Origin of the sequence: Syntrophotalea carbinolica DSM 2380 (genome assembly GCF_000012885.1) — a bacterium.
GTDB lineage: Bacteria > Desulfobacterota > Desulfuromonadia > Desulfuromonadales > Syntrophotaleaceae > Syntrophotalea > Syntrophotalea carbinolica.
Genome location: NC_007498.2, coordinates 3,334,322 through 3,391,457, shown reverse-complemented (window position 1 = coordinate 3,391,457; position 57,136 = coordinate 3,334,322). Strand labels below are relative to the sequence as shown.

Annotated in this window: 53 protein-coding genes (1 of these 53 only partly in view); 36 read left to right on the top strand and 17 right to left on the bottom strand. The window is 56.2% G+C overall.

What is annotated here, in order from left to right:
* Positions 1 to 208: 208 nt before the first annotated feature.
* The 4 genes from rsgA (at position 209) to PCAR_RS15695 (ending at position 4,221) form a co-directional block, all read left to right on the top strand.
* On the top strand, positions 209 to 1,303 hold the full coding sequence (gene rsgA / locus PCAR_RS15710; RefSeq protein WP_011342689.1) for a ribosome small subunit-dependent GTPase A: 1,095 nt from the start codon (positions 209 to 211) through the stop codon (positions 1,301 to 1,303).
* Between the two features lie 170 nt (positions 1,304 to 1,473).
* Positions 1,474 to 2,196 carry a glycosyltransferase gene (locus PCAR_RS15705; protein ID WP_041531417.1) on the top strand — a complete coding sequence of 241 codons (723 nt, stop codon included), beginning with the start codon at positions 1,474 to 1,476 and terminating at the stop codon, positions 2,194 to 2,196.
* A 325-nt stretch (positions 2,197 to 2,521) separates the two neighbouring features.
* On the top strand, positions 2,522 to 3,400 hold the full coding sequence (locus PCAR_RS15700; protein ID WP_011342687.1) for a glycosyltransferase family 32 protein: 879 nt from the start codon (positions 2,522 to 2,524) through the stop codon (positions 3,398 to 3,400).
* A 53-nt stretch (positions 3,401 to 3,453) separates the two neighbouring features.
* Positions 3,454 to 4,221 (top strand): TatD family hydrolase, encoded by a 768-nt coding sequence (locus PCAR_RS15695; RefSeq protein WP_011342686.1) that lies wholly within the window; start codon positions 3,454 to 3,456, stop codon positions 4,219 to 4,221.
* A 132-nt stretch (positions 4,222 to 4,353) separates the two neighbouring features.
* Here the strand turns inward: PCAR_RS15695 and PCAR_RS15690 are convergent, their stop codons facing one another.
* On the bottom strand, positions 4,354 to 4,698 hold the full coding sequence (locus tag PCAR_RS15690; protein WP_011342685.1) for a hypothetical protein: 345 nt from the start codon (positions 4,696 to 4,698) through the stop codon (positions 4,354 to 4,356).
* Positions 4,699 to 5,296: 598 nt separating this feature from the next.
* On the opposite strand from PCAR_RS15690, the gene PCAR_RS15685 reads away from it, so the two are divergent.
* The 14 genes from PCAR_RS15685 (at position 5,297) to PCAR_RS15620 (ending at position 18,492) form a co-directional block, all read left to right on the top strand.
* Positions 5,297 to 6,016, top strand: coding sequence for a carboxypeptidase-like regulatory domain-containing protein (locus tag PCAR_RS15685; protein WP_011342684.1), 720 nt, complete (start codon positions 5,297 to 5,299; stop codon positions 6,014 to 6,016).
* A gap of 57 nt (positions 6,017 to 6,073) precedes the next feature.
* Positions 6,074 to 6,850, top strand: coding sequence for a hypothetical protein (locus PCAR_RS15680; RefSeq protein WP_011342683.1), 777 nt, complete (start codon positions 6,074 to 6,076; stop codon positions 6,848 to 6,850).
* A gap of 272 nt (positions 6,851 to 7,122) precedes the next feature.
* Positions 7,123 to 8,340, top strand: a complete 1,218-nt coding sequence (locus tag PCAR_RS15675; protein WP_011342682.1) for a phage tail sheath family protein — start codon at positions 7,123 to 7,125, stop codon at positions 8,338 to 8,340.
* 66 nt (positions 8,341 to 8,406) lie between these two features.
* Positions 8,407 to 8,946, top strand: coding sequence for a phage tail protein (locus tag PCAR_RS15670; RefSeq protein WP_011342681.1), 540 nt, complete (start codon positions 8,407 to 8,409; stop codon positions 8,944 to 8,946).
* 735 nt (positions 8,947 to 9,681) lie between these two features.
* Entirely contained in the window at positions 9,682 to 10,086 is a 405-nt protein-coding gene (locus PCAR_RS18700; protein WP_148204367.1) for a hypothetical protein, read from the top strand.
* Positions 10,086 to 10,829: a hypothetical protein gene (locus PCAR_RS15660; RefSeq protein WP_011342679.1), complete on the top strand. Its 744-nt coding sequence runs from the start codon at positions 10,086 to 10,088 to the stop codon at positions 10,827 to 10,829. Before PCAR_RS18700 ends, PCAR_RS15660 begins: the two co-directional genes overlap by 1 nt.
* The gene (locus PCAR_RS15655; RefSeq protein ID WP_011342678.1) at positions 10,826 to 12,325 is read left to right on the top strand and encodes a phage baseplate assembly protein V; all 1,500 of its coding nucleotides are present in this window, start codon (positions 10,826 to 10,828) and stop codon (positions 12,323 to 12,325) included. Before PCAR_RS15660 ends, PCAR_RS15655 begins: the two co-directional genes overlap by 4 nt.
* The gene (locus tag PCAR_RS15650; protein WP_011342677.1) at positions 12,325 to 12,669 is read left to right on the top strand and encodes a hypothetical protein; all 345 of its coding nucleotides are present in this window, start codon (positions 12,325 to 12,327) and stop codon (positions 12,667 to 12,669) included. The genes PCAR_RS15655 and PCAR_RS15650 overlap by 1 nt, the downstream gene beginning before the upstream one ends.
* The gene (locus PCAR_RS15645; protein ID WP_011342676.1) at positions 12,666 to 13,166 is read left to right on the top strand and encodes a GPW/gp25 family protein; all 501 of its coding nucleotides are present in this window, start codon (positions 12,666 to 12,668) and stop codon (positions 13,164 to 13,166) included. Before PCAR_RS15650 ends, PCAR_RS15645 begins: the two co-directional genes overlap by 4 nt.
* The gene (locus tag PCAR_RS15640; RefSeq protein ID WP_011342675.1) at positions 13,163 to 15,727 is read left to right on the top strand and encodes a baseplate J/gp47 family protein; all 2,565 of its coding nucleotides are present in this window, start codon (positions 13,163 to 13,165) and stop codon (positions 15,725 to 15,727) included. Before PCAR_RS15645 ends, PCAR_RS15640 begins: the two co-directional genes overlap by 4 nt.
* Positions 15,714 to 16,250 carry a phage tail protein gene (locus PCAR_RS15635; RefSeq protein ID WP_011342674.1) on the top strand — a complete coding sequence of 179 codons (537 nt, stop codon included), beginning with the start codon at positions 15,714 to 15,716 and terminating at the stop codon, positions 16,248 to 16,250. Before PCAR_RS15640 ends, PCAR_RS15635 begins: the two co-directional genes overlap by 14 nt.
* 17 nt (positions 16,251 to 16,267) lie before the next feature.
* Complete coding sequence (locus tag PCAR_RS15630; RefSeq protein ID WP_011342673.1) at positions 16,268 to 17,308, top strand: hypothetical protein; 1,041 nt, start codon at positions 16,268 to 16,270, stop codon at positions 17,306 to 17,308.
* A gap of 11 nt (positions 17,309 to 17,319) precedes the next feature.
* Positions 17,320 to 17,805: a hypothetical protein gene (locus PCAR_RS15625; protein WP_011342672.1), complete on the top strand. Its 486-nt coding sequence runs from the start codon at positions 17,320 to 17,322 to the stop codon at positions 17,803 to 17,805.
* 3 nt (positions 17,806 to 17,808) lie between these two features.
* Entirely contained in the window at positions 17,809 to 18,492 is a 684-nt protein-coding gene (locus PCAR_RS15620; protein ID WP_011342671.1) for a hypothetical protein, read from the top strand.
* Positions 18,493 to 18,734: 242 nt separating this feature from the next.
* Here the strand turns inward: PCAR_RS15620 and PCAR_RS15615 are convergent, their stop codons facing one another.
* Both PCAR_RS15615 and PCAR_RS15610 read right to left on the bottom strand, forming a co-directional pair.
* Complete coding sequence (locus PCAR_RS15615; RefSeq protein WP_011342670.1) at positions 18,735 to 20,078, bottom strand: radical SAM/SPASM domain-containing protein; 1,344 nt, start codon at positions 20,076 to 20,078, stop codon at positions 18,735 to 18,737.
* A 304-nt stretch (positions 20,079 to 20,382) separates the two neighbouring features.
* Positions 20,383 to 20,865 carry a YchJ family protein gene (locus PCAR_RS15610; protein ID WP_011342669.1) on the bottom strand — a complete coding sequence of 161 codons (483 nt, stop codon included), beginning with the start codon at positions 20,863 to 20,865 and terminating at the stop codon, positions 20,383 to 20,385.
* Between the two features lie 340 nt (positions 20,866 to 21,205).
* Between PCAR_RS15610 and PCAR_RS18505 the strand changes: the two genes are divergently transcribed.
* The 3 genes from PCAR_RS18505 to PCAR_RS15600 all read left to right on the top strand — a co-directional run bounded on the left by PCAR_RS18505 (position 21,206) and on the right by PCAR_RS15600 (position 23,092).
* On the top strand, positions 21,206 to 21,598 hold the full coding sequence (locus PCAR_RS18505; protein WP_245523297.1) for a hypothetical protein: 393 nt from the start codon (positions 21,206 to 21,208) through the stop codon (positions 21,596 to 21,598).
* A 108-nt stretch (positions 21,599 to 21,706) separates the two neighbouring features.
* The gene (locus PCAR_RS15605) at positions 21,707 to 22,624 is read left to right on the top strand and encodes a class I SAM-dependent methyltransferase (protein ID WP_011342667.1); all 918 of its coding nucleotides are present in this window, start codon (positions 21,707 to 21,709) and stop codon (positions 22,622 to 22,624) included.
* Between the two features lie 186 nt (positions 22,625 to 22,810).
* Entirely contained in the window at positions 22,811 to 23,092 is a 282-nt protein-coding gene (locus PCAR_RS15600) for a peptidylprolyl isomerase (RefSeq protein WP_011342666.1), read from the top strand.
* 277 nt (positions 23,093 to 23,369) lie between these two features.
* Here PCAR_RS15600 and nirB read toward each other — a convergent pair whose 3' ends face one another.
* Entirely contained in the window at positions 23,370 to 26,285 is a 2,916-nt protein-coding gene (gene nirB, locus PCAR_RS15595) for a nitrite reductase large subunit NirB (protein ID WP_011342665.1), read from the bottom strand.
* 511 nt (positions 26,286 to 26,796) lie between these two features.
* On the opposite strand from nirB, the gene PCAR_RS15590 reads away from it, so the two are divergent.
* The 6 genes from PCAR_RS15590 (at position 26,797) to PCAR_RS15565 (ending at position 32,362) form a co-directional block, all read left to right on the top strand.
* Positions 26,797 to 27,405 carry a TetR/AcrR family transcriptional regulator gene (locus PCAR_RS15590; protein WP_011342664.1) on the top strand — a complete coding sequence of 203 codons (609 nt, stop codon included), beginning with the start codon at positions 26,797 to 26,799 and terminating at the stop codon, positions 27,403 to 27,405.
* Positions 27,402 to 28,553 (top strand): efflux RND transporter periplasmic adaptor subunit, encoded by a 1,152-nt coding sequence (locus PCAR_RS15585; protein WP_011342663.1) that lies wholly within the window; start codon positions 27,402 to 27,404, stop codon positions 28,551 to 28,553. The genes PCAR_RS15590 and PCAR_RS15585 overlap by 4 nt, the downstream gene beginning before the upstream one ends.
* Positions 28,550 to 29,755: an ABC transporter permease gene (locus PCAR_RS15580; RefSeq protein ID WP_011342662.1), complete on the top strand. Its 1,206-nt coding sequence runs from the start codon at positions 28,550 to 28,552 to the stop codon at positions 29,753 to 29,755. Before PCAR_RS15585 ends, PCAR_RS15580 begins: the two co-directional genes overlap by 4 nt.
* A 1-nt stretch (position 29,756) precedes the next feature.
* Positions 29,757 to 30,467: an ABC transporter ATP-binding protein gene (locus PCAR_RS15575; protein ID WP_011342661.1), complete on the top strand. Its 711-nt coding sequence runs from the start codon at positions 29,757 to 29,759 to the stop codon at positions 30,465 to 30,467.
* A gap of 13 nt (positions 30,468 to 30,480) precedes the next feature.
* Positions 30,481 to 31,947 carry an efflux transporter outer membrane subunit gene (locus PCAR_RS15570; protein WP_011342660.1) on the top strand — a complete coding sequence of 489 codons (1,467 nt, stop codon included), beginning with the start codon at positions 30,481 to 30,483 and terminating at the stop codon, positions 31,945 to 31,947.
* A gap of 73 nt (positions 31,948 to 32,020) precedes the next feature.
* Positions 32,021 to 32,362 (top strand): PAS domain-containing protein, encoded by a 342-nt coding sequence (locus PCAR_RS15565; RefSeq protein WP_011342659.1) that lies wholly within the window; start codon positions 32,021 to 32,023, stop codon positions 32,360 to 32,362.
* Between the two features lie 195 nt (positions 32,363 to 32,557).
* Here PCAR_RS15565 and hcp read toward each other — a convergent pair whose 3' ends face one another.
* The 4 genes from hcp to PCAR_RS15545 form a co-directional block, all read right to left on the bottom strand.
* On the bottom strand, positions 32,558 to 34,219 hold the full coding sequence (hcp, locus tag PCAR_RS15560; protein ID WP_011342658.1) for a hydroxylamine reductase: 1,662 nt from the start codon (positions 34,217 to 34,219) through the stop codon (positions 32,558 to 32,560).
* A gap of 131 nt (positions 34,220 to 34,350) precedes the next feature.
* Positions 34,351 to 35,544: an anaerobic nitric oxide reductase flavorubredoxin gene (locus tag PCAR_RS15555; RefSeq protein ID WP_011342657.1), complete on the bottom strand. Its 1,194-nt coding sequence runs from the start codon at positions 35,542 to 35,544 to the stop codon at positions 34,351 to 34,353.
* 159 nt (positions 35,545 to 35,703) lie between these two features.
* The gene (locus tag PCAR_RS15550; RefSeq protein ID WP_011342656.1) at positions 35,704 to 36,009 is read right to left on the bottom strand and encodes a hypothetical protein; all 306 of its coding nucleotides are present in this window, start codon (positions 36,007 to 36,009) and stop codon (positions 35,704 to 35,706) included.
* A gap of 46 nt (positions 36,010 to 36,055) precedes the next feature.
* Positions 36,056 to 36,394 carry a cupin domain-containing protein gene (locus PCAR_RS15545; protein WP_011342655.1) on the bottom strand — a complete coding sequence of 113 codons (339 nt, stop codon included), beginning with the start codon at positions 36,392 to 36,394 and terminating at the stop codon, positions 36,056 to 36,058.
* 542 nt (positions 36,395 to 36,936) lie between these two features.
* On the opposite strand from PCAR_RS15545, the gene PCAR_RS15540 reads away from it, so the two are divergent.
* The 3 genes from PCAR_RS15540 (at position 36,937) to PCAR_RS15530 (ending at position 39,467) form a co-directional block, all read left to right on the top strand.
* Positions 36,937 to 37,170, top strand: coding sequence for a hexameric tyrosine-coordinated heme protein (locus PCAR_RS15540; RefSeq protein WP_011342653.1), 234 nt, complete (start codon positions 36,937 to 36,939; stop codon positions 37,168 to 37,170).
* A gap of 325 nt (positions 37,171 to 37,495) precedes the next feature.
* Positions 37,496 to 38,029, top strand: coding sequence for a cytochrome c nitrite reductase small subunit (gene nrfH, locus PCAR_RS15535; RefSeq protein ID WP_011342652.1), 534 nt, complete (start codon positions 37,496 to 37,498; stop codon positions 38,027 to 38,029).
* A 1-nt stretch (position 38,030) separates the two neighbouring features.
* Positions 38,031 to 39,467 carry an ammonia-forming cytochrome c nitrite reductase subunit c552 gene (locus PCAR_RS15530; protein ID WP_011342651.1) on the top strand — a complete coding sequence of 479 codons (1,437 nt, stop codon included), beginning with the start codon at positions 38,031 to 38,033 and terminating at the stop codon, positions 39,465 to 39,467.
* 620 nt (positions 39,468 to 40,087) lie between these two features.
* Here the strand turns inward: PCAR_RS15530 and PCAR_RS15525 are convergent.
* The 5 genes from PCAR_RS15525 to PCAR_RS15505 all read right to left on the bottom strand — a co-directional run bounded on the left by PCAR_RS15525 (position 40,088) and on the right by PCAR_RS15505 (position 43,411).
* Positions 40,088 to 40,603: a GNAT family N-acetyltransferase gene (locus tag PCAR_RS15525; protein WP_011342650.1), complete on the bottom strand. Its 516-nt coding sequence runs from the start codon at positions 40,601 to 40,603 to the stop codon at positions 40,088 to 40,090.
* Positions 40,604 to 40,615: 12 nt separating this feature from the next.
* Complete coding sequence (rnhA, locus tag PCAR_RS15520) at positions 40,616 to 42,058, bottom strand: ribonuclease HI (protein ID WP_011342649.1); 1,443 nt, start codon at positions 42,056 to 42,058, stop codon at positions 40,616 to 40,618.
* Positions 42,059 to 42,163: 105 nt separating this feature from the next.
* Entirely contained in the window at positions 42,164 to 42,511 is a 348-nt protein-coding gene (locus PCAR_RS15515) for a hypothetical protein (protein ID WP_011342648.1), read from the bottom strand.
* A 16-nt stretch (positions 42,512 to 42,527) separates the two neighbouring features.
* Positions 42,528 to 42,779, bottom strand: coding sequence for a YheU family protein (locus tag PCAR_RS15510; protein ID WP_011342647.1), 252 nt, complete (start codon positions 42,777 to 42,779; stop codon positions 42,528 to 42,530).
* A gap of 302 nt (positions 42,780 to 43,081) precedes the next feature.
* Positions 43,082 to 43,411, bottom strand: coding sequence for a hypothetical protein (locus tag PCAR_RS15505; RefSeq protein ID WP_148204365.1), 330 nt, complete (start codon positions 43,409 to 43,411; stop codon positions 43,082 to 43,084).
* 264 nt (positions 43,412 to 43,675) lie between these two features.
* Between PCAR_RS15505 and PCAR_RS15500 the strand changes: the two genes are divergently transcribed.
* From PCAR_RS15500 to PCAR_RS15490, 3 genes are read left to right on the top strand one after another with little or no spacing between them, the layout of a single operon-like run.
* On the top strand, positions 43,676 to 44,968 hold the full coding sequence (locus tag PCAR_RS15500; RefSeq protein ID WP_011342645.1) for a glycosyltransferase: 1,293 nt from the start codon (positions 43,676 to 43,678) through the stop codon (positions 44,966 to 44,968).
* Positions 44,965 to 45,630, top strand: coding sequence for a lysophospholipid acyltransferase family protein (locus PCAR_RS15495; protein ID WP_011342644.1), 666 nt, complete (start codon positions 44,965 to 44,967; stop codon positions 45,628 to 45,630). The genes PCAR_RS15500 and PCAR_RS15495 overlap by 4 nt, the downstream gene beginning before the upstream one ends.
* A gap of 42 nt (positions 45,631 to 45,672) precedes the next feature.
* Positions 45,673 to 47,316 carry an alpha-keto acid decarboxylase family protein gene (locus PCAR_RS15490; protein WP_011342643.1) on the top strand — a complete coding sequence of 548 codons (1,644 nt, stop codon included), beginning with the start codon at positions 45,673 to 45,675 and terminating at the stop codon, positions 47,314 to 47,316.
* 94 nt (positions 47,317 to 47,410) lie between these two features.
* On the opposite strand, the gene PCAR_RS15485 is transcribed toward PCAR_RS15490, so the two are convergent.
* The 3 genes from PCAR_RS15485 to PCAR_RS15475 are packed head-to-tail and all read right to left on the bottom strand — an operon-like array spanning position 47,411 to position 49,046.
* On the bottom strand, positions 47,411 to 47,938 hold the full coding sequence (locus tag PCAR_RS15485; RefSeq protein WP_011342642.1) for a DUF6691 family protein: 528 nt from the start codon (positions 47,936 to 47,938) through the stop codon (positions 47,411 to 47,413).
* Positions 47,935 to 48,462 carry a YeeE/YedE thiosulfate transporter family protein gene (locus PCAR_RS15480; protein ID WP_011342641.1) on the bottom strand — a complete coding sequence of 176 codons (528 nt, stop codon included), beginning with the start codon at positions 48,460 to 48,462 and terminating at the stop codon, positions 47,935 to 47,937. The genes PCAR_RS15485 and PCAR_RS15480 overlap by 4 nt, the downstream gene beginning before the upstream one ends.
* Positions 48,463 to 48,509: 47 nt before the next feature.
* Positions 48,510 to 49,046, bottom strand: coding sequence for an acyl-CoA thioesterase (locus tag PCAR_RS15475; protein WP_011342640.1), 537 nt, complete (start codon positions 49,044 to 49,046; stop codon positions 48,510 to 48,512).
* A 307-nt stretch (positions 49,047 to 49,353) separates the two neighbouring features.
* Between PCAR_RS15475 and PCAR_RS18135 the strand changes: the two genes are divergently transcribed.
* Positions 49,354 to 52,107: a PAS domain-containing sensor histidine kinase gene (locus tag PCAR_RS18135; RefSeq protein ID WP_011342639.1), complete on the top strand. Its 2,754-nt coding sequence runs from the start codon at positions 49,354 to 49,356 to the stop codon at positions 52,105 to 52,107.
* A 145-nt stretch (positions 52,108 to 52,252) separates the two neighbouring features.
* Here the strand turns inward: PCAR_RS18135 and PCAR_RS15465 are convergent, their stop codons facing one another.
* Positions 52,253 to 53,983, bottom strand: coding sequence for an aldehyde ferredoxin oxidoreductase C-terminal domain-containing protein (locus PCAR_RS15465; protein ID WP_011342638.1), 1,731 nt, complete (start codon positions 53,981 to 53,983; stop codon positions 52,253 to 52,255).
* Between the two features lie 1,060 nt (positions 53,984 to 55,043).
* Here PCAR_RS15465 and buk point away from each other — a divergent pair.
* A complete protein-coding gene (buk, locus tag PCAR_RS15460; RefSeq protein ID WP_011342636.1) occupies positions 55,044 to 56,129 on the top strand; it encodes a butyrate kinase in 1,086 nt (361 codons plus the stop codon).
* A gap of 350 nt (positions 56,130 to 56,479) precedes the next feature.
* Positions 56,480 to 57,136, top strand: partial view of an aldehyde dehydrogenase family protein gene (locus PCAR_RS15450; protein ID WP_011342634.1) — the 5' end (the start) only. It continues 687 nt past the right edge of the window; only the first 657 of its 1,344 coding nucleotides appear in the window; it begins with the start codon at positions 56,480 to 56,482; its stop codon lies off the right edge, out of view.

The following is a 57,136-nucleotide window of genomic DNA, read 5'->3' as shown; positions in this document are numbered from 1 at the left end:
GTTGCCCGGGACATGCAAGGTCACAAGCGACGGCAGGCCTTTGGTTGATGGCCAAGCGTTAAGGCGGGGGGCATAGCAGAGGCAGGGTATTGCGCAACTTGCTAAATAGCATCCCAATGCCTTAGGATATACTCCTGTCGCCTGTATTCTCATCAGCCACGCCCGGGCCGGAACCTGTCAAACGCTAATGTCGAAGGAATTGTTTCGAGTGAATATAAAGCAACTGGGCTGGAACGCCCATTTTGAAAGTCATTTTGAAAACTATCGCGGCCAAGATCTCGTGCCCGCCCGGGTGATTCGTGTGGGGGGCGGATTTTATACCCTGCTTGGCGCCGACGGCGAACAGACCGCCACCCTTGCCGGACAGTTGCGTCATGGCTCCACCCAGGACGCGTTGCCGGCCGTGGGGGATTGGGTGGGCATCGATTCGCCACAGGAGGGGGGTATCCGCATCCATGCCATCCTGCCTCGGCAGACGGCTTTAAAGCGGGCCACTGTCAGTAATCGCAAAGGTTTGGTCGAAAAGCCGGGCGTCCCCCAGGTGCTGGCGGCAAATGTGGACATCGCCATCATCGTCTGCGGCCTTAATCGTGATTACAATCCCAGGCGCATCGAGCGTTACCTGACCCTGGTTCATGAAAGCGGCGCCATGCCGCTCATCGTTCTCAACAAATCCGACATCTGTCCCGAGACGCAAGCGCGACGTGCCGAAATCGAATCCATCGCCTTCGGCACGCCGGTCCTGGTGACCAGTGCGCAATGCGGTGACGGGCTGGACGAACTGGCGTCCCATCTCAAGGCCGGCAGCACCCTGGTGCTGATCGGGTCGTCGGGAGCGGGTAAATCCACCCTGCTTAACCGGCTGGCCTGTGCCGAGCACCAGCAAACTTCGGAGATTAGCGCCGCCGTGGGCAAGGGTATGCACACGACCACTCACCGGGAACTTTTTCCCCTGCCCGGCGGTGCCCTTGTTATCGACACGCCGGGATTGCGCGAACTGCATCTATGGGGCGAAAGCGAGGCGGGGCTGGCCAGCACCTTTCCCGAGGTGATCGGTTTCGCGGCGCAATGCCGCTTTAGCGACTGTCAGCATGATCAGGAACCGGATTGCGGTATCCGGCAGGCATTGCACGATGGGACTCTCGACCCCGCGCGCCTGGAAAGCTATCTCAAACAACGTGCGGAAATCGCTTCGGCCACCTTGCAGAGCGAGTTGGCGGCGCAGGTTGCCCAAAAGCGCAAAAGGAAAACCATTCCCCGGCAAGGCAAGCGCTGGCGTCGGGAACATGGTGACGGTCAGTAGATCTAAACGAGTTATGTTATGCGCAATAGCCTGGTTTTGGGGGTCGCGAGATGATGTCGGAGGGATTGGTAGATAAACTCAAAATGTTCAGTTCGCGATTCGCCCCTCTATTCAGACGTTTCGCAGGGCATGCGCTACCCGAGCCGCCGCTGCCTAACGTGCTTGTTTGCATGACGACACTGCCGGAGCGGTTGACCTCGAATTTTATATATCGCGTGCTTGATGCGATTTTTTCTCAAAAAACTTCATCGCCCTTCAAGCTTGTACTCTTCGTGCCTCACAACAGCCTGCGCACGGGCACGCCTTATCCCGATCCTGCATTCCTCCACGAGCGATACGGCCAGGAACGACTGGAGATCCACCGATGTGACGATATGGGACCGGCGACCAAATTTACCGGTTTGCTGACCTATCTGCCGTTGGTCGACGGGGACGTTACCCATATTTACATTGCCGACGACGATATTATTCTTCGCGACCATGTCTTTCGCAAAATGCTGAAACATCTTCAGCGGCGAAGTAGAGTGCACGACTATCGTCGCCTGGTGCTGGCCAACGATGCAGGTTTATTGGATGGGTTGCCAACCGTGGCCGGGTACGCAGGCATTCTTGTGCCGATAGGGTTTTTCAGGGACATGGTTGCCGATACCGGGCTGGCCAGGCTGTGGGGTGAACTGGCCGACGGCCGCCATCCCTGTTTTAACGTCGACGATCTGCTCCTGTCGAAACTGCTTCAACGGTTTGCATATATGGTCGAAGGGACGGGGATGAAGCCCTTTGAGGATGTCATGGATCGTTGCCTGACGGACGAGCATCCGGACTGGTTCGAGCTCTGCAAACATACGGCCAGGGATTGCGATACGAGCCAATGCATGAACGAACCTTTGCCCTGACCCGCAGGGTGGGCAATTTCCCCAGGTTGTTACCGGGATCAGTCATCATTCGAGCTTTCCATACCGTAACCATCAAGGGGTGCCTTAATCCGCACCATTCATTTCTTTTTTGTCTCCCGCATAAAATCCTCTCATCGCATTTGAAGATCTGCCGGCTTCCGTTCTGATGTGTCGCATGGCAACCAAACTGCACCTATGCGCCCGAAATGTAACAAAGTGTTTCTTGACAACGATTCATGGCCTCCTGTAGAAAGAGGACTTTATGGCGGTTTCGATCCTCAACGGTTGAAAGCGCATATCGGTCGCCTTCCCCGGAATTTTAAAAATGGTCGAGATAGACAAACTGCATGGCTGGTTGCCGAAAATAATTCATCAAACCTATGCAGATCGCGACCTTCCCCTTCTTTATCAACAAAACATTTCGCGCATCAAGCAGCTATGTCCTGGCTGGGAATACCGCTTTTATGATGATGACGACATCCGGGCTTATATGGCCAGGCACTTTCCCTGGGCGCTGAGTTATTACGATCGCATCGATGCACGCTACGGTGCAGCCAAGGCGGATTTCTTCCGATATTTAGTGGTTTACAACGACGGCGGGGTCTATCTGGACATAAAAAGCACTGTAACCCGGCCGTTGGACGAGGTGCTGCCTTCGGATAAGAGTTATTTGCTGTCTCATTGGAAAAACGGCCCTGAGGATAAATATGCGGGTTACGGGTTGCTTGCCCGTGCAGAAGACATGCGGGAAGAATGGCCGGAACGGGGCGAATTCCAGCAATGGTTTATTGTGGCGCCGCCGGGGCATCCCTTTTTACGCAAAACCATCGATCAGGTTTGTGAGAACATCGATAAGTATTGTCCGATAACGGGGGAAGTCGGCCGGGTTGGTGTACTCAAACTGACCGGACCGATAGCCTATACCCAGGCTATTTTATCCATAAAAGAGCGTCAGCCCCATGCGATCATCGATGCAGAAGATGACCTGGGGCTTTGCTATTCCTTTTTATCCGCCTCCAGGTCGCACGAAACAAGTTTTCGGCGTTCCCATTATTCCAACCAGAATTGCCCGATCATAAAACCCCGTGGCATAAAGAGATGGGCGTACCTGCTTAACCTCCTCTCCGGTTATCTGACCGCCACGGGTAAGCGGCTCAAGAAAAGTATTTCCAAACGCCTCAAACGATGGCAGGCTGTGGGGTAAGGTTCCCTGGCTCGGGCCGTCCCTTATGAATTGATAACCTGTAAGGAGATCGCATGCTGGTAGATGCCCACGCCCACATCGATTGGTACACGGATGCTTTGCCCGAGGCGCTCGCCCAGATCGAGCGGCATCGCATCGTGACCATGGCTGTCGCCATGGATGTTTCAGCGTATCTGAAGGCCAAGGAGATTGCGAAGTCCTGCCGCTATATCATCCCGACCTTCGGCATTCATCCCTGGGAGGCCGCGCATTACACGGACAGGCTGCAGGAGCTTGACGACTACCTTCAGGAAACGCCGCTGATCGGTGAAGCAGGGCTCGATTTTCGCTATGTGAAGGATGAGAAACTTTATCCCGGACAGCTGCAGGTCTTCGAGTATCAGTGCGCGTGGGCGCAGCGTCTGTCGAAGTCGATGAATCTGCACACGCGAGGTGCCGAAAGCGAGGTGCTGGAACTGTTGCGGCGCTACCGGATTGCCAGCCCGATTATTCACTGGTATGGCGGGCCGCTCGACCTGGTCGAGGCCTATCTGGCAGAGGGCTGTTATTTTACCGTCGGGGTCGATGTCCTGAACCCGCGTATAGAACACAGCATTGCCGAGGTCCTGCCGCTGGATCGTATCCTGCTGGAGACAGACAACCCGGACGGCTATCGCTGGCAGGCCAAAGAGATCGGCATGCCGGACCTGCTGTTGACAATCCTGCAGAAGGTGGCCGCGATCAAGCAGATGAGCGCAGCCGAGCTTGAAGACAAGTTATGGCAGAACTGGCAGGAATTGGACCGGCGGTGTAGCGGGAGCATTGGCGGACAGAACTTTTGAAGCCGTCGGGAATGTCGCTGCGCCGAGTGGAAGAAAAGAAATGGGGCACGGCGACTCTTTCTTATGGCGAGAAAGGTTGCCATGCTCCTTCGGTCGTTTCTGGGGTGAGGCCAGCGTTTTTTTGCTTGGCGTCTATTTTACTTTTTTCAGGGTAATGTTGACAAAACCATTTCCCTGAACCAGGGTTTCGTCGTCAATAATCTTCCAGGCTTCTTCTTTATCTTTGTCCTTAAAAACAAGATACCGGTTTTCACCATTTTCTCTGACAAAGATATCCTCAAATTCTGCACGCTCACCCTGCGATTCCATGTAATCGGAACCGATGATCACGGTCCGCATTTCCTGAGTGCCGGCAAAAGCATTTAAAAATTCATTCGAGGAACCGGCTTCCGCTTTATATTCCCCTTCAAATCCATGCCCACAGGCCATAAGTAGGCCACATAATACCGCGATTGATAGACATTTCAGTAATTTCATCGATTTCCTCCGCTAGTGGAATCATTCATACAATCTAAAGCTTCGAACAAAATAAGGCGCACAGGTTAGTTGTCCACCGTCGCCTGGAGTCTGAGGTTTTCCGGCATTTCGGTTCCAAGGGATGCCGGGCCTCCTTGGCAGCGTGCGCTTGAATCGTAAATGCAAGATAAGCAGGGGCTTATGCTAGCGGCTAAATGAGTGTTCGTCAATACAAATGATTCGGTGGAATACGGGGATCTTTTTGCAAGTTGGTTTTATGAACGTACGGTGGGGAGAGTAGAGGGCAAACGCAGAGCCTTGTATCAGATACGAGATATTTCCCACCTTCCGTTTCGATCGCAAGAGGTATGTCCGGGTTGTGTCAAATTCTTGTTGCAAGCACTGTAGATTTCCTTAAAGGAGGAGATCCCTGCTTGATCTATCGCGGTTTTCGCACTTTGCATACTCTTCGTTGAGGTTCTATGGAGGTGGCGTAACAAATTATTGTTGACATGTATTAATTGGTATATACAATGAAAAAGCCGAAAATAATTAATGGCCCTTATTGTTTCATGCGTTATCGCGTTTTGTGGGGATCGATAATGCCGTTGAGCAGGTTATGGAACTGTCAGTAATTCACGATAACTTTCGTCGTTGGGTGCAGGGTCTGCGGGATCAAGGTCTGGATGCCTGTTTCATCCACGGGTTTGAGGCGGAGGCCGAAAGACCGCTGGCTGTTTCCGCAGTATTGCTGACCGCCAGGCTCGATCCTGAGCGGTGTGCCCATGGCTCAGCGCGCCGTCGAGCGTCTATGCGACCTTTGGCGCGTTTGCTCTATCTCATCGCCGTTGGCGGTTCTTCTCCCCATCCCCAAAGAGAACGGGCGTTGCTTTCGCTCATGCTTCAAGCCCAGCATACGCAAGGAATGTCGCTGATGTCCGAGCCACCATCATCGTCATGGTGGCTTGCTTCAGGTATTGCGCCTCGTCCGGCTTTTTTGCTTGAAGCGCACGTCAGCGAGGCGGTGGAACGCGTGGAGGTCGCTCAGGTCCGTACTCATCGCATAGACATGGCGGGCATGTTCAGCGTGCATGGCTATGTCGTTGCCGCTGATGCAACCCCAGTTGCGGGGGCAGAAATCAAACTTCTTGCCACCGGACAGGTGGTGCGTAGTGATCACGACGGCACCTTTCACTTGAAGGTCGGCACTCATGGTTCCGGCCGGACATGCGGGCGGATTAGGATTCAGGCACGGGGTGTGGAAATGCACCTTGAAATTCCGGGTCCGACCACGGAACAACAACCCTGGTTGATTCGTCTGGAGCCGTTGGGCTGTTGATGTGGACCTGGGCGAAAGCACTCAGCACGGCATAATTACCTAGAGGAGGACAAGCGAATGAAAACCACAGTGGCATTCTTTGGGGCTCTTGCCGGTGTTGCCGGCGTTGCGGGGCTCTACTTCGGTCTTGGTATCGGCTGGATTTCGCTGGCGATTGTCGTCGGTGTGACCCTGGTTGGTTATATTGTGGCGCACCTTACTGCAACCACGGGCTTCGGAGAGTTCATGCGGGGCTTGCTCATCGGTTTCAATGCCGGATTGAACGGTTTTCTTGGCGCTGCCGTGTATGCGTGGCTGTTGGGACCGGCAGGGGTAGCTGTCGGCGGGATACTAGGCGTATTGAATTTTCTTGCGGTGTTTCCCGTATTCTCCCGCAGCGAAGTATTTCAGGGCTTTCTCGGTTGGCTCTGTCTTTTTCAGCCGATGGCCTACCTGGTGGCCGGTTTGGGATTGCTCTTTTACCTTACGAATCTACTCCTCCATCCGGTAGCCCTGATTACGGGGACGAAATTTCTCCGTGTTCTCGGCTTGCGGGTGGACTGGAAAACGGGCACGTTTTTTCAGCGGGGCGGGCTCTGCAGCAATCTGAACCCGGCACACACCGCGTACAACATGGGAAACTTTTCGTTCGTGGATCAAAGTACCACTATCTGGCCTATCGAGCATGAGGCCGGGCACACGCTGAATCTTGCCACGTTCGGGAGTCTGTTTCACCTGTTTGGAGCATTTGACGAGATCGTGATCGGAACCGGGGCCGACGACCTCGCGGAGCGTCTTGCGGAAAGTAACAACCCGTCTACAGCGCAGGGCAACATTATTGCCATGTGGATCTGACAGCTTATGTAGCCGCCTGCTGGGCGACCTTGGATTCGGGCTCAGAAGGGTCACTTATCACCATCTTTCAGGTGGTGTGCAGCGAAACCAACGAATATTTATTTGCAGGTCGGAGACCCCGGATCAGACCGGATGGATGGAACGATTCGGAGCCGGGACACGGGGTGAGAAAGCACCTTGGGTTCCGGGGCCTGCCACGGCACAACCGCTCACGGCTGATACGTGTAGAACCGTGGGGTTGCGGCTTTTGACAAGAGTGGGAGGATCCCAAAATGCCGAATTATCTGACACCGGGCGTATATGTGGAGGAAGTGGCCTCCGGTGCGCGACCGATTCAAGCGGTGGGCACCAGTACCGCCGGTTTCGTGGGAGTGGCACCGAATCCATCGGTTCGCGCCCACGAACCCGTGGCGATAAACAGCTGGCAGCAATTCATGCGCATTTTCGGCGCCGGTACGCACAAGGCGCACACCACCTGTTTAGCCCAGGCTGTCTACGGTTTTTTCCTGAATGGCGGTGGGCGCTGTTACGTGGTCAACTGTCAGGACGAGACGCAGCTTACCGGTGACCGCAAGGGGCTCGGAGTTTTGGAGAGCATTGATGAAGTGGCTATCGTGGCAGCACCGGGTTTCGTATCCCCGGCGGCCTATGATGCGGTGCTTAGCCATTGCGAACTCATGGAGGACCGGGTGGCTATCCTGGATGGACCGGCGACCGCTGCGGCTATCAATGATCTGACAAAGGTCGCCGCGGCCAGAATGCAGGTGGAAAAGAGCGATGACGGTGAAAAGCAGGCTCAAACAGGAAAAGGTGCTGCCGGCTTGCGTCCCAGAAATTCGGACGCCGGCTATGGGGCCGTGTATTTCCCCTGGATCGTAGGCCGCGATCCGTTGAATTCCCGCAGTTTGATCCGTATGCCGCCAAGCGGCCACCTGGCCGGGATCTATGCCCGCAGCGACGCTACGCGCGGGGTGCATAAGGCTCCTGCCAACGAGGTGGTGCGCGGTGCGCTTAATGTCAGCTACCGGGTCACGCGGCATGAGCAGGCGGAACTGAATCCGCAGGGAGTGAACTGTATCCGGTTTTTTCCCCGCGAAGGAATTCGGGTCTGGGGTGCTCGCACATTGGCGCCGGCCGCCAGTGAATGGCGTTACATCAATGTTCGACGACTATTCAACATGGTCAAGGAATCGATCGCCCAAAGCACCCGATGGGTCGTATTTGAACCGAACGATCAGGATTTGTGGAAGGCCATTACGCGGGATGTTTCAGCTTTTCTCACGTTGTTGTGGCGGCAGGGTGCGTTGTTTGGCTCCACGCCGCAGGAAGCGTTCTTCGTGCAATGCGACGCCGAGACCAACCCGCCGGAGGTAAGGGATGCCGGACAGGTTGTTACGCGCATCGGTTTGGCGCCGGTCAAACCTGCCGAATTCGTCATTTTCCAGATCGGGCAGGGCGTGGGCGGCACAGAGACCGAGGTGCAGCAGTAACCGGTGCCGTGCAACAAAACAACCAGCTGATGCATATAAGCAGGCAAGCGTACAAAGGATATAGCGATGCCAGAGAATCAGAACCCCGAAGGGGCAGCAGTCACCGGCCAATGGTCCGATCCTTATACTTCCTTCCACTTTGCCATCGATATCAACGGCGTCACCGAAGGGAGATTTGTGGAATGCAGCAGTCTCGGCGTGGATGTGGAAGCGATCAAATATCGTGAAGCCGGTGCCAACCAGATCGTACACAGGCTACCAGGGCGCCTGGAATACGCCGACCTTACGCTGCGTTACGGTATGACCGGTTCGCTACAGCTGTGGCAGTGGATGCAGTCATCCATAGCCGGTACCGTCGAGCGACGCAACGTGTCGGTGGTGATGTACGGACACGATGGCTGCACTGAAGTCATGCGCTGGAACCTTCTCAATGCCTGGCCCCGTTCCTGGCGCGGTACTCAACTCGATGCTCTGGGTAGCCAGGTGGCCATCGAGACCCTGGTGCTGGTATTTGAAGAATTTGAACGGGTACCAGCAGCAGGCGGTGCCGCCGAAGGCGGTGAGGGGGACGGAGAGAGTGGTGAAGCCGGTACCGCTGCTGGATGACGTTGAATGCCCGACAGCATGTCATTGATAGAAATCGTATTGAATACCTTCTGGCGCTTTTGGCGGCTGGTCGGTCTTCGGATAACGGGCGGAGGTCTTCGGCGGGAAACGCGCCAAGTCGAGGCATCCGATTTACCTATAGATTTTCACCAAGCCGGCGAACAGGGCCGCAGGGCATGGTTTGAGTTGGTGCGTCGGCGGGCCCCTCACTTGTTGGCGCAGGGGCGCCCGCATTCGCAACCCGGACGGGATGCCACGGGGGAGCCCCGACCGATTCCACCCAAGTCCACGTCTCCGCAGGGAGAGCCGGTAGCCTCCGTTGTACAGGCGGCAGGGCCGTATTCGGAGCGGCTAGGGCTCGGGGCTCGGTTAGCTTCCTCATTAAGCTCTGACCGTCAAGTTGCGGAATTATTACGGGATCGGGCTGAAACAGAGGCTGCATCCCTTCCCATGGGGACAAAACTTCCCCCGCGACCTGCTCCGGAACCGACATCGGCGTCTCGGCACCTTGGGCCGAAAGAGAAAGAACCGCTTTTTATTCAAAAGGTGGTTGCGCATCTTCCACAGGCTGCAAAGCCCATGGTTCCGCCCCGGCGACAGCCTCCTGAGAATTCTGATCCGAGTCCCACGCCTCCTGAATCATCGCCTGTTGTGCAACGGGAGGCAGAATTAACCGACCGGTCATGGCGGCATGACCTGCAGACGGTGTTGAAATATCCCTCGGCAAGCGTTGGGGTGCGGACGCAATCTATACCGGTTGTTCCCGGTTACGATATAGGGGCGGGACAGGGGGTAAAGGCGTCGGCCGATCCCCGGATTACGCAACAGCAGGTGCGCCTGCAATCGTCTGAAGCGGACCCGGCGAAGGATGCGCAAGCCATTCGGACGGATGCCGAGGTGAAGGGGGCTTGGGCGTCGGGCCCGGTTCCGGAAGTCGCTACGGAGCCATTATGCACGTTGGAGGAAGACTCATTACGCGCCAGCGTGTCGACCGTCGGGGCGGCACCCTTGTCACCCCCTCGTGAGCGCTGGCCTGCGCTGTTGCCGGATCTGCAACCGGATGCAGCTATCGCGTCGCATGCTCTGTGGCGCGATGGCGAGCGTCGTCGCCGTCTTCGTGACGAGCAGCGGGGAATGTGATGGAAAAAGTCGTTTTGCTGATCGAACATTCCGGCGTGCATCTGCGTTGTATGTTGAACCCGGAGTACCTTGAGGTGCAACGCAATGCCGGTGTGGTTGTGCGGCGTTCGCTTGGTGGCGCTCTGACCGGTGCCGATTTGAGTGACGATCCGCTGCTCTATGTCGGTGGAGGCCGGACCGAATTGACACTTGACCTTTTGTTTGATGTCTCGCTGGCGACGAGGGGACCGGATACGGTGCCGTTGGACGATGTGCGAGAGCTTACCGGACCGCTGTGGGAACTGGCTGAAAACAGCGGCGGTGGAGAGCGCTACGGACGTCCGCCGACGGTGCGCTTCATATGGGGAACAAGCTGGAATCTGCCCGGGGTTGTTGCCGCGGTTTCCGAGCGTCTGGAACACTTCACCCGGGACGGCAAGCCTCATCGTTCCTGGTTGCGCTTGCGTCTGCTTCGCATCTCCTGTGCAGAGACAGCCGAACCCTCCGCCCCCCCGGCTCCGCCCGTTGATCGCGATGAAGCACGTCAGCGTATCGCTGCGGGCACCTTGGTCAACTATGATCCGGTAGGTGGTGATGGCGGCGGAGAACGGCTCGATCAGATATCCGCCGAGCGTTTCGGGCATCCCGGGTATTGGAGTCTGCTCGCCGAAATCAACGACTTGGACAACCCTCTGCGTCATGCCGGCCGCACGCTACGGGTGCCGGCGGAGCCTACCTTTGGCGGTGGCGGAGGCAGGGCATGAAACAAGTAAACATGTTGCCCGGAGTCCGGGTTGAAGGCGTTGAAATCGGCGAAGCGCTGCATTTTTCGCAGTTACGAATCGTGCAGCAGCTGGATGCGCCAAGCCAGTGCGAAGTAAGCTGGAACGCTCCAACTTCGGAGCCCTCTTTTTTGGCAAAGATCGCCGCGGAACCGGGGGCTTCGCTGAGTGTGCAGATCGATACGCAGACGTCCCCGGTGTTTGACGGGGAGATCTCCTGTGTTGAATATCTGCATGGGCCGTCCGGTACTCTTACGCTGCGTGTGCGGGCCTACGATGTCTTGGGCCGTTTGCAGCGTCGGCAGGGAGTCCGTACCCATGTAGAGGTGACTACCGCCGAATTGGCTCGTACCCTTGCTGCCGAGGTGGGGGTCTCCACCGACGCAAGCAGCAAGGGACCGGTCTGGTCGCGTATCGTACCCCGCTTTGCACATGACCTTGCTCTGTTGCGTGAGTATGCCGCCCGTAGCGGCCTGCATTTTTACGTACAGGACGGGACGCTGCAACTGTTTGCTCCTCAGTCAGAGACAGCCCATATCCTGGAACTGGCTTTGGGCGAGAATCTGTTCGAGGCACACGTTGAGCGCAACCCTGTTGGTGCCGTAAGCACGGTGCGGTTACTTGGCTGGGACCCGCATACCGGCGAATCACGCCAGGTTCAAGCGCAGGGCGCGGCATCATCCTTCGCAAGGGGTACCGGGGAACGGGTTCTTCTGGGAGCGCCTGTAGAGAGCGACGGCGAGGCGGAGGCCCTGGCAGCTGCCGAGTTGAATCGTAGTCAAGCCAGCGCCATGGTGTTATGGGGCGTGGCTGAGGGCGATGTAGCCTTGCGGCCGGGACGCTGGGTGCGGGTGCGAGGGGTGGCTGAAGGGATGGAAGGGCCGTATCTGCTCAGGACGGTGGTGCACACCCTGGATATCGCCAGCGGCTACGTTTGTGAAATCGACACCCGGCCGGAGTTGCCTGATCGCCCGCAGAGTGTGCCGGCCCTGGTAACGGCCGAAGTATGTGATGTGGACGATCCGCAGGGCCAGGGCCGCGTGCAGGTCAGTCTGGACAGTTACGGCGACGCTTTGAGTACCTGGATGATGGTTTTGCAACTTGGGGCGGGGCATGACAAGGGTGTGATGGTTTTACCCGAAACGGGGGACCGGGTATTGGTGGCCCTTCCGGACGGCGACCCCTCGCGGGGTGTTGTTCTCGGTGGCTTGTTCCACACCGATGGCCCGCCTCGCGACCCGGAGGCCGTAACGGGTCGCGGCAAACATCGGCCTTACACTCTGGCAACCCGCGGCGGTCAACGTATCCGCCTGAACGACGCTGACGGCTCCATCCGCCTGCAGAACGCGGAGGGTAGTTTCCTGTCTCTCACTCCCGAAGGCTTGCTGCTGCACGCCGAGGGCGAGTTGGTGATCGAGGCACCGGGAAATCGCCTGGTTCTCGGAGCCGATCGCATCGACATGCAACGGAGAACATGATGATACTTTTGACGGAAGATGCCGATTTGCGCTGCGCTCACCAACTGGGTCGGGTGAGCATAGCGGCAGGGCAGGGCTGGGTCCGGATAGAGGGGCGCAAGGTTCTGGTGGCGCACGATCCCGAGTCGCGATCGATCAGCGGTTGTCCCAATTATGGACCGACTATCAAGCCCTGTACCACTACCCTGGCGGTGCAAAGAGGTTACTCCAGTTGGGTGCGTATCGATGGTCACCGAGTGTGTTTGGACACCGTTACCGGTATGACCGACGGTACGCCTCCCGGGACCGTCAAATATCAGGTGTGCGACAGCGGCCAGCGATTTGTGAGGCAGGAGCAGTCATGAAAGAAAACATGGATCGTGCCTGGCTCTTCGAATTACCTGTGGGGGCGGTGGCTTCCGAACCGGGGGATGCGCCGCGCGGTTTGAGGCTCGGTTCTACCGGAAATATTGCCATGGCCGATGACGGACGGGCAGTGCGGCAATCGATCCTGCTGTTGCTTAGTACCCGGCCTGGCGAGCGGCTTATGCGACCGGATTACGGTTGCTGGTTGCATCGATTGGTTTTTGCGCCGAACGACGCCGGTACCGCCGGTCTGGCCATTCATTATGTGGGGCAGGCGTTGCGTCGTTGGGAGCCTCGAGTGGCGATCCTGAAGCTGGAGGCAGGCGCCAATCTGCACGGTAAGGGGGATACCTCGACGCTCGATATCGTTCTGGAATACCGCGTCCGCCGTACCTTGTGGGAGGAGCGTCTGGCGCTCGGATACGATCTACATGGTGCACGAATAATCGTACCGACGACCGATCATGATTTTCGACAGGGAGATTTCAGGGCATGAGCCTGCAGGCACCCAAACTGGACGATCGTACTTTCTATGACCTTTTGGAAGAGGCCAAGCGTATTGTTCGCGAACGCTGTCCCGCCTGGACCGATCTGAGTGCCGGTGATCCCGGGACCACACTGTTGGAGCTTTACGCCTTCCTTACCGAGGTCATGCTGTATCGTATCAATCGCCTGCCGGAAAAGGCTTATATCGAGTTTTTGCGCATGATGGGCGTAAAACTGGCGCCCTCAAGCGCTGCCAGGGTAGCTCTGCGGTTGCACCGTAACGAAGGTTTTACGCGTCGGATCGAGGTGCCGCGGGGAACTCGGGTGACGGTGGCACGAAGCGCGGAAGGGGAGGATGCGCCGGTTTTTGTAACTGCGGCGGCCGTTACCCTGGAACCGGATCGTCATAGCGCTACGGTTTTGGCCCACCACTGTCGGTTGATTCAGGGGGAGGGCGTGGGAGTGTCCAGCGGTCTTGCGGGGCAGAGCTTTGAGTTGCGCAATGCGCCGGTGGTCGCACCGACTGGAGATGAACTCGATCTGGTGATCGCGGTGGAGACAACCGAGACGCTGGATGAGCGCGTTGCTTCGCTTAACCACGGCGGCGCCACTTTCAGAGTCTGGCGTGAAGTGGAGCATTTTGCCCGACTCGATGGTGATGAGCATGTTTACGTTGCCGACCGTGCCACGGGTACCATCACATTTGCACCGGCGGTACGTGCAGGCGGGGCGGAGACAGGCAATGGCTTGGCAAAAATCGCGGAGGCACTGGCTGCCGTGCCGCCCGCCGGTATGCGCATTTGCGCCTGGTACCGCTGTGGCGGCGGACCGGCGGGAAATGTGGCGGCTCGTGTCCTCACCGTACTCAAGGATCCGATTCCCGGTTTGCGGGTCGATAATCCGGGGCCGGCGGTAGGCGGCTGCGAGGTCGAGTCTCTGGACAACGCGTTGCTGCGCGGTCCGCAGGAGCTGCACAGCCTGCATCGCGCAGTGACGGCGCGCGACTACGAAGCGGTGGCTCTGCGTGAGGGTAGCGTGGGACGTGCCCATGCCGTTGCCCGTGCCGATCGTTGGCGGTTTGCGGCCCCCGGTACGGTGCAACTGTTGTTGGTACCGGAACTCGCGCGCACGGAGCAAAATCTGTATAGCAAAGAGCAACTCGAGAGTGCTCAGACCGAGGAGGCCCTGGCCCGGGTTCGGCAGGCGATAGACGAGCGCCGTCCGCTGGGCACCGGTTTTATGGTCGATTGGTACCGCTATAAGCCGGTTCGCGTCCATGCAAGGCTGGTGCTGCATCCCGAGGAAGACTTGCAGGCGGTACGCGGCCGGGTGGTTGCCCGGCTCTGTGAATTGATCAATCCCCTTGGGAATCATCCCCTGCGACGCAGACTCCATGCATCCGACATTTACCATACGGTGCTGAACGAGCCGGGGGTTTTGTATGCCGATGGCGTAAAGTTTTCCATTGACCAGGCGCCGGATGCGGATGTGATGGCCGTGACAAACGATCCATTTCATCCCGGTCTGTGGTACGCCGCTGCCGGCTGTCGTCTATTCCGCACCATGGACGACGGTATGGGTTGGGAATTGCTGCAAAAATTTGACGGCGAAGAGATTGAAAAAGTGGTCTGCTGTGATGGCAAAGCCGGCCTTGTCGCCGCTGTTTCGGTCCTTTCCGGAGAAGAGGATGTTAGCCGTATTCGTCTGAGCAGGGATTGCGGTCGCAGCTGGACGGCGATGCATGAGTTGGGATTTCGTGTCAATGACGCCGCCTGGCTTGATCGCGGCGGAGCTGCAATATTGCTGCTGGCGACCGACGAGGGACTCTTTCAGTTGCCACCCGAATCCGGCCCCGTACCGGTGCTGGTAGAACCAAAAAATCAAAGTCTCGGGTTTTACGCTGTCGTGGCGGTGGATGCCCCCCGTATCGGTACCCAGGTGGCGGTGGCGGCGCGCAACAGCGAGGGCATCTATCTTTGCCCCGACGAGCAGTTAGAGGGGTTTCGCAATATCGGCCTGAAGGGGCAGGATGTTCGGGTTCTTTCGGCCCAATGTGTCGGGCCGCGGGCGTTTTTGTGGGCCGGTCTGGCGGCGGTGGGCGGTGCGGAGGGAGACGGTTGCCTGCGTTGGGAACTGCGCCGGGATCCCGGAGAAATCGAGGGCTGGCGCAGCATGGGTAGCGGTTGGCGAGGCGGTTCCTGTCGGGCTATCGCCAGTTACGGCGAGCATGTCTACGCGGCAACCTTTCATGCCGGGGTTTTGTCCATGGACAGCGCTGAGAAGGATCCTGTCTGGCAGGTTCCTGGTATCGATTGCGGCTTGCCGCTACGCGATACCGAGCGTTTGCTGCACCGGGTGCATGACCTGGCTGTGGCATCGCCGTTGCCGGAAGCTGATACCCCCGCGACTATCCTATGCGGTGGTCCTGGCGGTGTATTTCGCAGCGAAGACGGGTCAAACTTCCGCCTGGTTTCGGCGACGATCTTTACGGAGCATGTCACTATCGGCGAAGGCTATCTTTTTTGTAGTGACACCCATGCGATAGAGACGGTACACGATGCAACGACCTGATATCGAAGCGCTGTTGCCGACCGTCTTTCAGGACGCCATACGTGCGGAGACTCCCCTGGACGCTCTGCTGGAAGTGGCTGCGCGCCTGCCTGAGCCATTAGAGGTGCTGCTCGCTTCGGTGGATAGCCTGTTTGACCCCCGTCGCGCGCCGGACGGGATGGTGGCTTTTCTGGCGGCCTGGGTCGATTTGGATCGCTTTCTGGTGCGCCGGCGGGCCGACGGTTCGGGCGGCGACCTGCCCGCGGGACAAGGGTATTTGCGGGAGCTATGCGCTGCTGCTGCGGAACTTTCCCGGCATCGGGGTACTCGCCGGGGTTTGATCCGATTTTTGGAAATCGCCACCGGGCAGACCGGATTTCGTATCGAGGAGAATCGCGATCGCAGCGGTGCGCCACGACCTTTTCACCTGGTGGTGACAGCGCCTCAGGGGACCCAGGCTCATGCAGAGCTGATTCATGCCATTGTGGCTTTTGAAAAACCGGCTTATGTCACTTACCGTCCTGATGAACTTTGCTTCGAATAACCTAAAGGATGCCAGTTATGCCAAATTATTTCGAGATTTCACCGACCGATGACGCTCTTAGCTTGCAGCAAGGAAAGGGGGCGGCGGGGTTCACCGTACGTTATGTGGGAGAACGGCCCGTGGAGGCAAAAGCGGAAGCCGTGGCGCTGCAGGGTGCCGATCAGGCCTGGTTGCAGGTTGCGCAACCGACCACCAAGCAAATGCAGTCGAATCAGACACAGACCTTCAAGGTGTTGGTCAACGTGCCGCCCGGCACCCCGGTCGGTCGTTACGGGCTGCGTTTGGACGTGATGTCGGTGGATAATACCGACGAAGAATATAACCAGGGTCCGGTGGTGGCGTTCGAGGTGGGGGAGGCTTCGGCTGCTTCCCCAAAAAAACAAAAAGGCTTTCCATGGTGGACCGTTATCGTGTCCGCGGTGGTGTTGGTGATGGTGGCCGGTGGAATTACGTGGTGGGTAATGAACCGCTCGAAAACCACCGAGATTAACTTCAGTGAGGCCGCTGCCGGGGTGATAGCCGCCGATACTTATCTGGATGAAGGGATATCGGTGGTGGAAACAAAGCCCAAAAGCACGCTCTCTGCAAATGCCTTGCGCGAAACCCGACTTGCGGATCGATTGCGCGTGTCCGGGCGGGTTGTCTCCCCGACGTTACCGGTCAAAGTGAAACCCGCAGTCACATACTGTGCGGATGCCTTACCTGCAATCCTGCCGGCGGGCAGTTATCGCCTGCCCGAGGCGGTACTCTCCACGGCGTCTCCAGATAATACGAACAAATGCAACGGTGTGGAGCTGAGTTTCAAGTTGCAGCGTCCCGCCACCAAGGTATCCATCGCCTTTTTTGGCGCCAAGGCGGAGTATCAACTCAGAGCGTATGATCGTGACGGAAATGAGCTGGGTACCGACACGGCGAGTGCCACCCCTTATGAATATGATACCCCCAGCATCGTCGAGGTGAGTTCTGAAGATGCCCTTATCGATCATTTCGAATTCGGTCACCAGAAGGCTCTGACGATGATCAAATCCATCGAAATTACGACTACCGGTAGGGAGTAACCGGGCCTGACATGAAACTGAGAACTTTTCAGATTATGCTGGTGTTTGTCGCGGTACTATGTGCCGTGGGGATCATTGCCGGTCTTGGTGGTAGCGGCGATGGTATCGATGCGAATGATTTCCCGCCGGCCTGGTTGAAAGCTATGGGGGGCTTGGCCGGCGGTCCCCGGTTGGCAACCCGGGATTTGACCGCTAACGGTATTCCCTGGCGGCAACCGTTGGCGCTGACCGCCGGCATGTCGCGGAAATTCACTGTCTCCACCGCCGATGACAAAGTGCGGCGGGGCGGGTTCGTCCTGGAAGGCAGACGACCCGATCGGCTCGAAATTCGCTACCAACCGAAGTCGGTGCAGAGGTTGAATGGAGAAAAGGTGAAGGTGCAGAGCTGGCCCAACGAAGAGAAAGGCTCGCCGAAATTTGTGGTATATGACGGCGGTGGAACCTTTTGGTTCTTTAATGCGGGGCCTGGTACTATCAAGATCCGATTAGAGGACTAAACCATGAGCCCGCTTCAGAGTCTTCGCAAGCCCCTGTTTCTTGCTGCGGTTGTATTGCTTGCTATCGTGCTTTTGGCTGAACTCGGGGCGGCCGTGGCAGCGTCTTTTTCTGGTCGCTCCATTTCAGTCGTAGGCTGGGGAATTCCGTGCCTGGCGCTGCTCGATGGCCAGTTGGTTTTCACCGTGCTGCTGATGGCGGCGCCGCTGATATTGCCTGAGCGCATCACCGGTCGTGTCCAGGGCGTGGCCACCTTCATAGTGTCGTTGTTGTTGCTGATCGGTTGTGTGGCCGCAGGTGTGGCGGCTGTCGGATTACTCATGCTGCTTATCGGCTTGCTGCTCGCATTGCCATTCGGGCCGATAGCTTATGCCGCCATGGGCTACGCCAGTTTCCCCACTGGAGCCGCTGCTGCTACCTTGGGGCTGCTTATGATGGGCAAACTGGTCAGCAGCGGCGTGCTGGTGATTGCGCATCAGCGATTCCTGGAAAACAAGGGGCTCATTTTACTGATCGCTACCTCGCTATTGGCCACTATCGTTATATCTTATCTGCATGGAATGGTGCCGGGTTTCCTGGTCAGCGTAACCGATCTCATCGGTGCTATTGTGGTGGTTATATTGGCGGCGATCTGGGTGATCGTCGGACTGGTCTTTGCGGTGATCGCCATGATCAAGGCGGCGGCTTAATCACATCAGAAATCATTCATGGCTATCGAATGTTGTCAGCCCGAATGGTTGAACTCTGCCTGCGGGTCATGAGAGATGGAAAATGCCTGCAGATGGGACCCTTTATTCATTAAAATATGATCATCGCAGAACCGTGATCCGGGTCATGTTATGTAGTTTGTACTGCACACTGTAGCTGCCATCAAAAAAGGCTCTTCCTTTTGGAAGAGCCTTTTTTGATATTTACGCTTTTGTTCCCAAGGTCAATGCAGGCATTGGAACAGGCCCATGGCCCACTGGCACGCACCGCAGGGTTCCGGGTGGGTATAGCAGTCAAACTCGAAATCTTCCTCTTGCAGCAGATCACAGGGAGCCACCCCGCAATTGCTGCAGTAGGGATAGTCGAAGGCATGGACGTTTTCGCGGAAGCTGCGAAAGGTCACGTCGTTCCAGATATCAAGCAACGGCCGTTGGTTGACGTTGCCGAAGATCTTGGGTTTGATCAGACGGTCCCAGTCGTTGATAAAACAACGGAATTGATGCCAGAGGAAATAGCAGGGATGCACTGCGCCGTCCCAGGAGATGAAGGCTCCGCCGTCTTCCACGAAATCGCATTTGCGTTCGAAGCGGGGAACCGCGGCCGGCAGACTCAGTTCAACGCCCAGATCCTTGGCCAAAAGCTCCGCCTCGTCGAATAAGGCCTGCAACTGTTCCGCCTTGTCGGCGCCGCGCTCTAACAGTCGCGGAAGGTCCAGGAAAACATCTTTTTTCCGTGCGTCGGCTCGCATCTGATCGACCAGTTCCATCATGCGGGCAAGCTTGGGATCCAGTCCCGGTAAAAACCGCCCCATTTCCCACCGTGAATTATAATCACGCACGTCGAGTCCCATGTCGGCGATCTTGTCGCGCCAGTAGGTGAAGATCTTTACGGCCTCGTCGGTTGAATTATCGTAGGCGAGCTGCTCCATGGCAGAGTTGTCGTAAGCCGATGCCTGGGTGACGAGCATGAAATCGGCACCTCGAGCGGCGACCCAGCGCAGGGTATCCAACAGTTGCTGCTTGTTTTCCTCCATCAACACGAACTCGACGCCGACCTTGAGCCGGGTGTCGGGTTGGCGTTTGCGCGCGGCCGCCAAAAATGCGAAGGCCTGTTCCATGTCGTCGAGGTCTTCGCCTTCGCGTACCTTGCTGAAGGTGTCGGGCTTGACCCCGTCCACCGACAGGCAGAGCCGGTCGAGGCCGGAGGCCACCAGATCCCGGGCCCAGCGCTCATCGAGCAGCAAACCGTTGGACTGAAAGCCGATCCAGGACTTTTCCGGCATGGCACGGCGGGCCCGGTGGATAAAATCGAGCAGGTGGGGGTGCATCAGCGCCTCGCCGATACCGTTGAGCAGCAGGGCCTCGAGACGGGGAAATGCAGGCTCCAGGGCGCTGAAGGTTTCCTCGGTCATGTCGCCATCGATGATATTGCTGTCTGCTGACTGCTTGACGCACATGGGGCAACGCAGATTGCAAAAGGTGGTGATTTCAACAAACAGCTTGCTCGGGTAGTCCCTGAGCGGTGCCGGCAGGGCGTCGGTGGGCTGCAAGGAGGGTTGCGAACTCATAACTGCTCCGGATTTGTCGTAGCTAAATGGTTATGGCAAGAGAGGTTTGGAGGCATGCTGCGGGCCTCCATGCATATCAAGGCCGCCACCCTAACATAAAAATCATGGCTCGGGCACCCCCCAATAGGGGCGTTAAGCGTATACTTTGAAAAGGCGGGTTTGTTATAAGAACAGGGACATTAAAAGGCGTTTTCAGCCGGCTTTGAAGGGTCACTGGTGGGGGTTGACGGTTTTTACGGTTTAAGCGCCGACAGAGTCCCGGTCTTGCGGGACCAGTACTCTGTCGGTTTTTGAAAGGCCTGATTTATTTGCCGCAGCATTTTTTGTATTTTTTGCCGCTGCCGCAAATGCAGGGATCGTTACGACCGATCTTGGTAACGCTGCGCGGCTGCGCTTTGACCATAATGCCTTCGGTAAACCGCCATTGCTTGTCGTGGCGTTTGAACTGACCGCGCTCGCAGTGGCTATGTAAACCTTCTTTATCGCGAAAGCGGGCGACAAATTCGACCTCGCCCGTTTCGTCTTTCGGACCACCGTCTGTCGTTGCAATAATTTCGAGACCGTGCCATTGGGAATCCTCGGCCCAGGTTTTGGTGCCCTTGTGGTCGTATCCCTCGCGATAATCGGGGTGGGTGCTGGTATAAAGAAAATCGACCTCGACCTTGACGTGGGCGGAGTAACGCGCACGCATGAGTTGTTCTGCCGTTTCGGCCGGTTTTTTCCCGATGATGATCGGTTCGCAGCAGGCAGCGTAGTCGTTGCCGCTGCCGCAAGGACAGCTGTTCATGGTGGATCTCCTTGATGGATTGAATTCAAAAGTGTGTCGAAGTTTATTCACCCTTGAACAGAGAGTCAAGGCTGGTCTTGCGGTTCGTGTTTAACGGCAAGCTTTCCGGCACCAGGCTGGATTCGGATAATTTATCTCGGATGGCGTTGTTTTAAGAACCTTTTGTGCTGTTATTTACCGACGACCGGCACTTTTTTTTCACAATATCGGCGGAAATGTGACATGGTGGGAGGGTGGTGCCCGGTTCTCACCGGTCGTCGACGGGAAGTAATGTTGCCATCGGTATGATGATGGCTCTTAAGGAAGGATGTAGCTTTTGCTGGCAGGTCAAAGAGACACCTTGGATTTTTCGCTCTGTCGTGAATGTGGCGGGCGTTGCTGTCAGGGGAGTCCCGGAATATGGGTGGACCCGGAGCGGTTTTTCGGGCTCTTTTTCCCTGGGCAACGTCTGACGCTGGCGCAGTTGCGTGGAGAGTTGCCGGCGTTGGGGTTGGTGTTATGGGAGAAAACCGGAGTGCCGATACCGGCCCCTCGGTCTGTAGTCTCCGGCTGTTCATTTCACGGGGCAACCGGCTGTAGTCTCCCATTGGCTCAACGGCCTTGCCAATGCCTGGCGCTGATTCCCGTCAAACAGACTCTGGAGCAAGCACAGGGCTGCCTCTGCCGGCTGCCGGAAGCGTACAATATGGATGTCGCCAAGCGACGCTGGCAGCAATACTGGCAAACGGTGTAACTTCTGATGACATCGGTCCGCGATTAAGGCGCAGGTTGACCAACAGGTACGTTGAAATATCCCAACTTGGTCTGGCCATTGTGCGCTCATTCTGCAATAATCCCCGCCATGCAAATCATTCACGAAGAAATCATGCGGCATCTGCCGCGCAGCGGCGAAGCCCGTCGTCTTTTCCATGGCCGGGGTCAATGCTTCAGCGGCTACGACGATCTGGTGATCGACTATTTTCCCCCGGTTGTGATGGTGGTTCTTTATCGGCAACGGTCGCAGGCTTGGTTGGAGGAACTGACCCAACTTTTGACGGCGGCTTTGCCGGATAAACCCGCTGCGGTGCTATTGCAGGAGCGTTTTTTACTCAACGGTCCGAGCCGTGTGTTGCAAGGGGCGTTGCCGGAAAGTCTTGAAGCGCTGGAGGCGGGATTGTCCTTCCGGCTGCGCCTCGGCGAGGCCCGGAATGTTGGGTTTTTCCCGGATATGGCGGTGGGGCGCAAGCTGGTCCGCGAACGTGCGGCGGGCAAACGCGTATTGAATCTTTTCGCCTACACCTGCAGCTTTTCCGTCGCCGCGCTGGCCGGCGGTGCACGTCAGGTGGTCAATCTGGATATGAATCGCGGCGCGCTGGAACTCGGCAGACTCAACCATCGGGTTAACGATATCGATCTGCGCCAGGCCAGTTTTTTGTCGCTGGAATTTTTTCGCAGCATCGGCAAACTGCGTAAACTGGGGCCTTTCGATCTGGTGATCTGCGATCCGCCGGCCTCCCAGGGTAAAAGCTTTACCGCAGAGAGGCACTGGCCCAAGCTGGTACGTCGCCTGCCGGAACTGGTTGCCCCCGGTGGAGAGATAGTGGCTTGCCTGAACGCTCCGGATCTGGGCCCGGATTTTCTCGACGGGCTTTTCGCGGAGCATATTCCCCAGGCGGAAAACCTCGGGCTTTATCGTCCGGGAGACGATTTCCCCGAAGCTTACCCGGACTGCGCGGTATCCCTGCACCATTACCGCTTACCCTTGATTAAAAATGGGTAGACAGGGGAAATCGTTTTTGGGTTCGTTCGTTTTTCTCACTTAAGCCGCTAAAGTCCGAGGGGCTTGGTTCTTTTGTGTGTTGAGAGAGGGAAACGAATCGGTATGTAATGAGTTGCCATGTTTTTGGAGTGGGCCGGTGGCCCATGTATGGCTGCCTGTAACGCATCTTACAAAAGGAGATCTATCATGGCCAGAGCAAGCGCCCGGCACATTCTGGTGCCTACCGAGGAAGAATGCCTCAGTCTCAAAAAAAGAATCGAAGCCGGTGAAACCTTTGCCGCTATCGCCGGACAGTACTCTAAATGTCCTTCCGGCAGGCAGGGTGGGGCTCTTGGCGAGTTTCGCCCCGGGCAGATGGTCAAGGAATTTGACGAAGTGGTCTTCTCCGGCGAGATCGGCAAGGTTCTCGGCCCGGTCAAGACCCAGTTCGGTTACCATTTGATCGAAATTCTCAGTCGCGTGGACTGAGGATCGGTTTGATGAACCTGAAGACAAGGACCGCAAGCAAGACTTGAGAGACCAATGAATCGCAGTTGCTGAAATGTCTGGACCACGGTTTTTGCTCTCAAATTTTGAACTGACTCTTTTAGTAGGGAGCTCACGGGTTCAAAACAGAAATGGTTTTACAGACAAAAGCCCCCCTCCATTTTTAAATGAAGGGGGGCTTGCAACATTTAAAACCTTTCATCGCTTAACATAGGGGCTTTGGCTGGCAAAAGGAGCTTTCCCCCTGATTTACCCGAACTCAAGCGAAGCAGGTGCAAGGTTCGTTGCTCTTGCAAATGTGCAAACGATCTAGATCTTCCTGTGTGGGGAGTTTGACCAAGAGGTCATCACCATCGACCTTCACTTCAAAGGTTTGAATGGTATAGATTTCGTCGTTGGCGCACTTGCCGTCCTTGAGTGAGAAAGATTTCTTGTGCATCGGGCAGGTCACCTGCGGAATGCCCGCAGCATCTCCGAGAAGGCCGCGGGACAGGACCATCTCCTGCTTGTGGGGGCAGAGATTCTGGCAGGCATACCATTCACCTCGGTGTGAGAAATTAAATACCGCAATCTGGTGTCGGCCATATTGAAAGGTAGCACCACTATTTTTGGGTATCGCAGAGACACAGCCAAGATTGACCCATTCGCGGGGTCCTTCCAGGACCACTGGCTCGATCTCTGGCATAGCGTATTCCTTCAGCCAATTTTCCGGCCTCTCCTGGCCGCGCACGCCGATTAGCTTGACAGGATCCTTCCCGTCGGTGTTTGCAAAGTGGCGGAATCGTTCCAACTGCTCCGGCTTGGAGAGGGTAACAGCCCATTCGTCATGTTGGCCGGCGACGATCCGCTCCATGTCCGCCTCGAGTTCGGCACAAATACCAAGGGAGTCTTCGATGATAACCTTCTTCAGTTTCTCTACCCCGCCCTCAAGATTGCCCAGCCAAGTGGCGGTACGCTCCAGCTTGTCGGCGGTGCGTACGTAATACATCAGGTAGCGGTCGATATAGCGGATGGCCTTTTCCCGGTCGAGATCGGTGGCCAACAGGTCGGCGTGACGCGGGAAGGCGCCGCCGTTGCCGCCGACGTAAAGGTTCCAACCGTTTTCGGTGGCGATCAGGCCGAAGTCTTTACACATCGCTTCGGCGCACTCGCGTGTGCAGCCGGACACCGCCGCTTTTAACTTATGCGGCGAGCGCATGCCTTTGTATCGGTTTTCCAGTTCGATGGCAAAATCAACGGAAGGCCCCATGCCCATGCGGCACCACGTATCTCCTACACAGCTCTTGACCATGCGCAGCCCCTTGGCGTAGGCGTGTCCGGACTCCAAACCCACTTCGCCCAGTCGCGCCCAGACTTTAGGCAGATCCTCCAGGTGTACGCCGAACAGCGCCACGCGTTGGCTGCCGGTGAGTTTTGTGTAAAGGTTGAATTCTTTGGCTATCTCGCCCATAACGATCAGTTGCTCAGGGGTAATCTCGCCGCCAGGGGAACGCGGAATGACAGAGTAGGTACCGTTGCGTTGGATGTTGCCGAGAAAACGGTCGTTGGTGTCCTGCAGATTGGCGTGATCGAGGATGTACTCGTTCCACAGCGATGCGAAGATCGAGGCGACCTGAGTTTTGCACACCGCGCAGCCGGCTCCCTGACCGTACTGTTCCAGCAGCTCCTCGAAGGTGCGGATCTTTTTGGTTTTGACGATGTGCAGCAGATCCTGGCGCGAATAGCGGAAGTGCCCGCACACCGAATTGTCCATTTCGATGCCGGCCTTGGCCAACTCGTGTTTGAGCACCGCCTTGACCATCGGCAGGCAACCGCCGCAGCCGGTGCCGGCTTTGGTGACTTTCTGGATCGCATCCACGGTGCGCAGCTCCTGCTCCTCGATGGCGTGGCTGATGGTACCATAGCTGACGTTGTTGCAGGAGCAGATGATATCTTCATCCTCCAACTGGTCGATGGTCAGACCGGCGCCGGCGCCGCCTTTGACAATCAGCGACTGGGGCTGCTCGGGAAGATCCTTGTTGCCCTTGACGTAGAGGGACAGCATGCCGTAGGGCTCGGCGTCGCCCACCAGGATGGCGCCGAGCAACTTCTTGCCGCTGGGATCGATGACCATGCGCTTGTAGATTCCGGTAACGGTATCATGCACCTCCACCACCCGGTTGTCCGGGTTGTCGTCGAAGGGATTACCTAGGGAGGCCACGTCGAGCCCCAGCAGTTTGAGCTTGGTGGACATGTCGAAGCCGGTGAATTCCTTTACCTCCCCGTCGAATTGTGCCGCGGTGACCCGCGCCATTTCGTAGCCGGGGGCCACCAGGCCGTAGATCATTCCTTCGAACAGGGCACATTCGCCGATGGCGTAGATCGCCGGGTCGCTGGTCTGCATGGCACTGTTAACCACGATGCCGGCGCGCTGTCCGATCTCCAGACCGCAATCGCGGGCCAGTTTGTCGTTGGGTACGATGCCGGCGGACACCACCACCATTTCCACCGGCAGGACGTCGCGGTCACGGCATCCGAGGCCGGTGACCGTGTCTTCCCCCTCGATGCCGGTGGTGGCCACACCGGTGAGCACCTCGATGCCAAGACGCTCGATCGCCTCGGTGAGCACCGCGGCGCCTTTGTCGTCGAGCTGCCGGGGCATCAGCCGCGGGGCCATCTCCACCACCTTGGTTTCCAGCCCCAGATCGACGCAGGCCTTAGCCGCTTCCAGGCCGAGCAGGCCGCCTCCGATCACGGCGACGCTGGATACTTTCCGGCTGTAGGCGGCGATCGCCTCCAGATCATCGATGGTGCGGTAAGCGAAAACACCGGTGTGTTCCATTCCCGGAATCGGCGGCATGAAGGCCGACGAGCCGGTGGCGAGCACCAGCTTATCGTACTCCTGACAGCGTCCCGAGGTGGTAGAGACAGTGCGATTCTCCCGGTCGATGGCGATTACCGGGTCGCCGAGACTCAACTCTATGCCGTTGTCGCGGTACCATGCCTCGTCTTCCAGGGTCAGGTCCACCGACTCTTCGGCGAACCAGGTTGAAAGCTGCACCCTGTCGTAAGCCGGTCGCGGTTCACCGCCGAACACAATCACCCTGTTTTTTCCCGCTAGGCCCCGCTCAATCAGTTCCACACAGAAACGGTGTCCCACCATGCCGTTACCGATAATTACGATTTTTTTAGTCATGACTGCCGACTCCCTTGTGCGTCTCTCGTAAATAAAACCCCCATGGCTCGCGAAGGGAACCGGGCACAGACATATTTTCCTGTCCGGAGCACGTCGACGCCTTGGGTGTTCGAATCATTGGTAGTCACAGTAGTGGTAAATTGTGTGCGGGCAATTGATATGAATCAATTTTCGATAAATTTACAAAAACGGTTCTATCCACCAAAAAGAGAGCTAAGCGTAAATGACAATAATCATACAAAAAGATGAGGGTAAGCCGTTGCTATCATTTGTCTGCCTGTATCCATGTTAAGGGATTTGGTTTCAGAAAGGGTGCGCCGATGTGGATTGCAGAACGCGGCACCCTTGATAAGGATCAATTCTTCTAGCTTGGTCCCATGTGAAAATCGCGCAGTGTCCATCCTGTGGTTGTGGCTGGACAATGGATGAGTTTTCTATTTTTAAAAAGCTATTGACAAAATCTTGTTTCTCCATAAAGATAGTAATCGATTACTATCTTTATGGAGGTTGTATGAGTAGGTCTCGCAAGCATTTACCGGCGGAGGAGCGGCGTGGGATTATCATTAAAACGGTGCTCGAATTAGCCGGAGAACAGAACCCAAGTGAAATCACCACAGCAGCTATCGCGAAACGCATGGGATTGACCCAGGGGGCACTGTTTCGACACTTTTCGACCAAAGACGCCATAATCGAAGCGGCTATGGAATGGGTTCTCAAAGAATTGATGGCACGCGTCGAAAAAGCGGGCAAGGCACATTCGTCGCCTTTGGCCGCCCTCGAAAACATCTTTCTGACCCACTCGGATTTCATCACGGAGCACCCCGGCATCCCGCGTATGTTGTTTGGCGAATTGCAACGAGCAGATGAAACCGGTCCTAAACGTATTGTCCAAATGCTTGTCCGCCGCTATGGAGAATATCTCAATCAGTTGATTGAAAAAGGAAAAGTATGTGGAGAACTCGATAAAGCGCTCGATAGCGATGCCGCTGCAAATTTGTTTATAGGCACTATTCAGGGCCTAGTGATGCAATCATTGCTGGCGGGAGATATGCGTCGTATCCGGCGGGATGCACCGAGGGTTTTTGCCATTTTTCAACGGGGAATCAGGAGCAAATTATGAAAGGGTTGCCTTACCAAAAGCGTACACTGGCGCTGGTAGCCGTATTTGTTCCCCTCCTTGGACTCTTTGTTTACGTAGCTTTACGTTCGGGGCCACTCGCCCCGGTATCCGTCGTTTTAGCAACCGTCGAAAATAAAAATATTTCACCTGCACTTTTCGGTATCGGAACCGTCAAGGCCCGTTTCACCTATAAAATCGGGCCAACATCCCCCGGGCGATTGAAACAACTGAATGTTTACGTTGGAGACAGCGTAAAATCCGGACAAGTACTTGGCGAAATGGACCCGGTCGACCTTAATGCGCGCCTTCAATCCATGGATGCTGCGATAAAAAGGGCAAAAGCGCAGCTTGGGGAAGCCGAAGTCCGCCACAACTTTGCTCAAACTCAGGCGACACGCTACGAAGGGCTATTAAAAACCCGCTCGACCAGCGAAGAAATTTTTGCGACGAAGCAGCAGGATCTTCTGGTTGCCGGGGCTGCACTGACTGCAGCGCACCAGGAAATAGCCCGTTTAAGCGCGGAAAAGACGGCCCTGAAGGAGCAGCTTAAAAACCTGTCACTGATTGCGCCGTCGGATGGCTTGGTCGTGTCCCGCGATGTCGATCCTGGCACGACTGTGGTCGCGGGCCAGACGGTTGCGGAGGTGATCGATCCGGACACGCTTTGGGTTAATGTCCGGTTTGATCAGATCCATGCACATGGATTGGCTGCAGGTCTGCCTGCCCGAATTACATTACGATCCCATCCTGGCAAAGTACTGAGCGGACGGGTGTTCAGGGTGGAGCCATTGGCAGATGCGGTGACCGAGGAATCGCTTGCCAAGGTTGTTTTTGACCAAATTCCTGGTCCTTTTCCTCCGCTTGGAGAATTGGCCGAAATCACCGTTGCTTTACCGCCGCTTCCTCCCGCGCCGGTTATTCCCGGTGCCGCGGTGCATTTTGTTGACGGCAGAACAGGTGTATGGCAGGTCATCGATGGCGACCTTCGTTTTACGTCGATTTCCCGGGGACCTGTCGACCTCGATGGGTATCTGCAGATCCGGGAGGGACTCAAGGCGGGTGACCGGGTGGTGGCTTACAGCGAAAACGCTTTAAATACGCGCAGCCGGATTCATATCGTTGATCATATCCTTGAGGTTGACCAATGATCAGCCTCGCAGGGCGTGATATTTTGCACTCCTGGGGAAAATTCGTTTTTACCGGCATGGGGCTGGGACTGCTGATCGGCGTCACGCTTTCCATGGCCGGCATCTATCGCGGCATGGTGGATGATGCCAGGGTGCTGCTTGATAACAGTGGTGCTGATCTCTGGGTGGTTCAAAAAGACACTCTCGGCCCCTATGCCGAATCATCAAGCTTATACGATGACACCTGGCGGGGAATCCGGGGCATGCCGGGTGTAGCGCAGGCGGCCAATATTACCTATCTCACCATGCAGGTGCGCAGACAAGAAGGGGATGTGCGAGCCATGGTAACCGGAATCACGCCCGGTGGGCCGGCAACACCCGGTCGTCCACCCTATCTTGTCGCAGGACGACAGATAACCAGAAGCCATTATGAAGCTGTCGCAGACATTACTTCAGGATTCGAGCTCGGTGAGCGCATCCGAATCCGCCGCAATTACTACACTGTGGTCGGCTTGACCAGAAGGATGGTGTCTTCCAGTGGCGATCCGATGGTTTTCATTCCCCTCAAGGACGCCCAGGAAGCCCAGTTTCTCAAGGACAACGACGCTATCCGGGAGCAACGTCGTCGCACCATTGAAAATCCGGATTTCAACATACCGGGGGTATTGGGTTTAACCGATGCGGTCATCGCTTCGCAAGGAATCAATCCCTACGTTAACGCCGTTTTGGTGAGGGTTGAAAGGGGACGTGATGCGGAAGAAGTTGCCGGATCGATCCGGCGCTGGAAACGATTGACAGTCTACACCCGCCGTCAGATGGAAGGAATTCTGGTCGGTAAGTTAATCGCCTCTTCGGCAAAACAGATTGCCATGTTTCTGGTGATCCTTTCGATAGTCAGCTCGGCAATTGTCGCCTTCATTATCTACACTTTGACGCTGGCAAAAATCCGTGAAATCGCTGTGCTGAAATTGATTGGCACCAGGAACCGGACCATTGTCGGCCTGATCATGCAACAGTCCCTCGCCCTGGGCCTGATCGGTTTCGTGGTGGGGAAGATCACTGCAACCCTCTTAATGGCGCCGATTTTCCCAAAATATGTGTTGTTACAGCCGCTTGACTCAGTCATTGGTTTTTTCGCCGTGGTTATCATCTGCGCGATGTCGAGCATTGTTGCCATCCATGCTGCACTCAAGGTCGATCCGGCCGAAGCCATTGGAGGTTGATATGGCTGGTGATGGTATTTGTATAAAAGGATTAAAAAAACGCTATGGAAGCGGCGACACGGCCGTAGATGCATTGAAGGCCGTTGACATGCACGTTGCGCCCGGCGAAGTCGTTGGCCTGATCGGTCCCTCCGGGTCCGGCAAGACCACCCTGCTGAAATGTCTGGGGGCGGTAACTGAACCGACCGGTGGTCAAATGATGCTTGGGGATGACATCATTTATGACGACAGTTGGAAGATTAAAGATCTCCGTGCTTTGCGGCGAGACAGGATCGGTTTCGTTTTTCAGGCACCGTATCTCATCCCGTTTCTGGATGTCACCGACAACGTAGCCCTGCTGCCCATGCTGGCAGGCAGGTCCAACGGTGAGGCGCGTACACGTGCAAAAGAAATGTTGAAAGCACTCGATGTGGCGCATCGCGCCAGAGCCATGCCGTCGCAACTTTCCGGTGGAGAGCAGCAGCGGGTCGCCATTGCACGCGGGCTGGTAAACCATCCACCGGTGATTCTCGCCGACGAACCGACCGCACCGCTCGACAGCGAACGCGCCTTAGCGGTGATTCGAATTCTAAACGACATGGCGCAAAAATTTGAGACGGCGATTATCGTCGTCACCCATGACGAAAAAATAATTCCTACCTTCAAGCGGATTTACCATATCCGTGATGGAGTGACCTATGAGGAAGCAGGTGAAGGACGTGATATCGGGTAAAAATTCGACGAATATGTGGTGCCAAAACATTGCTAATTTAAGCGCCATGGCCTTCGTGGTCGGACTGCTGTCCGGCTGCGTCGTCGGTCCCGACTTCAAACAACCGCCGGCACCCAGCGTGACAGCTTATACCGCGGTTCCTTTCCCCGATACCACAACTTCGGCGCCGACAAGATGGGGAGCATCTCAACGGTTGGTTGAGGGCAGGGCCATAAATCCACAGTGGTGGAAAGATCTGGGCTCGGGCAAGCTCAATGCTCTTATCATAGAAGCACTACAGGCCAGTCCTACACTGGCTTCGACACGGGCTACCCTGCGCCAGGCGCAGGAAAATTATGCGGCAAAGTCCGGCTGGACCCGTTACCCTCAAGCTGAGGCAAACATCACCGGTCAGCGCCAACGATTTAACCCCGGCTCATCGGGATTGACCGGAGATCCCCGGGAATTCGAGCTTTTCAACGCAGGCATAGGACTGCGGTACAATCTCGACCTATTCGGACGCAACCGGCGCATATTGGAAGCTCTGGCCGCAGAGATCGATTATCAACGCTTTCAATTGGCGGGGGCACGGCTGGCATTGACGAGCCACGTCGCCAGCACGGCCATATCCCAGGCCAGGTTCGCAAGTCAAATTCAGGCTATGGAAGCCATCCTCCACGTTCAGGAAGAACAACTGGAATTGACCCGGGAGAAAGTGCGTCTTGGCCAGGCTGCCCCCGAAGAGATACTGACCCTGCAAACCCGGGTCGAGCAAACCCGTGCCGACATCCCTCTGCTGCTTAGCCAGCTCCAGCGAAGCGAACACCTGTTAGCCGTTCTCGCTGGAAAAGAGCCCGGAGCCGCCGGGACACCCTCCTTTTCCCTTCAGGATTTCAATCTCCCCGTTGCTCTACCACTGATTGTCCCCTCCGAACTGGTCCGCGCCCGCCCGGACATTCAAGCCGCCGAGGCTCTGTTGCAAAAAGCCAATGCGGAATACGGTGTTGCAATAGCAAATCTCTATCCGCAGTTGAATCTCAGTGCAAACCTCGGTTCGCAGGCGTTGTCGATCGGAGGTTTGTTCGGCAGCGGCTCGGCAGTTTGGAACCTCGCCGGACAACTGACACAACCTCTTTTCAATTCGGGCCTTTCTGCAGAGAAACGTGCGGCGCTAGCAGCTTTTGATGCCGCGTTGGAGAATTACCGAAACATCGTACTCGAATCGTTGCGAAATGTAGCCGACGTGCTGTGTGATCTGGAGAACGATTCCCGGAGATTGTCGGCTTTTTCTGTCGCCAATATGGCATCGCAGAAGGCACTCGATATCATGAAGAACAGGTACGAAATGGGTGCAGCCGATTATATTGAACTTCTCATCGCACAACAACAGTCGCAAAAAACGGAAATGGATCTGATTGAGGTGCAGGCACAGCGACTTCTCAACAGCGTGGCGTTTTTAGTAGCCATGGGAGGAGGGATGCCGAGCAGTGATGCACCGTAACTCCTTTTGATCCCCTGTGCCATATCGTGGATATGGCACAAATTTTATCAACCATGCACCTAGGAGGAGAAAAATGAAGGATGCCAGCAAAGCTTGGGACAACCTGAACACGGCCGTGATCGTTTCCGACCCTGAATTCAATGTGACCTATGCCAACCAGCGTGCCTATGAACTCTTTAACGAACTGGACATTTCCGGCCTGGAAGTGGGCAAGAACATGGCATTCTGTCATCAGCCGGAAACCATGGACAAGTTGAAAGCCATCTATCAGGATTTCGCAGACAAAAAGATCAAGATCAACTATCTGACCATGGACGGCCCCGGAGGGACCCTTACTATTGTCAACGTACCGTTCTACGACGGGGATGCGTTAGGCGGTGTGATGGAAATGGTTTTTGAAGGTTCTTTGGCCTGATCTCTCATGTGAACTGAGCCCGATTATTTTTTGCAAGTTTATACCTTTTGCATAATAGAGGCCTGGTGGGATCTCTCGCCAGGCTTTTTTTTCGTGCGCAGTTCAAGGCGCTATACGCTATGTCTGGCGCACGAAATACCGGGGCGAGCAATAAGCTCGCCCCGGTATTATCAACTGACATAGTGCGAAAAGGGTTTAGCCGAGAATCGCCTTGAGGTCCTCATCCGGGGTGGTGATCGGCGCGATATTGAAGTTCTCCACCAGATAGTTGAGGACGTTGGGTGTGACGAATGCCGGCAGGCTGGGACCGAGCTTGATGTTCTTGATCCCCAGGTGCAGCAAGGTCAGCAGGATAACCACCGCCTTCTGTTCGTACCAGGAGAGGATCAGGCTCAACGGCAGGTCGTTAACACCGCAATCAAAGGCGTTGGCCAGGGCTACCGCGATCTGAATCGCGCTGTAGGCGTCGTTGCATTGACCGACATCCAGCAGTCGCGGGATACCGCCGATGTCGCCGAAGTCGAGCTTGTTGAAGCGATACTTGCCGCAGGCCAGGGTCAGGATCACGCAGTCCTGAGGCACTTTTTCGGCGAACTCTGTGTAATAGTTGCGGCCGGGCTTGGCGCCGTCGCAACCGCCGATGAGGAAGAAGTGCTTGACCGCGCCGGCCTTGACCGCCTCGATGACCTTGTCGGCCACACCGAGCACCGCGTTGTGACCAAAGCCGACCAGAATCTCTTTGCCCGATACTTCCGCCAGGTCGGGACAGGACAGGGCCTTGTCGATGACCGCGGAGAAGTCGAAACCGTCGATGTGGGTGACGCCGGGCCAGGCGGTGCAGCCCCAGGTGAACAGGCGATCCTTATAGGACTCGGCCGGCTTCTGGATGCAGTTGGTGTTGAAGATGATGGCGCCGGGGAAGTTGGGGAGCTCTTTGGCCTGGTCCTGCCAGGCGCCGCCGAAGTTGCCGGCCAGGTGGGCGTACTTCTTCAGGCCGGGATAGCCGTGCGCCGGCAGCATCTCGCCGTGAGTATAGACGTTGATGCCCTTGCCCTCGGTCTGCTTGAGCAGCTCCTCAAGCATCTTCAGGTCATGGCCGGACACCAGGATACCCTTGCCGGCCCTCGTACCGGTATTGACCGGGGTCGGCTCCGGATGGCCGTAGTTCTCCACATGGGCGGCATTGAGCAGGCCCATCATCGTCAGGTTTTGCTTGCCGCACTCCATGCACAGATTGACGAAGTCCATCAGGCCGAGTTCGGGATCGCAGGTAGCGGCCAGGGCTTTGTGGTTGAACGCCATCACTTCTTCGTCGGTCTTGCCGAGAATCTGCGCGTGGTCGGCGTAAGCTGCCATCCCCTTGAGGCCATAAATTAGAATCTCGATGGCCGAGCGGATATCCTCATCTGCGTGCAGGGTTTCGATGCCGACTTTCTCGCCTTGGGCTACCAGGTTCCCCGCCGGAGTCCAGGCGATAGGTCCTTTGCCGTCGCCTTCGGCGCCGAAGAATGCCTTGATGCGGGCAAACAGGGAGGAGCCCTCTTCCTTGCCGCCGGCCTTGAGGAACAAATCGCGGGCCTTATCCTTCATCTTGCCGCATTCTTTAATGACGGCGGTAAGGTGATTGGGATCGAAATCGACGTTGGTCACCGTGGCAAACAGCCCTTCAAGCATGAATTTGTCGATAGCTCCGTCCTTCGCCCCAAGTTTGCGGGCTTCGTTGGCGTAGCAGGCCAGACCCCGCAGGCCGTAAAGCAGGTTGTCTTGCAGAGCGGCCACATCCGGTTGTTTACCGCAAACGCCTACCTTGGTACAGCCTGTGCCTTTTGCTGCTTGCTCACATTGATGACAAAACATGTTAGTCCTCCTAATTCGGTTTTTTTCTTTCAACTATTCGCCTCAATGACGAATTCCTGCAAACAAATCCGGGAGAATTCACAATACGCCATTTTTGCATTTCGGCGTTTATCCCGGTTTTCCCACTAAGTTTAAGAGCCGACTGTTTCGGCAAAAGCCCTGCCAAAATCTACACACTGTTGCAAGGCTTCGGCATCAGGGGCCCACGGCAAACGCAGCCCGCCATTGACCACATCAAATCCGGCTTCACCGAGTTTCTCACTGAGCATCCCGACACTTTCGCCACTCCAGCCAAAAGCACCGAATGCTGCAGCTTTCTTTCCGCGGAATTTCAGCCCACGTATTTCTTCCAACATTCCCGCCGTCGCCGTCAGGATGCCCTGATTGATGGTCGGGGAACCGAATAAAATCGCCTTGGATTTGAAAATCTCGGTAATGACATCGTTTTTATCCGATCGGGCACAGTTGAAAACCTTAACCGCCGTGGCAGGGGATGCCTGATGAATCCCCGCGGCAATAGCCTCGGCCATGCTCCGGGTACTATTCCACATCGTGTCGTAAATAATGGTGACCTGGTCTTCCCGGTATTGGTTGGCCCACTCCAGATACTTTTGAACAATCTGCATCGGGTTATCGCGCCAGAGCACACCGTGGCTGGGGCAAATCATCTTGAGTGGCAATTCAAGGCCGGCGAACTGTTCGATTTTTTTGAGAACCAGGGGACTGAAGGGAGTAAGAATATTGGCGTAGTATTTAATGCATTCCGCCCAGAGCTCACAAGAATCCACGCGGTCATTATAGGCTTCCTCGGCCGCCAGGTGTTGTCCGAAGGCATCGTTGGAAAACAGAATGTCCTCTCCGGTGAGATAACAGAACATGCTGTCCGGCCAATGCAACATCGGTGCTTCAATAAAGATCAGCTCCCGATCGCCTAAACTCAGGCGATCCCCGGTCTTGACGACCTGAAAGTTCCAGTCGGCATGATAGTGCCCCTTCAGCGACTTGACCCCGTTGGCGGTACAGTAGATAGGCTTTCCGGGAAGATGCCGCATCAACTCGGGCAGAGCGCCGCTGTGATCGATCTCCGCATGATTCGCTATAACGAAATCAATCTCCTCGGGGGAAACCTTTTGGAACAATTCTTCAATATAGCTTTTGGCGAAAGGCGCCCAGACAGTATCGATAAGGGCCGTTTTTTGATCCTGAACCAGGTAGGAATTATAGGTGCTGCCCCGATGGGTGGAGTATTCTTCTCCGTGAAACTTGCGCAGTTCCCAGTCGGTTTTTCCTACCCAAGTTACGATATTTGTAACGGGAAAGTGCATGGTGCCTCCTGTGACGTGAAGTCTCCATATCGCTCTAAAAGCAATATTTTCGCAAACTTAATTGCCGACATATTATTTTTAACATACAGATAGCTGAAAGCAAGTCCAATCTATCCAGAAGAATAAAATCGTAGAGGCTTGCCAGACCTCTCCTTACAGCTATTCCCCGGAGCATTTAAAGACGCTGTGGGTACTGAGGGAATAGCGGTGCGGTCCCGGTACGCCAGTGGAAATGAAAGCCACTCTGTCGCCAGGCTGGATGAGTTCTTCGAGGGAGCGGGCAAAATTGTTTATGAAAACCCCTTCGATTTTATCCAGCGGCAGATCCAGTTCCTTCGCCAAATCGAGCCCCGTACAACCCTCTGCCGGAATATACAGTTCTGCAAATGGTTCCTGGCCTCGCCGGCGCCGGATGGTGTGCAATGAGCCGAACATGCGAACTTTGGTATTAGGTGCGATGCTCATGGAATTTCCCTCCAAAAAAAAAGCCTTCCTGCGGGCTTAAACCTGCTCATAGCAGCTTCGTGGCCTCCGTCGGGCGTGGCACTTTGACCACCAGAAACCTGAGTACGGCGGAACTTTCGTTGTACCAGCAGTGGGGTATTTTCGCCGGGCTATTGATCAGGGTGTCGGGCCCAACCTGTTGCTTCTCTTCGCCGATTTCGACGATCCCCTGGCCTTCGAGCACGTAAAAAATCACATCCACGGGGGTGATATGTTTCTTCAGTGATTCACCCGGTTCGAGAACGATATGTATGATCTGGGCATGTTCCGAGTCATGCAGCTTGCTGGCATTGACTTGGTGGGGATTGGCTGTGAGGTCAGCCGTTTTTGCTTCGACGATTTCCATTATCCGTTCCTTTCAATACAGAGTTCACCCGGAAACATTTCTGACAAACAGGCCTTCAATGGCTTCGACTCTATCGAATTTTCATGCAGCAGATATTGATAAAGCTCAATTTTCGATAAATTTACGCAGGCGGAGTAAAGGACTTGACTACAGGGACCTGTCTCCAGTCGGACGCTTCCATTCAAAACACTCTCCAATCGTGCATTTATATCCAGCTCGCCTTGATTGCATTCCCTGAACTGCTATCGTTATCTGAAAAGGAATTAATGGCCTAGTCGGGACTGATCATGTCTTTTGGAGGGGGGGGGTGATAGTTAGACACGCCCAAGAGGGGGCTCAGCTAGGGTAGAAGAACCGTGTACGCCGTAGTAAATTCTCCACAGCTCAAGTATGCATGAGTTGTGGAAAAGAGCCGACATTATCAAACCGAGGTGAAAGGAGAAAGGCAGATGAAAATCAAATCAATTATCGTATCCGTTCTAATGCTTCAATTCCTGGTAGTTACTTCCGCGTGTGCCGCAACAGAAAAAGGTATGGCAGAAATGATGAAGGAAAAGCCGCCTCTTTCCTTGATCACAAAAACACCAGAAGAAGGTTTTCAACTTGCTGTTAGCTTGGCAAGAAAAGGAGTCAAAACAACACAGCCGGACAAAGAGGTTTTGTTTATGCTCCGTGAAGTCTATTCCAGGGACGCAGACTCATTAATTGCTTGCTCACAAGTAATAGCGATACACTTTCAAACCGTAGCCGCTGCTAACAATTATTGGCGAGAATAGAATGACGAGCGGTTGATTCTGGCAACGACACTTAAATCATCGCTGCCTCTGAGATAGTGAACTCATGGGTTGCTGCTTAAATTTTTTGATGTTTGTCAGTAAAAGGGAACATTTTCCGTTGACCACCTAATGAGGGGGGTGGTAAGTGTTCGAAAATGGATGTGTAGGCCTGCTGTTGTTTGTTTTCCCGGGATCGTGACGCGAATCCCGCAATGAACAGTTTGTCCTATTACCAGCCCCCCCATTCTTGTGTAACGAGGTTGCCAAGCGGCACTTCCTGAATCGGGGAAATAATCAAATCCCCAAAGAGATTACAGGTTAGAGGATGGCGGTATTCAAAACCAAATTCCATCGCTGGTTGGGCGTAGCGACTGCCTTGCTTGGCGCACTGGCAGGCCTTGGTGCGTACACTTTCATGTATGCAGAAGGGCTCTCCTACTTCAGTACGGACCCGACGGCCTGTGCGAATTGCCACATCATGAAATCTCACTATGACTCATGGCAAAAAGCCAGCCATCACGGGGCGGCTACTTGCGTGGATTGTCACCTCCCTGTCGATTTTTTCGCAAAATATATGGCCAAAGCCTCGAACGGTTACCATCATTCCAAAGGGTTTACGTTCCAGGACTTTCACGAGCCTATTCTTATCAAAGAAGGCAACAGCCATATTCTTCAGGAAAACTGTCTGAGATGCCACGGAGATATTGTATCGGAAATGCTGGCAGGCGCGACGAGCGATAAGGATGCTGTGCGTTGTGTTAAGTGCCATGCGGATGTCGGGCACGGTGAGACGGTGGGGCTGGGCGGTGCAATGACGCCGGAAGAGTTCATGACAACGGGAGTCCGGAAGGAGCCTTGATATGGAATCACAGAAAGACAAGACAAAATTTCAGATCGTGGTTATCAGTGTCGCTGTCATAGCGGCAGTGGCCGCCGTTCTGATTGCCGGCTTGCTCATGAATATTTTCGAGCGCAAAGCCGAGGCGCTGAAACCGTACGTGCGCCTTGTCGAAGTGGATGAAGATACCACCGATCCTGCAGAGTGGGGCAAAAACTGGCCCAAGCAATACGATGCCTATTTACGCACCGCTGAGGCGACACGGACGCGTTTTGGCGGTCATGGCGGCTCTGAAGCCCTGCCGGAGGAAAAGATTGAGCGCGATCCCTGGTTGAAGCGCATGTTCCTAGGCTATGCCTTTTCCATCGATTACCGAGACCGCCGTGGACATGCCTACATGCTTGAGGATCAGGAGACCACCAAGCGTCAGACCAAGCCCCAATCGGGTTCGTGCATACACTGCCATGCATCGGTGATGCCCCTGTATCGAAAACTGGGCGATGGCGATGCTGATAAAGGATTCGAAAAGACCTTTGCCATGAGTTATCAGGAGACCAATAAAATGCTTCACGACATGGGGCATGCGCATTCGGTTTCCTGCGTGGACTGCCATTCTCCGGAAAGTATGCAGCTACGGGTGACCCGCCCCGGTTTCATTCGTGGTATCCAGTCGCTGGCAGAGGGTGATGCCCCTGTGCCTCATTTGCCGTCTATCGAGCGGTGGCGCACCGGAGACCGAAAAGAGAAGTACGACCCCAACAAGGACGCCAGCCGAAACGAGCTGCGCGGTTTCGTTTGTGGTCAATGCCATGTTGAGTATTATTGCGCCAACAAGATGCCGCTGACCTTCCCCTGGGGCAACGGGCTGAAGATGGAGGACCTCGAGAAGACCTGGGATGAGACGAAATTCGCGGACGGAGGCCGCTTCTTCGACTACAAGCACAAGGAATCCGGCGCCGAGATTCTAAAAGCGCAACACCCCGAATATGAACTGTGGAGCCAAGGGATTCATGCGCGCAGCGGTGTGACCTGCGCGGATTGCCATATGCCCTACATGAGGGATGGCGCCACCAAGATTTCCGACCACTGGGTGCGCAGTCCCTTGCTGAATGTCAATCGATCATGCCAGACCTGTCATCATTTCCCCGAGGAGGAATTGAAGGAGCGTGTGGACGCCATTCAGGAACGCAATTTCAATCTGCTGCAACGGGCCGGCCAGGCACTGATGGGCCAACTGGATGCCATCGCACAGGCGAAAAAGGCGGGAGCTACGGAAGAACAATTGCAACCGTCTTTGGAACTCCAGAGAAAAGCTCAATGGCGGATCGACTACATTGCAGCCGAAAACTCCATGGGATTCCACGCGCCGCAAGAGGCGGCACGTATTCTGGGCGAAGCTGTGGATTATGCACGACAGGGGGAAATTGCCGCACTGAAGTTTACCAAGGCACCTCGTTAGGGGGGATACGTTTCGGAATAAACTACTTGTCAGGCGCGAAAGGCTCGCCCAGCGAATCGGCGGGCCTTTCCTATTGTGCGCCAGGCATGGCGCGTAGCGCCTTGACCGGCGCTGTTTCGGCTGCTGTGGTGGCAGCCGAATGACTTGGGGGTGCAAGTCCCCTACGGACCCTGATGACGGGAACCGTTAGCTGGACGGCAAGGGTGTCCACCGCGAGGTGGAATCTGAAGGAAGCCGCAGGCAAACTTCCGGCTCGACGAACAGGAATCGCCGTGTACGGAACCGTACGCACGGTGGTGTGGGAGGACGGCGGGGGTAATCCCGCCTCCTACCCGATTGCCACGATTACTAAAACATCGGATGACCCAACCTGCTTCCACTAGGTTGGGTCGTCTTATATCTTGCCCCAAATTGATTATCAGATTATCTGGGATTTATCAGTCACCATAGAGGGGCAATAGATTCGCTCCCGGCCTCAATGAAACCAAGCAAACCATAAAGGTTAGAACCAGTGACTAGCGCACAGAAAAGAGCCTCTCCAGAGAACAAGGAAGGCTCTTTTTTTACATTTCGGCCAACACGTTAGGTGAACCGATTGAGTTACTCCGGAGGGGGGCGATTCAACGCCGCTTTTTTCCCCCGGCCTTGGATGGTTTGCCGGTGGTTTTAAACTCCGCTTCATAGCCGATCATGAATTTTTCGGCGGTCGTGTCATGCAGGCTCAGGAAGTGGGCGTTGTTTTTATCGAAAGGGCATATGGGCGTACTGCAGGGCTCAAAGCCGAAGCGTTTATAGAAACGGGGCTCGCCCAACACAAACAGGGGCTGGCTTTTGATCGCTGCCTGTCTTAACGCAAATTTGAGCAGTTCCGAGCCGACGCCCTGTTTTTGAAATTCGGGGGCGACGGCCATGGGTGCCAGGTGCAATCCGCAAATCTCGTTGCCGTGATAGGCGTGAGAAAAGGCGATGTAGGCGATAACCTTGTTGGTATGGATGCATACCCATTCGTGGATCGGGGTGGCGTTCTTATGGAAAGCCTCAACCAGATCGGCTTCGTATGTGCTACGGGGAAAGGCCCGCCGTAACAGGGCGTAGACCTTGGCGCGGTTTTCTTCCGTCAATTTCCGTATTTTCATAGCCGCTCTCCTTTAACACAGCCGCAGCTGACCGTCTTCCTCGACATCGAATTCTGTATCCTCTCTGGTCGGAGCCGCAGCCCGTTTGGCGGGTTTCGGCTGTACTGGTCGGGGCAGCTCTTCTGTTGCCATCGCCTCGGGTTGCGAAACCTCTGCCGTCTTTTGCAGGCCCTCTTCCACCGCCTGTTTTGCCAGCTTGTCGCACCGTTCATTGAAGGGATGGCCGGCGTGGCCCCGCACCCATTCCCAGCTGACCTCATGCTGCTTGGACAGAGCCAGCAGCTGCTGCCAGAGATCCTGGTTGGCAAGGGCGCCCGGAGTCTCGAGGCGGTCATCACGAATCCATCCGTGCATCCACTGGCTCATGCCTCGCACCAGGTACTGGGAATCGCTGAATACCCGCACCTTCTGCGGTTTATTCAGGGCCTCCAGTCCACGGATCGCCGCCAGCAGTTCCATGCGTTGCGAGGTGGCGGCAGGTTCAAATCCGCTCAACTCCTTTTCGTGTTCCCCATAACGCAGAATCACACCATAGCCTCCGGGGCCAGAGTCCCGCCCCGAACCATCGCTGTAGATTTCAACCACGTTCGGCGGCGGCGGGGTGAAGGCGATCTCCAGAGCCTCGAATTCCAGTTCACGCAACAGGGGAATCAGCTCCGCAAGGTTCGGTTTGCGCCGTTGCAGGTCGGCCAGAGATATCTCCAGGGGGACATCGTCCCGCAGGGTGGCCAGGGTTTTGGAGAGTCGGGCTTGCTCGGCATAGGTTTCCAAATTGCTGCGGCGTTTCTTGCCGTTGACCAGACTGGTCCATTTGAGGACGCCTTCCAGAGAGCCGAACCGTTGTACCAGCTCGGAGGCGGTCTTCTCACCGACCCCGGGCACACCGGGGATATTGTCCGAGGTGTCGCCGGCCAGTCCCAGGACATCGGCTACCAGTTCCGGGGGGACGCCGAAGCGCTCAAACACCTGTTGCGCACCGGAGCGCGTATCCTTCATGGTGTCGAGCAGTTCGATACGGTCGCCGACGATCTGCATCAGATCCTTGTCGCCGGTGACCACCGTGACCTGGAGGCCATCGGCGGCATGGCGGCGGCCCAGGGTGGCAATGACATCATCGGCCTCAAATCCGGGGGCTTCCAGAGCGGGGATGTTGAGGGCTTGCAGGATCTGCCGGATGTAAGGGATCTGCGGTGCCAGTTCGTCGGGCATGGCATCCCGATGGGCCTTGTATTCCGAATAAATTTCCCGGCGGAAGGTCTCCTCCCTGGGGCGATCGAATACCACGGCCAGATAATCGGGACTGTGCTCCTGCAGCAGGTTCAGCAGCATCCTGGTGAAACCGAAGACGGCATTGGTGGGCATGCCGTCAGCGGTGGCGACATCGCGGATGCCGTAGAAGGCCCGGTAGATGTAACTGGAGCCGTCGAGTAAGTACAGTTGCGGCGATGGATTCACATTCTCACCCGATGGGTAGGGGGTTACCTGGTCACGTATTCTGCTCAATCCCTAAGGGATCTACGGATTGTTTTTTTCTCGCGGGCGCGATCGGTGCGCAGGGCTCTATCGCCGACAGAGTTTGGTCACCAGATCTTCTTCGCTTTGGCGCCCCAGGGCATGCATCGCTTCGATGGCGCTGTCTGCGTATTCCTTGGCATCGCCGGTCAGGTAGGCAAAAACAAAGGAGGCCAGTTCGGCCTGCGCAGTGACGTATCGTTCTTCGGGGGTGCGTTTTTTGCCAGCCTGCAGCCACAGGGTTTCGGCGCGCTCCCGATGGACGTTTATGGCTTTGCCAATCAGGGCGAGTCGCTCGTCGCGGTCTTCTTGCTCGCTGGATTTGAAGATGGCTACGAGATCTTCGGGGAAACCTTCCTGGATGAACTCGGCAAGCCGTATAAGATTGTTTTTCACAAGAACCTCGATAGTTTCAGGGGCAGGGCACCAGATTGGCCGTTTGCGAGGTCAGATCAAAAACCACTTTGACCTTCCTTGCTTTCAGTTGTGCGAGCACCTGTTTGACTTTGTCTTCAAGCGTGCAGCCGGCTTCCGCCCAATTTGAGCCATCCCTCGTTACAAACTCCTCGATCATGCGCCGCAGGGTATCCGGGTTGAGCTGTTCGTAGGGGATGTCTATGCCTTGTTCGCCATGATCGGCATTAATTTTCGGAGTACTCGTCATGCTGGATTCCTGTTGCAGGGTAGCATTCTAACATAAGGCCGACGGCTTGTGGCTGCCTCAAAAGGCAGACGAAGCCGTAACAGTGCAGTTGGCTGCACTCTACTCGAATTGTGCCGGGGGATTCAAGTCTTGCCTGACCTTTTTACGGGATTTCCCTGTGGGGAACACCGGGGAGGTTGTATCTGCGTTGGGGACATAAACTAAAGCCCTCCAGAGGTGAGACCAGAGGGCTTTATCCTATCGATTTCATGGGAAGGGTGTGCAAAAGGTTGGTAGATTCCAGACTCCGGATGTTGTGGTTCTCACATATCCCAATTGGTCAGACACATGGAAATCCCTTGTTCCTGCGCTATTTGGGAGTGCACAAATCCGATGGCATCATGCGTATCGTCTTCCTCGCTGAGCGCAGTGGGGATTTGTTTGATCGAATGCACTTCAAATTGATGTTGTTCCGAAAAGTTGATGGCCTTCCGGCATGCCTTTACGGAGTCTTTTGCATCCACCCAGAACTGAGCCAGGGCTTTTTTGACTTTTTGGCAATTGGATTGTTGCCAGTGGGGGGTTACGCACATACTGATATAGTACATATTCACCTCTGAATGATCTGCGTTGGATGAAATGACGTTGTCCATTCAATGGTTTAACCGAAATCTGTGAAATTGCAACCGGGGCAGCGGTGATTTATATAATTTGGATCATACCATCCGTTGCAAGGCGGCATGGTTTGCTAGCGTAGCGCGCACTGCCTCTCAGATGTTGTCGGCAGAAAACAGCCGTCTTAATTATGGCGGTGGAGATTCAAGGACTGGCCAGCGGCGCTAAAGCGGTTAAAATTAAAACCACCAAGCGATTCATGAAAAATCTCATCCCTCTCAAACGATGGCTCGAGGTAAACCATGAACATCCTGATGGTCACCAACACCTTCACCCCGCATGTCGGCGGCGTGGCGCGCAGCGTTCAGAGTTATTGCGATGCCTTCCGCCAAAGGGGCCACCGGGTACTGGTCATTGCGCCGCACTTTGACGGCGTGCCGGCCCACGAACCTGATGTGCTGCGTTTTCCCGCTATCGAGCACTTCCATCACAGCGACTTTTCCGTGCCGTTGCCGGCGCCGGTCGGACTGCATCGCACTCTGGATGAATTCGCCCCCGACATCGTCCATTCCCATCACCCCTTTCTGCTGGGCCATACGGCGCTGCGAACGGCGGCACAGCGGCAACTGCCGATGCTGTTTACCCATCACACCATGTACGAGCGTTATACCCACTACCTGCCCATCGACTCCGAGCGGGTGCGGCGCTTTGCCATTGAACTGGCGGTCGGTTATTGCAATCTGTGCGATGCCGTGGTGGCACCCAGCACCACCCTGGCCGACTGTTTACGGCGCAGGGGGGTGCAGCGCCCTATCGAGGTTATCCCGACCGGCATCGACCCGCAGCCGTATGAGGGGGCGGATGGAGCGGCCTTCCGCGAAAAGATCGGCGTTCCTGCAGAGACTTTTCTGGTCGGCTATCTCGGCCGTTTGTCGCCGGAGAAAAACCTCGGCTTTCTGGCCCGCTCGGTGGCGGCTTTTATGCAGCAGCATTCGCAGGTGAGGTTTTTGATGGTTGGCGAAGGCCCGGCGCGGCAAGAGGTGCAGGACATTTTCCGCGAAAAACAACTGACCGAGCGTCTACATCTGGTTGGATTGCTGGATCGTGCCGTACTGGCCGCTGCATACCGGGCCATGGATACGTTTGTGTTCGCGTCCCAAAGCGAAACCCAGGGCATGGTGCTGGCGGAGGCCATGACGGCCGGCACACCGGTGATCGCCGTGTCGGCTCCGGGGGTGCGCGATATCGTGCGGGACGGATACAATGGTTACCTGCTGGCCAAGGAGGACAGTGAGCTTTTCGTGGCCGCCCTGAACGGCATGTTGGCGTTGTCCCGGGCAGATCGACAACGCCTGCAAGACGGGGCCCTGGATACCGCCCGGGACTTCAGTATGTCCCGCAGCGCGGATCGCATGCTGGCTTTGTATGCGCATCTGATTGTCGGGCACGGCAAAATATCGCCGCATCACAAACGCTGGACGGCAGCCCGCAATCGCATGGAAGAGGAATGGAAAATTCTGCACAATATCACCCACGCGCTGGCGGAGGCGCTGCGTACGGAAACCGGTCTGCAGCCAAGGGAAACCAGCGAATGAGTTCCATGCACTCCGAACCCGGCTCACGGCGGGCCCGCGTACTCGGGGCCATCGGCGCCTGGCTGCTGCGCTTGTGGTGCCTGTCGTGGCGCAAACGGTTTGCCGGTGTGGAATATCTCGATGAGTGCATCGCCGGCGGCCAGCCGACCCTGGTGCTGTTCTGGCACGGCTCCTATGTGCCGCTGTTCGCTCTGCTGCGTGGGCGTCCGGCCTGCATCCTCACCAACAGCTCTTTGCGCGGCCAGGTCATTGCCCAGATCAGCCGACGGTTCGGATATGCCACCCTGGAACTGCCCGATGAGCATGGCCGGCGTTTTCTGGCAGCACTGCGCAAAGCCCGTCATGAGCATGTCGCCTGGGGCACCGCCGCCGACGGACCGTTGGGCCCCGGGGGGCGCATCAAACCGCCGCTGATCACCCTCGCCGCGCATTTCGGGTTTTCCGTGCAACTGGTCGGGGTGGCGGCCCGCCGCGCCTGGCGACTTAACCGCCGCTGGGACCGCATGCTGCTGCCCCTGCCGTTTACCCGGGTCGGGCTGGTGATCGGTGAGCCGATCCAACTGCCGAAGGGGCTGGACAAAGCCATGGCGGCGCGACAGGCGAAAGTCCTGGAGGCATCCATGGCGCGATGTGCGCTGCAGGCGCAGGATCTGCTACGATAGGGAAAGGAAAAAGATAAGCGATCCTTCTTGCGAGGAGGTTTTATGAAACAACCGACAACGGTTAGTGAATACCTCATCCGTCGCTTGGCCGACTACGGTGTGGAACACGTCTTCGGCGTGCCGGGCGATTACGTGCTGCAGTTTTACCAGCAACTCGAAAACAGCCCCCTGAAGGTGGTCAACACCTGCGATGAGCAGGGTGCCGGTTTCGCCGCCGATGCCTATGCCCGGCTGCGCGGTCTCGGCGTAGTCTGCGTCACTTACTGCGTCGGCGGGCTCAAGATCGCCAACACCACCGCCCAGGCTTTTGCCGAGAAATCGCCGCTGGTGGTGATCAGCGGTGCTCCGGGTCTGAACGAGCGTCACCAGAATCCCCTGTTGCACCACAAGGTACGCGATTTCGATACCCAGCTCAACATTTTCCGGCATTTGACCGTGGCCGCCACCGATCTGATCGATGTCGAGAACGCCTGCTGCGAGATCGATCGGGTGCTGGCCGCTGCGGTGCGCCACAAGCGGCCGGTCTATATCGAACTGCCTCGCGACCTGACCGGCACGGTATGCAGCTGCACGCGCAACCCTCTGCCCCCGGCGACAGGGAGCGATCCTGACGCCCTGCGCGAAGCGCTGGCCGAAACGGTGCAGCGCCTCGGGCAGGCCCGGCATCCGGTCCTGGTTGCCGGCATCGAGATTCAACGCTTCGGTCTGCAGAAGCCCTTCATGCAGCTGGTGGAGGCCACCGGTATCCCCTTTGCCACCACCCCCTTGAGCAAATCGACCCTGTCCGAGGACCATCCTCTGTTTGTCGGGGTCTACGAAGGGGCCGTCGGCAAGGAGCAGGTCCGCCAGGTTGTGGAACAGAGCGATTGTCTGGTGATGCTCGGTGCTTTCATGACCGACGTCAACCTGGGGATCTTCACCGCCGACCTCGATCAGGCTCTGACGGTCTCATCTTCCAGCGACGGCAGTTCCATCGCCTTCCATCAGTATTCCAAGGTGTTTCTGGTCGATTTCTTGTCCGGCTTGCTTGCCCAGGATTTGCCCCAAAGGGCCCTGACCGCTGACCAACCATCACCGGCATCGTCGGTATTTGAGGCGCAGGCTAAGCCCATCACCATTGCCCGTCTGTTCGAATACCTGGAAATCTTTATCGACCGCCACATCGTGCTGCTGGCCGATCCCGGTGAAGCGATGTTCGCTGCCGCCGATCTGACCATACGCCACCCGGCCGCCTTTCTCTCTCCGGCTTATTACACCTCCATGGGATTTGCCGTGCCCGGCGCCATCGGCGCCCAATTGGCGCGTCCCGACCTGCGTCCCCTGGTGCTGGTCGGTGACGGCGCTTTCCAGATGACCGGCATGGAAATCTCCACCGCCGCCCGTTTCGGCCTGTCGCCCATCGTCGTGGTGCTCAACAACAACGGTTACGGTACCGAACGCCCCATGACCGATGGCGGCTTCAACGACATTCCGGCCTGGGATTATCATCGCTTGCCGGAGGTGGTCGGCGCCGGACAAGGTTTCGAGGTCTACACCGAACAGGACTTCGATCAGGCCCTCAAGGCTGCCATGGAACGCACCGATGCGCCGAGCATCATCGACGTGCATCTTGATCCCGACGATCATTCGCCGGCCTTGAAACGTCTTACCGATGCCTTGGGAGCCAAGGTCAGAGGGGAGAAGTGAGGGGTAAGGTTAAACGTAGTCACCAACGGAAAGGGGCAGCCTGTTATTCCAGGTTGCCCCTTTTGGCATTGTAAAAGATTGTACAGTATTGTGGTTACAGTCCCTTTTTCTCGAACCAGCGGAACAACGCCAGCGAGCCGATACCCAGCACGATAATGATGATCCAGTGATTGATGCCGGTCACGTCGGCCAGGGTGATTTTGCCCAGATTTCCCCATGTCAGTACGCTTTTTTTCAAGCCGGGATAGGCTTCGGCATAGAGACCGGCACCGACCAGCATCCCCAGGATGCCCCATAAAGCGTCCCAGCGACCTTCCCCCAGTGCTCCGAGGGATGTGCCGGGGCAATATCCGAGCAAGCCCCACCCGATGCCGAATATCAATCCGCCGATGATATTGGCGCCGAGCACCGTGCCTTTGATGCTCAGGGAGATCATATCGAGGTCGTGGAGGAGGTTGATCCCGATCATGCCGACAATGATGGTGGAAAGCATGAATTTGACGATGGTCATATCCTGCAGGCGCAGGGCACCGAGTTGCTTGTCGTAGCGCAGAACGCGTGCCTTTTGCAGCAAAAATCCGAACAGGATGCCGGTAATCAGTCCGGTAACGAGAATTTTCATGAGTTGGCACCTCCCTTGTAAAGTTGTCGCGCAACGAAAAGCCCGCCGGCAAAGAAACATACCAGCGCAATATAACCGCTGACGGACAGCTGCATGGTGCCGCTTAAGCCGTGTCCGCTGGGACAACCGCCGGCCAGTCGGGCGCCGAACATGAGAATAATGCCGCCGATAAACGCCACAACGGCCCGTTTGCCGGTGGTTTGGGCTCCGAAATGTGCGGCCCACATATCCGGTACGGCCTGTAACCGGAAAGAGCCGGAAGTAAAGGCCGCAATCAGGGCACCGACAAAAATCCCGACAACGAACATCCACTGCCATTCGATGACAGGTGCCTTTTGGATAAAGTAATCCATTTTCTCTACCCGCTCAGGAGCAAACAGTTTTTCAATCATTCCGGCGGTTCGCACGAACGAGGTCGAGGCTCCGAAATACTTGCCGGCCACCCACACGGAAAGAACACTGACGATCCCCGTCAGCGATCCCGCAAGGTAGGGGTTCCAACTGCCCTGATCATTCTGTTTCATGAACATTACCTCCTAGAGAAAGGGTACGATGCGTTCTTTTTTCCGAGTTACTTTGGCGTAAAGTGTTCCTTTTTGTCCTTGAGCAACGCATGCCAGCCTTCCACGATATCGGGCCGGGGCGGGGCTTCCCCTGTATAACCGGCCAACTCCGCAATCAGGGCCGGCGGCACCAGTTCACGCTTGCAGACAAAGGCGGCGCGCGCCAGGGATACGGCGTGCAGGATGCCGGGGGACTCGAAACGCTGCTCCATGTACAGGTATTTGTCGTCCCAGGTAACGATGCGGGTGACGATATCGAATTTGTGCAGTGGCGCGATGGGACGGATAAAGGTCATTTCCGTGGCATTGAGGACCGGCAGCCAGCGCCGCTTCAGCAAGGGCCCGATGAGTTTCATGCGCGCCAGATGCTCTACGCGTGCGATATCGAGCAGGCTGAAATAACGTCCGTTGGTCAGATGCAGGTTAAAGTCGCAATCGGTGGGCAATACCCGGAACGGGCGGCGGAAGGATTCCATCAGATCCGCCCTGCGTGGTTTCAGCCACAGGCGCAGGATCATCCACAGCAGGCGAAAGTAGAGATTCATAGTTATAGTTCCAAAACGTGAGGAGGAAAACGACGGAATTGTCGAAAAGTGCAGATCTTAATAAAGATAAACATCCAATTGCGTCCGGGCAAGCATCTTTTGCACACAAACCATGCACTTCAAAGGATAATCCCGATTTTTTTCTTTAGTTGCTTATCGGGTTTACACTATCATGGCATACTCCCTCGGCGCGATTTGGCCTGAAATACGCCTCCAATCCCAGCAGACCGGGTGGTATATCGTACCGGGCCGGCACCTTTAGTCAAACAGCACCTTTTTGCCCTCCTTTCGAAGTGTGGAGTTGAGCATGGCCCGATTCGAAGATCCACAAGACACCATAAAAAGCATTCTCCGGCCGGGAAATGTCTCCGCCGGCGAGGCTTTGCCCACCGACCCCGGACTATTCGACAATATGATCCGTCTGCTGCCGGATCCGATTTTTTTTAAGAACCTGGACGGTAGCTATCAGCGCTGCAATGCCGCCTTTGAGCAGTTGCTCGGCAAAGAACGGGCGGAAATCGTCGATAAAACCGACTACGATCTGTTTTTGCCTTCTATCGCGCATGTCAACCGGCATAACGATATCTGTCTTTTGAACGCAGGTCTCCCTTCCCATCGCTACGAAACCAGTATTGTCAGCCGGAATGGCAGGCGGCGGGAGGTCATCATCCAGATTGCGCTAATAACCATTGAGGGCGGGCCGACGGGTATCTTCGGCATCATCAAGGACATCACCGAGCGTAGACGCGCCGAAACCGCCCTGCGGGAGCGCAAAGACCTGCTGCATCGTATTACCGACAACATGCTTGACCTGGTCAGCGAAGCCGATCAGCATGGCTTTTTTCGTTATCTCTCCCCTTCTCACGGGATGGTTTTGGGCTTTGCGCCGGAAGAGTTGGTCGGTACCTGGCTTTACGATCTCATGCATCCGGACGATCTGGAACGCATGCGGATAACCTTTCGGGATACCTTGCCGGCGCTGAAAATCGTTCGGGCGGAATTTCGCTATCGCCATGCCGACGGGCACTACCTGTGGTTGGAGACCATCGCCAAATGCACCACCGATGAACTGAACCGGGTTAACGGGGCGGTGTTTGCCAGTCGCGATGTCACGGAACGGGTCCGGGCGGAAAAAGCCCTGCGCAACAACGAAGAGCAGTTGCGGCGCATCACAGACCATATGCCCGCTCTGGTCAGTGCTGCCGACCTGGACGGTCTTTTCACCTATCTCAGCCCTTCGCATCGAGGTATCCTGGGCTTCGATTATGAAGCGCTTATCGGTACCTGCCTTTGGGACTGGATGCATCCCGACGATATGGAGCGCATGCGCAAGGCTTTTCAGGTCACCCTCCCCGAAAAGAAAAGGGTGCATGAAGAGTTTCGCTATCGCCATGTCGATGGCCATTACATATGGTTGGAAACCGTGGCCAAATGCACCATGGAAGGTTTGCGTGTCACCGGTTCAATCTTCGCCAGCCGCGACATCACCGAGCGCCGTCGGGCCGAGATCGCCCTGCGGGAAGTCAATCAGACCCTGCAGGCTACCATCCAGGCTTCCCCGCTGGCGATTTTCGTCCTTAACCGGGAGGGATGTATCCAGCTCTGGAACCCGGCTGCGCGCCAAATGTTCGGCTGGACCGAGGAGGAGGTAAAGGGGAAATACTATCGGCTGGCTCCCGACTATCTCGATCTGGAGTTCAGGCAGAACCTGGCGCGCATGAACCGGGGGGAGAAGTTTCACGGCCAGGAAACCAAGCGCCGGTGCAAGGACGGGACCCTGCTCGATATCAGCTTTTCCACCGCCCCGCTTTACGATCAGAAGGGCAGGATTATCGGCACCGTCGGCATTCTGGAGGATATTACCGAGCGCAAACGTACGGAAGTCGCCCTGCGGGAAAGCGAGGAGTTATTCCGGCAGATATTCGAGCAGAATGAAGACCCGGCGTTTCTGTTCGATCCCGATACGCTGGCCATCCTCGATGCCAATGCCGTAGCGGTGCGCCTCTACGGTTACAGCAAAAAGGCGTTGCGTGCCGGAGGGCTTAATCTGATCATGAAACCGGTGGTACTGACATCCTTTGCCCGGAAACTCGTGAAGGAACAGGCCGGTCTCGCGGACGACGCACCCTGGCGGCACGTATCGCCCCTGAATACCATCGCCAGCAGTGGCAAGGAGGTCATGGCTTCGTTCCGCGGTAGGTTACTGCGTTCCAGGGGACAGGTGTATTTTTACGGAACTTTCCGTGATATCACCGAAAAGCTTCGCATTCGCAAGGAGCGCAGCGAAATGCAGGCCAAGCTGATTCAGGCCAACAAGATGACCGCCATCGGCACCCTCGCTTCGGGGATCGCTCACGAAATCAACAATCCGAACAACTATCTGCTCGCCAACGCCCAGTTTCTGGAGGAAGCCTGGCCCGATATCCAGCATACATTGCAGGAACATGCCGATAGCGACCCCGATCTGACCATCGGCGGCTTGCCCGTGCAGGAAGCTCTCAAGGATATTCCGCAGTTGTTGCAGAGTCTTATCGAGGGCTCCCGGCGCATCAAGAATATCGTCACCAGCTTGAAGGATTTTTCCCGGCAGGATGATGAGTCGACCCGGAGGCCCGTCGATATCAACCGGGTGATCAATGCCGCATTGGTGATTCTGGCCAATAAAATCAAGAAGAGCACCGATCTTTTCAACTGCACCCTCTCCGCAGGGCTGCCGCCGATCATGGGACACTCCCAGAAGATCGAACAGGTCATCATCAACCTGCTCATCAACGCCCTGCAGGCGCTGCCGCATCGGCAGGCGGGCGTTTCTCTCACTACTTCCCTCCAGGAATCGCCTCGTAGCGTGGTCATCAAAATTCGCGATCAGGGCACCGGTATACCCGAGGAAATTCGCGGCCGCATTCTCGATCCGTTTTTCACCACCAAGCATAAGACCGGCGGTACTGGCCTCGGCCTGTCGATCTGCTATGCCATCATCAACGATCACAAAGGTAGCATCGATTTCGCTTCCGAAGCCGGAGCGGGGACCACGGTTACCGTTGTCCTGCCGGTTCTCTGAAACGGTTTTGTCATCCGCGTCGCAGAGTAGTTATAAAAATGCCGGGTGGGGACTAGGAGGTATCCCCACCCGGCGACAGGGGCTCTCGCAGAAATCAACCCCGTTTTCTACCATTCAAAGTTTGTTGTCCGATTTCCTCTCTGGATCAAAAATTCCAGAAGGCGTCGATCTCTTCGGGAGTGAAATCCCACACCACGTTGTGGGGCGGCAGGGGATCATACTCGAAAAACTCGGGTAGGCGGTCAGCCGCATTGCTGAAGCCGGCAGCCAGATTGAAGGCATGTTCCAGTTTCAAAATCTCTTTGCCCATTTCGATAAAACTTCCAGGATCGATGTCGACTCCGAAACGAGCTCCGATCATGTCGGTCAGGGCGGGAAAAACCTCGGGAAGATCAAGCCCAGGAAAGGCTACGAAGATGCACATGCCGGTGCTGTCCACTGCCGTTGTGGCGATCTGCAGGTTGCGGGATAACTCCACCTGGCCTTCTTTGCTCAGGGGATCGACGAAGCCGCCGCATTTCAGAACATTGGTGGCCACGGCGTAACCGGCGGTATGGTCGGCTCCCATTGGGGAGGTTGCGTAGGTGATGCCGATTCCCTTGACCGCGCGAGGGTCGTAAGCCGGGATACTCTGATTCTTGACTACTGCTACCCGCGTCAGGCCGTAAGCGTCGCCTACCGACCCTGCCCCGTTACCGATGATGTGCCCCAGGGCGGTGCCCCGACCGACTTCCTCCCTTAGCAGGCGGATGGCTCCTTTTCCATCACCCCAGGGAATGACGCCCGCCTCCATGACCACGCCCATAGTTACGACACCTTCGATGGAATCGATGCCGATGTCATCCATGATGCTGTCGCATTCGGCGATCTGGTCCATGTCGTCGATCAGGCAGTGGGCGCCCAGTCCCCAGATGGTTTCGTACTCAAACCCCGAGGTCAGATAGTTGCCCTCCGCATCGTTGTACACTTGCGAACACTGGATGATGCAGCCCGCGTGGCAGCCATGCTTGGGATGACCGTTACGGGAGACGATGATGTCGTGCATGGTTTCGCCGGAGATGTTGTCGTGTCTGTCGTATTGCCCGTAGCGAAAATTCTTGGTCGGTAGGCCGCCGGCTTCGTTAAGGACGTTGACCAGAATGTTGGTGCCGTAAGTCGGCAGCCCCTGGCCTGTTATCGGATGATCGAGTATCGCTTTGGCAAAAGCACGCGCTCCCTTTTTGAATTTATCGCTATCGACGATAGGTACTTTCCCTGCTCCCTGGCTGTCAACGGTGATGCATTTGATGCGTTTGGCGCCCATGACCGCGCCCATGCCTCCGCGACCATGACTGCGGATCTTATGATCCGGATCCTTGACCGAAATGTTGGCGGCGCGCATCCGTTTTTCGCCCGGTACGCCGATGGACATCACCCCAATCTTGTCGCCGTAACGCTTTTCCATGGCTTCGATGACGGCAAAATTCTGCCATCCCACCGTTTCCGTCTCTTCTTCGATGGTTACTCCCTCCATGGTGATGTGCAGGTGATACCATTTGTCTTCCTGGGGATGACCTTCGATGATCAGCGCCTTGATGCCCATCCGGGCAAATTGTTGGGCGGTGGTGCCGCCCGAATTCGATTCCTTGATGCCTCCGGTAAGGGGGCTTTTGCTCCCCAGGGACATGCGGCCCGAGTTGGCTGCCGGCGTGCCGGAAAGCATACCGGGCGCAAACACCAGTTTGTTGTTGGGTCCCAGCGGATGGCAGGTTGGCGGGATTTCGGCGGCAACTACCGTACTGGTCAGAGCGCGACCACCCAAAGTTACCCACTCGGCCGGAACGGTCTCGGTGACGACTTTCAGGTCCGTCATATTCACCCGAATAATTTTGTCCATATTCCTCTTCCCCCTTTGTGCTGTGAGATTCCCGGGAGTGATGGCCGTTTCGGCCAGTCGTCTGTCCCGGCTGCGGAATGCCATTTGAGCAGGGTCTGTGCCAGCCTTTGGGGAGGGGGAAAAGTCTCATGATTCCAGTGCCTTGTATATATTGCGGTGCGGTATTGACCGAGGAAAGGGCTGCAACACTTCTGTTGTGCCCGAATCTGGGCGCACCAGGTCAAAAGCCCCATTCTGTGGCGGCTGCCGTTCTATGAGAACCAGTGAGGTCCATATACGCCTTGTTGCACGTAACTCTCTGAAACTCGGAGGTTTGTATGGCGGGATGAAAGCTCTGGTTTTTGAAGTGGGGAAAAGCAACGTCTGTTGCATCCGGAGTTGGTAAAGAGGGTTTGGTATAGCTTAAAAATCAACACCGGCGGGTCGCGTCCCGCCAGACGCCTTACTTTTTGTCCAGGCGGCAACAAAAAGTAAGCAAAAAGTGCCTCGCCCTCCGGGTAGGCATGTCTGGTGCGAAGGGCTTGGGAAAGTAATAATTGCAGAGATTAATTGGTAATGCTGGTGTTTTCCTTGTAACTCTACCTCATTCGATGTCTGGTTGCATAAAACGTTGAGCCTCGTTCCCTTTCGAAACGGGCGAAGACATTGCTGTTGGGTAAAATCTCAAACCCCGGAGATAGTTAGCCCTGATCTGGTCGCACCGGTGTTTGCAACAGCTTTGCAAATGGGGCAACCGAGTCAGACCGTTTCATCTTATTGCCTCCCGCCCCTGCAAGGTTTGTTGCTTTCGCAACGCTTCTTTATCCAACCCTGCAGCCTCACTCCCACTAACTTCCGGTTTGAATTGTCCCCTCCCTGGTGTCCTCACCTCATTGCACCCCCCGAAGCAGAGAAAAAGATCCCGTAAACGATATAATTAATTGAAAATACAGTTAGTTATGTAGAGCGTATACGGATGGCATATGGCTTGCTCCTGAAGCGTTTCCACTTTCCGGAAAATCCGGATGAACAGGTTGCCGGGACGGGTGACCATTTCAAATCAGCTGCAAAGGATGGAACCATGTCAACACAAACCAATTATCGGATTCTCGCCATCAATCCAGGATCCACATCGACCAAGGTCGCCCTGTTCGAGAACGACACCCTGCTGTTGCAGGAGACCCTGCGTTACGACACGCACGAGCTGGCTGACTTCGCCCACGTACCTGAGCAGTATGCCTTTCGGCGCGACACGCTGCTGCAGTGGCTTGAAAAACACGGCATCGGTGTCACAAGCCTCGATGCCGTGGTCGGCCGGGGCGGGCTTTTCGGGCCTCTCGAAAGCGGTACTTACGCCGTCAACCAGGCCATGCTGGTGGAAATGCGGGCCGTTGGTCCCCGGGAACATGCCTCCAACCTGGGGGTGCTGATGGCCGAAGAGATCGCCGGTCTCGCCGGCGTGTCCGCCTTTACCGTCGACCCGGTGACCGTCGATGAACTGGACGATCTGGCCCGTTTTTCCGGTCTTGCGGGTATCGAACGGCACAGCATCGCCCATGCCCTGAACATCAAGGCGGTGGCGCGTCGGGCCGCTGCCGATCATGGTGCCCGCTACGAAGATCTCAATCTGGTCATCGCCCATCTCGGCGGGGGCGTCTCCGTCACCGCCCATCGGCAAGGTCGCATGGTGGACGTCAGCGGAGCGCTCGATGCAGGACCATTTTCCCCGGAGCGCAGCGGTACCTTGCCGCTGCTCGATGTGATCGAACTCTGTTTCGAAGGCGGCTGCAGCAAAAAGGAGATCAGAAAAAAGCTGATCGGGCAGGGGGGGCTGGTTTCCTATCTGGGGACCAATTCGGCCATCGAGGTCGGCCGGCGCATTGCCGCCGGGGACGAAAAGGCTCTGCAGGTGGCACGGGCCATGGCCTATCAGATCGCCAAGGAAATCGGCGCCATGGCGACGGTGCTGGAGGGCGAGGTGGATGCCATCGTCCTTACCGGCGGGGTGGCGCACTGGAGCGAACTGGTCGAATGGATAAATACCAGGATCGGTTTCATCGCTCCGGTGTGGACCTATCCGGGGGAAGACGAGATGCTCGCCCTTGCCTTGGGCGCACTGCGTGTGCTTTGCGGGGAAGAAACCGCCCGGGAGTATGCCCCGCGTTGATGACGATAAGATGGCATCTTACCGACCGAAACGCGTAGTACCTGTCAAGAAAGGCCCACGAGGTGAGTATCCGCTTTTTTTTCGATTCACAGACCAAGGCCATCATTGTCCTGGAGGGCCTGGCCGGACGTCCGGTACGGGAAATATGTCGGGAATACAAGATCGGGGAAGAACAATATCGATGCTGGAGGAAAGTTTTTCTGCAACATTCACCCCGGGTATTCGACTGGGATTTTGAAGATCGCTGTATTGAAGGCGGGAGGCAATCCAAGAGATAACCCGCCGCATCGGTTTCCACCATTAAGGCGGAGACTTTTCATGCAGATCAAACACACAGGAGGAGAATCAACATGCCAAAAACAATCGACCAGATGGTCCGGGCTGCCCAGATAGCCCTGAAGACCTTCAGCACTTTCAATCAGGAGCAGGTGGACAAGGTTACAGAAGCCATGTGCCAGGCGGGGGTGGATGCCTCCACCAGATTGGCGGAAATGGCCGTAGAGGAAACCGGTCTCGGCAAGCTGGAGGACAAGATTGTCAAGAATCACTTCGGCAGTCAGGTCGTCTACGACAACATGAAAGGCAAAAAATCCGTCGGCATTCTGGAGGATGAAGACGGCATCCTGCAGATTGCCGAGCCATTCGGCATCATCGCCGGGGTCACTCCCACCACCAATCCGACGGCAACTACCATGTTCAAATGCCTCTCCGCCATCAAGGGCCGCAACGTCATCATCCTGGCGTTCCACCCCCGGGCCCAGCAGTGCAGTACCGAAGCAGCCCGGGTATTGCTTGAGGCGGCGGTGGCGGCCGGTGCACCGGCCGACTGCATCCAATGGATCGAGGAGCCGTCCATCGAAGCGACCAATGCCCTGATGACCCATCCGGACATCCATATGGTTATTGCCACCGGCGGGGGGGCGATGGTCAAGGCAGCCTATAGCTCCGGACATCCGGCCCTCGGTGTCGGTCCCGGCAACGTACCCGTGTATATCGAAAAGACCGCC

Coding starts and splice junctions, on each gene's coding strand:
- PCAR_RS15485 (WP_011342642.1), bottom strand. CDS start 47,938: ATGAAAATTCTCGTTACCGGACTGATTACCGGCATCCTGTTCGGATTT.
- PCAR_RS15550 (WP_011342656.1), bottom strand. CDS start 36,009: ATGAGCATCGCACCTAATACCAAAGTTCGCATGTTCGGCTCATTGCAC.
- hcp (WP_011342658.1), bottom strand. CDS start 34,219: ATGTTTTGTCATCAATGTGAGCAAGCAGCAAAAGGCACAGGCTGTACC.
- PCAR_RS15480 (WP_011342641.1), bottom strand. CDS start 48,462: ATGAAACAGAATGATCAGGGCAGTTGGAACCCCTACCTTGCGGGATCG.
- PCAR_RS15610 (WP_011342669.1), bottom strand. CDS start 20,865: ATGAACAGCTGTCCTTGCGGCAGCGGCAACGACTACGCTGCCTGCTGC.
- PCAR_RS15620 (WP_011342671.1), top strand. CDS start 17,809: ATGAGCCCGCTTCAGAGTCTTCGCAAGCCCCTGTTTCTTGCTGCGGTT.
- PCAR_RS15635 (WP_011342674.1), top strand. CDS start 15,714: ATGCAACGACCTGATATCGAAGCGCTGTTGCCGACCGTCTTTCAGGAC.
- PCAR_RS15680 (WP_011342683.1), top strand. CDS start 6,074: ATGAAAACCACAGTGGCATTCTTTGGGGCTCTTGCCGGTGTTGCCGGC.
- PCAR_RS15505 (WP_148204365.1), bottom strand. CDS start 43,411: ATGGACAACGTCATTTCATCCAACGCAGATCATTCAGAGGTGAATATG.
- PCAR_RS15510 (WP_011342647.1), bottom strand. CDS start 42,779: ATGACGAGTACTCCGAAAATTAATGCCGATCATGGCGAACAAGGCATA.
- nrfH (WP_011342652.1), top strand. CDS start 37,496: ATGGCGGTATTCAAAACCAAATTCCATCGCTGGTTGGGCGTAGCGACT.
- PCAR_RS15690 (WP_011342685.1), bottom strand. CDS start 4,698: ATGAAATTACTGAAATGTCTATCAATCGCGGTATTATGTGGCCTACTT.
- PCAR_RS15580 (WP_011342662.1), top strand. CDS start 28,550: ATGATCAGCCTCGCAGGGCGTGATATTTTGCACTCCTGGGGAAAATTC.
- PCAR_RS18135 (WP_011342639.1), top strand. CDS start 49,354: ATGGCCCGATTCGAAGATCCACAAGACACCATAAAAAGCATTCTCCGG.
- PCAR_RS15500 (WP_011342645.1), top strand. CDS start 43,676: ATGAACATCCTGATGGTCACCAACACCTTCACCCCGCATGTCGGCGGC.
- PCAR_RS15540 (WP_011342653.1), top strand. CDS start 36,937: ATGATGAAGGAAAAGCCGCCTCTTTCCTTGATCACAAAAACACCAGAA.
- PCAR_RS15640 (WP_011342675.1), top strand. CDS start 13,163: ATGAGCCTGCAGGCACCCAAACTGGACGATCGTACTTTCTATGACCTT.
- PCAR_RS15625 (WP_011342672.1), top strand. CDS start 17,320: ATGAAACTGAGAACTTTTCAGATTATGCTGGTGTTTGTCGCGGTACTA.
- PCAR_RS15645 (WP_011342676.1), top strand. CDS start 12,666: ATGAAAGAAAACATGGATCGTGCCTGGCTCTTCGAATTACCTGTGGGG.
- buk (WP_011342636.1), top strand. CDS start 55,044: ATGTCAACACAAACCAATTATCGGATTCTCGCCATCAATCCAGGATCC.
- PCAR_RS15590 (WP_011342664.1), top strand. CDS start 26,797: ATGAGTAGGTCTCGCAAGCATTTACCGGCGGAGGAGCGGCGTGGGATT.
- PCAR_RS15490 (WP_011342643.1), top strand. CDS start 45,673: ATGAAACAACCGACAACGGTTAGTGAATACCTCATCCGTCGCTTGGCC.
- PCAR_RS15670 (WP_011342681.1), top strand. CDS start 8,407: ATGCCAGAGAATCAGAACCCCGAAGGGGCAGCAGTCACCGGCCAATGG.
- PCAR_RS15615 (WP_011342670.1), bottom strand. CDS start 20,078: ATGAGTTCGCAACCCTCCTTGCAGCCCACCGACGCCCTGCCGGCACCG.
- PCAR_RS15495 (WP_011342644.1), top strand. CDS start 44,965: ATGAGTTCCATGCACTCCGAACCCGGCTCACGGCGGGCCCGCGTACTC.
- PCAR_RS15675 (WP_011342682.1), top strand. CDS start 7,123: ATGCCGAATTATCTGACACCGGGCGTATATGTGGAGGAAGTGGCCTCC.
- PCAR_RS15475 (WP_011342640.1), bottom strand. CDS start 49,046: ATGAATCTCTACTTTCGCCTGCTGTGGATGATCCTGCGCCTGTGGCTG.
- PCAR_RS15650 (WP_011342677.1), top strand. CDS start 12,325: ATGATACTTTTGACGGAAGATGCCGATTTGCGCTGCGCTCACCAACTG.
- PCAR_RS15630 (WP_011342673.1), top strand. CDS start 16,268: ATGCCAAATTATTTCGAGATTTCACCGACCGATGACGCTCTTAGCTTG.
- nirB (WP_011342665.1), bottom strand. CDS start 26,285: ATGACTAAAAAAATCGTAATTATCGGTAACGGCATGGTGGGACACCGT.
- PCAR_RS15705 (WP_041531417.1), top strand. CDS start 1,474: ATGACGACACTGCCGGAGCGGTTGACCTCGAATTTTATATATCGCGTG.
- PCAR_RS15575 (WP_011342661.1), top strand. CDS start 29,757: ATGGCTGGTGATGGTATTTGTATAAAAGGATTAAAAAAACGCTATGGA.
- PCAR_RS15565 (WP_011342659.1), top strand. CDS start 32,021: ATGAAGGATGCCAGCAAAGCTTGGGACAACCTGAACACGGCCGTGATC.
- PCAR_RS15695 (WP_011342686.1), top strand. CDS start 3,454: ATGCTGGTAGATGCCCACGCCCACATCGATTGGTACACGGATGCTTTG.
- PCAR_RS15660 (WP_011342679.1), top strand. CDS start 10,086: ATGGAAAAAGTCGTTTTGCTGATCGAACATTCCGGCGTGCATCTGCGT.
- PCAR_RS15700 (WP_011342687.1), top strand. CDS start 2,522: ATGGTCGAGATAGACAAACTGCATGGCTGGTTGCCGAAAATAATTCAT.
- PCAR_RS15655 (WP_011342678.1), top strand. CDS start 10,826: ATGAAACAAGTAAACATGTTGCCCGGAGTCCGGGTTGAAGGCGTTGAA.
- PCAR_RS15525 (WP_011342650.1), bottom strand. CDS start 40,603: ATGAAAATACGGAAATTGACGGAAGAAAACCGCGCCAAGGTCTACGCC.
- PCAR_RS15605 (WP_011342667.1), top strand. CDS start 21,707: ATGCAAATCATTCACGAAGAAATCATGCGGCATCTGCCGCGCAGCGGC.
- PCAR_RS15545 (WP_011342655.1), bottom strand. CDS start 36,394: ATGGAAATCGTCGAAGCAAAAACGGCTGACCTCACAGCCAATCCCCAC.
- PCAR_RS15600 (WP_011342666.1), top strand. CDS start 22,811: ATGGCCAGAGCAAGCGCCCGGCACATTCTGGTGCCTACCGAGGAAGAA.
- PCAR_RS15465 (WP_011342638.1), bottom strand. CDS start 53,983: ATGGACAAAATTATTCGGGTGAATATGACGGACCTGAAAGTCGTCACC.
- PCAR_RS15585 (WP_011342663.1), top strand. CDS start 27,402: ATGAAAGGGTTGCCTTACCAAAAGCGTACACTGGCGCTGGTAGCCGTA.
- PCAR_RS15555 (WP_011342657.1), bottom strand. CDS start 35,544: ATGCACTTTCCCGTTACAAATATCGTAACTTGGGTAGGAAAAACCGAC.
- PCAR_RS15570 (WP_011342660.1), top strand. CDS start 30,481: ATGTGGTGCCAAAACATTGCTAATTTAAGCGCCATGGCCTTCGTGGTC.
- PCAR_RS15530 (WP_011342651.1), top strand. CDS start 38,031: ATGGAATCACAGAAAGACAAGACAAAATTTCAGATCGTGGTTATCAGT.
- PCAR_RS15685 (WP_011342684.1), top strand. CDS start 5,297: ATGGAACTGTCAGTAATTCACGATAACTTTCGTCGTTGGGTGCAGGGT.